Origin of the sequence: Streptomyces sp. NPDC060035, from assembly GCF_042736635.1 — a bacterium.
Classification (GTDB): domain Bacteria; phylum Actinomycetota; class Actinomycetes; order Streptomycetales; family Streptomycetaceae; genus Streptomyces.
In genome coordinates this window covers 277,343-334,007 of record NZ_JBHWVO010000006.1, presented here as the reverse complement: position 1 = coordinate 334,007, position 56,665 = coordinate 277,343, and the positions used below count along the sequence as shown (strand labels likewise).

53 protein-coding genes and 3 pseudogenes (2 of these 56 cut by a window edge) are annotated in these 56,665 nt (G+C 69.2%); 27 read left to right on the top strand and 29 right to left on the bottom strand.

From position 1 onward, the window contains the following. Together ACFWBQ_RS12865 and ACFWBQ_RS12860 are read right to left on the bottom strand one after the other, a co-directional pair. Positions 1–126 carry the beginning of a cupin gene (locus tag ACFWBQ_RS12865; protein ID WP_385487081.1) on the bottom strand. Its footprint begins 435 nt before the window's first position, so 126 of the gene's 561 nt are visible here — the first part of the coding sequence; its start codon is at positions 124–126; the stop codon falls past the left edge of the window. Between the two features lie 14 nt (positions 127–140). Then, a complete protein-coding gene (locus ACFWBQ_RS12860; protein ID WP_385487079.1) occupies positions 141–815 on the bottom strand; it encodes a class II aldolase/adducin family protein in 675 nt (224 codons plus the stop codon). Between the two features lie 898 nt (positions 816–1,713). Between ACFWBQ_RS12860 and ACFWBQ_RS12855 the strand changes: the two genes are divergently transcribed. The 7 genes from ACFWBQ_RS12855 (at position 1,714) to metF (ending at position 9,207) form a co-directional block, all read left to right on the top strand. Then, positions 1,714–2,700: a class I SAM-dependent methyltransferase gene (locus ACFWBQ_RS12855; protein WP_385487077.1), complete on the top strand. Its 987-nt coding sequence runs from the start codon at positions 1,714–1,716 to the stop codon at positions 2,698–2,700. 274 nt (positions 2,701–2,974) lie between these two features. Continuing rightward, positions 2,975–3,973 carry a PLP-dependent cysteine synthase family protein gene (locus ACFWBQ_RS12850; RefSeq protein ID WP_385487075.1) on the top strand — a complete coding sequence of 333 codons (999 nt, stop codon included), beginning with the start codon at positions 2,975–2,977 and terminating at the stop codon, positions 3,971–3,973. Positions 3,974–3,993: 20 nt separating this feature from the next. Beyond that, on the top strand, positions 3,994–4,965 hold the full coding sequence (locus ACFWBQ_RS12845) for a DMT family transporter (RefSeq protein ID WP_385487073.1): 972 nt from the start codon (positions 3,994–3,996) through the stop codon (positions 4,963–4,965). Positions 4,966–5,022: 57 nt separating this feature from the next. Continuing rightward, positions 5,023–5,670 carry a class I SAM-dependent DNA methyltransferase gene (locus ACFWBQ_RS12840; protein ID WP_385487071.1) on the top strand — a complete coding sequence of 216 codons (648 nt, stop codon included), beginning with the start codon at positions 5,023–5,025 and terminating at the stop codon, positions 5,668–5,670. A 301-nt stretch (positions 5,671–5,971) separates the two neighbouring features. Beyond that, positions 5,972–7,198: a methionine adenosyltransferase gene (metK, locus tag ACFWBQ_RS12835; RefSeq protein ID WP_385487069.1), complete on the top strand. Its 1,227-nt coding sequence runs from the start codon at positions 5,972–5,974 to the stop codon at positions 7,196–7,198. A gap of 138 nt (positions 7,199–7,336) precedes the next feature. Beyond that, positions 7,337–8,320: a carbohydrate kinase family protein gene (locus tag ACFWBQ_RS12830; RefSeq protein WP_385487067.1), complete on the top strand. Its 984-nt coding sequence runs from the start codon at positions 7,337–7,339 to the stop codon at positions 8,318–8,320. Beyond that, entirely contained in the window at positions 8,317–9,207 is an 891-nt protein-coding gene (metF, locus tag ACFWBQ_RS12825) for a methylenetetrahydrofolate reductase [NAD(P)H] (RefSeq protein WP_385487065.1), read from the top strand. Before ACFWBQ_RS12830 ends, metF begins: the two co-directional genes overlap by 4 nt. A 980-nt stretch (positions 9,208–10,187) precedes the next feature. Here metF and ACFWBQ_RS12820 read toward each other — a convergent pair. From ACFWBQ_RS12820 to ACFWBQ_RS12805, 4 genes and pseudogenes are all read right to left on the bottom strand, one after another. Next, entirely contained in the window at positions 10,188–10,694 is a 507-nt protein-coding gene (locus ACFWBQ_RS12820) for a hypothetical protein (protein ID WP_385487063.1), read from the bottom strand. A 23-nt stretch (positions 10,695–10,717) separates the two neighbouring features. Continuing rightward, a pseudogene (locus ACFWBQ_RS12815) lies at positions 10,718–10,846 on the bottom strand (IS5/IS1182 family transposase); the annotation flags it as partial. 60 nt (positions 10,847–10,906) lie between these two features. Then, positions 10,907–11,572: a 1,4-alpha-glucan branching protein gene (locus tag ACFWBQ_RS12810; RefSeq protein ID WP_385487193.1), complete on the bottom strand. Its 666-nt coding sequence runs from the start codon at positions 11,570–11,572 to the stop codon at positions 10,907–10,909. Positions 11,573–12,106: 534 nt separating this feature from the next. After that, a pseudogene (locus ACFWBQ_RS12805) lies at positions 12,107–12,277 on the bottom strand (SRPBCC domain-containing protein); the annotation flags it as partial. Positions 12,278–13,233: 956 nt separating this feature from the next. Here ACFWBQ_RS12805 and ACFWBQ_RS12800 point away from each other — a divergent pair. From ACFWBQ_RS12800 to ACFWBQ_RS12785, 4 genes are all read left to right on the top strand, one after another. Continuing rightward, positions 13,234–13,611 (top strand): pentapeptide repeat-containing protein, encoded by a 378-nt coding sequence (locus tag ACFWBQ_RS12800; protein ID WP_385487061.1) that lies wholly within the window; start codon positions 13,234–13,236, stop codon positions 13,609–13,611. Positions 13,612–13,999: 388 nt separating this feature from the next. Then, positions 14,000–15,304 carry an MFS transporter gene (locus tag ACFWBQ_RS12795; protein ID WP_385487059.1) on the top strand — a complete coding sequence of 435 codons (1,305 nt, stop codon included), beginning with the start codon at positions 14,000–14,002 and terminating at the stop codon, positions 15,302–15,304. A 443-nt stretch (positions 15,305–15,747) separates the two neighbouring features. After that, positions 15,748–15,966 carry a hypothetical protein gene (locus tag ACFWBQ_RS12790; protein WP_385487057.1) on the top strand — a complete coding sequence of 73 codons (219 nt, stop codon included), beginning with the start codon at positions 15,748–15,750 and terminating at the stop codon, positions 15,964–15,966. A gap of 122 nt (positions 15,967–16,088) precedes the next feature. Then, complete coding sequence (locus ACFWBQ_RS12785) at positions 16,089–17,003, top strand: class I SAM-dependent methyltransferase (protein WP_385487055.1); 915 nt, start codon at positions 16,089–16,091, stop codon at positions 17,001–17,003. Positions 17,004–17,028: 25 nt separating this feature from the next. Here the strand turns inward: ACFWBQ_RS12785 and ACFWBQ_RS12780 are convergent, their stop codons facing one another. Further along, positions 17,029–17,157: a hypothetical protein gene (locus ACFWBQ_RS12780; RefSeq protein WP_385487053.1), complete on the bottom strand. Its 129-nt coding sequence runs from the start codon at positions 17,155–17,157 to the stop codon at positions 17,029–17,031. A 251-nt stretch (positions 17,158–17,408) separates the two neighbouring features. After that, positions 17,409–17,972, bottom strand: a complete 564-nt coding sequence (locus ACFWBQ_RS12775; RefSeq protein ID WP_385487051.1) for a TetR family transcriptional regulator — start codon at positions 17,970–17,972, stop codon at positions 17,409–17,411. Between the two features lie 103 nt (positions 17,973–18,075). Here ACFWBQ_RS12775 and ACFWBQ_RS12770 point away from each other — a divergent pair, with 103 nt between their 5' ends. Then, positions 18,076–19,560 carry an aldehyde dehydrogenase family protein gene (locus ACFWBQ_RS12770; protein ID WP_385487049.1) on the top strand — a complete coding sequence of 495 codons (1,485 nt, stop codon included), beginning with the start codon at positions 18,076–18,078 and terminating at the stop codon, positions 19,558–19,560. 188 nt (positions 19,561–19,748) lie between these two features. After that, entirely contained in the window at positions 19,749–20,378 is a 630-nt protein-coding gene (locus tag ACFWBQ_RS12765; protein ID WP_385487047.1) for a hypothetical protein, read from the top strand. Positions 20,379–20,597: 219 nt separating this feature from the next. Here ACFWBQ_RS12765 and ACFWBQ_RS12760 read toward each other — a convergent pair whose 3' ends face one another. Then, positions 20,598–21,785 carry a glycoside hydrolase family 26 protein gene (locus ACFWBQ_RS12760; RefSeq protein ID WP_385487045.1) on the bottom strand — a complete coding sequence of 396 codons (1,188 nt, stop codon included), beginning with the start codon at positions 21,783–21,785 and terminating at the stop codon, positions 20,598–20,600. Between the two features lie 111 nt (positions 21,786–21,896). After that, positions 21,897–23,183, bottom strand: coding sequence for a cytochrome P450 (locus ACFWBQ_RS12755; RefSeq protein WP_385487043.1), 1,287 nt, complete (start codon positions 23,181–23,183; stop codon positions 21,897–21,899). Positions 23,184–23,374: 191 nt separating this feature from the next. On the opposite strand from ACFWBQ_RS12755, the gene ACFWBQ_RS12750 reads away from it, so the two are divergent. Then, the gene (locus ACFWBQ_RS12750) at positions 23,375–23,851 is read left to right on the top strand and encodes a tyrosinase family oxidase copper chaperone (protein WP_385487041.1); all 477 of its coding nucleotides are present in this window, start codon (positions 23,375–23,377) and stop codon (positions 23,849–23,851) included. 19 nt (positions 23,852–23,870) lie between these two features. Further along, positions 23,871–24,731 (top strand): tyrosinase family protein, encoded by an 861-nt coding sequence (locus tag ACFWBQ_RS12745; RefSeq protein ID WP_385487039.1) that lies wholly within the window; start codon positions 23,871–23,873, stop codon positions 24,729–24,731. Between the two features lie 89 nt (positions 24,732–24,820). On the opposite strand, the gene ACFWBQ_RS12740 is transcribed toward ACFWBQ_RS12745, so the two are convergent. From ACFWBQ_RS12740 to ACFWBQ_RS12700, 9 genes are all read right to left on the bottom strand, one after another. Then, positions 24,821–25,102, bottom strand: coding sequence for a chaplin family protein (locus ACFWBQ_RS12740; RefSeq protein WP_385487037.1), 282 nt, complete (start codon positions 25,100–25,102; stop codon positions 24,821–24,823). Between the two features lie 112 nt (positions 25,103–25,214). Continuing rightward, complete coding sequence (locus ACFWBQ_RS12735) at positions 25,215–26,381, bottom strand: GNAT family N-acetyltransferase (RefSeq protein WP_385487035.1); 1,167 nt, start codon at positions 26,379–26,381, stop codon at positions 25,215–25,217. Then, a complete protein-coding gene (locus tag ACFWBQ_RS12730) occupies positions 26,378–27,055 on the bottom strand; it encodes a lipopolysaccharide biosynthesis protein (protein ID WP_385487033.1) in 678 nt (225 codons plus the stop codon). The genes ACFWBQ_RS12735 and ACFWBQ_RS12730 overlap by 4 nt, the downstream gene beginning before the upstream one ends. Beyond that, positions 27,052–28,218: a glycosyltransferase gene (locus ACFWBQ_RS12725; RefSeq protein ID WP_385487031.1), complete on the bottom strand. Its 1,167-nt coding sequence runs from the start codon at positions 28,216–28,218 to the stop codon at positions 27,052–27,054. Before ACFWBQ_RS12725 ends, ACFWBQ_RS12730 begins: the two co-directional genes overlap by 4 nt. Continuing rightward, on the bottom strand, positions 28,215–28,994 hold the full coding sequence (locus ACFWBQ_RS12720) for a polysaccharide deacetylase family protein (RefSeq protein ID WP_385487029.1): 780 nt from the start codon (positions 28,992–28,994) through the stop codon (positions 28,215–28,217). The genes ACFWBQ_RS12725 and ACFWBQ_RS12720 overlap by 4 nt, the downstream gene beginning before the upstream one ends. Beyond that, positions 28,984–30,564 carry a lipid II flippase MurJ gene (locus tag ACFWBQ_RS12715; protein WP_385487191.1) on the bottom strand — a complete coding sequence of 527 codons (1,581 nt, stop codon included), beginning with the start codon at positions 30,562–30,564 and terminating at the stop codon, positions 28,984–28,986. Before ACFWBQ_RS12715 ends, ACFWBQ_RS12720 begins: the two co-directional genes overlap by 11 nt. A gap of 62 nt (positions 30,565–30,626) precedes the next feature. Continuing rightward, positions 30,627–31,997 carry an O-antigen ligase family protein gene (locus ACFWBQ_RS12710; RefSeq protein WP_385487027.1) on the bottom strand — a complete coding sequence of 457 codons (1,371 nt, stop codon included), beginning with the start codon at positions 31,995–31,997 and terminating at the stop codon, positions 30,627–30,629. Between the two features lie 3 nt (positions 31,998–32,000). Beyond that, positions 32,001–33,497: an exopolysaccharide biosynthesis polyprenyl glycosylphosphotransferase gene (locus ACFWBQ_RS12705; RefSeq protein ID WP_385487025.1), complete on the bottom strand. Its 1,497-nt coding sequence runs from the start codon at positions 33,495–33,497 to the stop codon at positions 32,001–32,003. Then, a complete protein-coding gene (locus tag ACFWBQ_RS12700; RefSeq protein ID WP_385487023.1) occupies positions 33,494–34,669 on the bottom strand; it encodes a glycosyltransferase family 4 protein in 1,176 nt (391 codons plus the stop codon). Before ACFWBQ_RS12700 ends, ACFWBQ_RS12705 begins: the two co-directional genes overlap by 4 nt. A gap of 655 nt (positions 34,670–35,324) precedes the next feature. Here ACFWBQ_RS12700 and pgm point away from each other — a divergent pair. Then, a complete protein-coding gene (gene pgm, locus ACFWBQ_RS12695) occupies positions 35,325–36,971 on the top strand; it encodes a phosphoglucomutase (alpha-D-glucose-1,6-bisphosphate-dependent) (RefSeq protein WP_385487021.1) in 1,647 nt (548 codons plus the stop codon). Positions 36,972–37,016: 45 nt separating this feature from the next. Here the strand turns inward: pgm and rho are convergent, their stop codons facing one another. The 5 genes and pseudogenes from rho to mutA all read right to left on the bottom strand — a co-directional run bounded on the left by rho (position 37,017) and on the right by mutA (position 44,008). After that, entirely contained in the window at positions 37,017–38,216 is a 1,200-nt protein-coding gene (rho, locus tag ACFWBQ_RS12690) for a transcription termination factor Rho (RefSeq protein ID WP_385487189.1), read from the bottom strand. A 198-nt stretch (positions 38,217–38,414) separates the two neighbouring features. After that, positions 38,415–38,726, bottom strand: a pseudogene (locus ACFWBQ_RS12685) (ChbG/HpnK family deacetylase); the annotation flags it as partial. 139 nt (positions 38,727–38,865) lie between these two features. Further along, complete coding sequence (gene meaB / locus ACFWBQ_RS12680; RefSeq protein ID WP_385487019.1) at positions 38,866–39,900, bottom strand: methylmalonyl Co-A mutase-associated GTPase MeaB; 1,035 nt, start codon at positions 39,898–39,900, stop codon at positions 38,866–38,868. Between the two features lie 11 nt (positions 39,901–39,911). After that, on the bottom strand, positions 39,912–42,152 hold the full coding sequence (gene scpA, locus ACFWBQ_RS12675) for a methylmalonyl-CoA mutase (protein WP_385487017.1): 2,241 nt from the start codon (positions 42,150–42,152) through the stop codon (positions 39,912–39,914). Further along, a complete protein-coding gene (mutA, locus tag ACFWBQ_RS12670; protein WP_385487015.1) occupies positions 42,152–44,008 on the bottom strand; it encodes a methylmalonyl-CoA mutase small subunit in 1,857 nt (618 codons plus the stop codon). The genes scpA and mutA overlap by 1 nt, the downstream gene beginning before the upstream one ends. A 255-nt stretch (positions 44,009–44,263) precedes the next feature. Here mutA and ACFWBQ_RS12665 point away from each other — a divergent pair, with 255 nt between their 5' ends. After that, on the top strand, positions 44,264–44,794 hold the full coding sequence (locus tag ACFWBQ_RS12665; RefSeq protein WP_385487013.1) for a DUF6325 family protein: 531 nt from the start codon (positions 44,264–44,266) through the stop codon (positions 44,792–44,794). Positions 44,795–44,893: 99 nt separating this feature from the next. Next, positions 44,894–45,691: a tyrosine-protein phosphatase gene (locus tag ACFWBQ_RS12660; RefSeq protein ID WP_385487011.1), complete on the top strand. Its 798-nt coding sequence runs from the start codon at positions 44,894–44,896 to the stop codon at positions 45,689–45,691. A gap of 67 nt (positions 45,692–45,758) precedes the next feature. Here ACFWBQ_RS12660 and ACFWBQ_RS12655 read toward each other — a convergent pair whose 3' ends face one another. Next, positions 45,759–46,373, bottom strand: a complete 615-nt coding sequence (locus ACFWBQ_RS12655) for a hypothetical protein (protein WP_385487009.1) — start codon at positions 46,371–46,373, stop codon at positions 45,759–45,761. Continuing rightward, complete coding sequence (locus ACFWBQ_RS12650) at positions 46,370–46,945, bottom strand: hypothetical protein (RefSeq protein WP_385487007.1); 576 nt, start codon at positions 46,943–46,945, stop codon at positions 46,370–46,372. Before ACFWBQ_RS12650 ends, ACFWBQ_RS12655 begins: the two co-directional genes overlap by 4 nt. A 214-nt stretch (positions 46,946–47,159) precedes the next feature. Here ACFWBQ_RS12650 and ACFWBQ_RS12645 point away from each other — a divergent pair, with 214 nt between their 5' ends. Both ACFWBQ_RS12645 and ACFWBQ_RS12640 read left to right on the top strand, forming a co-directional pair. Further along, positions 47,160–47,564 carry a DUF1992 domain-containing protein gene (locus ACFWBQ_RS12645; RefSeq protein WP_385487005.1) on the top strand — a complete coding sequence of 135 codons (405 nt, stop codon included), beginning with the start codon at positions 47,160–47,162 and terminating at the stop codon, positions 47,562–47,564. A gap of 261 nt (positions 47,565–47,825) precedes the next feature. Then, entirely contained in the window at positions 47,826–48,320 is a 495-nt protein-coding gene (locus ACFWBQ_RS12640; RefSeq protein WP_385487003.1) for a GNAT family N-acetyltransferase, read from the top strand. A 40-nt stretch (positions 48,321–48,360) separates the two neighbouring features. Here ACFWBQ_RS12640 and ACFWBQ_RS12635 read toward each other — a convergent pair whose 3' ends face one another. Further along, on the bottom strand, positions 48,361–48,747 hold the full coding sequence (locus ACFWBQ_RS12635; protein ID WP_385487001.1) for a VOC family protein: 387 nt from the start codon (positions 48,745–48,747) through the stop codon (positions 48,361–48,363). Positions 48,748–49,137: 390 nt separating this feature from the next. On the opposite strand from ACFWBQ_RS12635, the gene ACFWBQ_RS12630 reads away from it, so the two are divergent. Continuing rightward, positions 49,138–49,716, top strand: coding sequence for a DUF6328 family protein (locus tag ACFWBQ_RS12630; protein WP_385486999.1), 579 nt, complete (start codon positions 49,138–49,140; stop codon positions 49,714–49,716). Positions 49,717–49,721: 5 nt separating this feature from the next. Here the strand turns inward: ACFWBQ_RS12630 and ACFWBQ_RS12625 are convergent, their stop codons facing one another. Continuing rightward, complete coding sequence (locus tag ACFWBQ_RS12625; RefSeq protein ID WP_385486997.1) at positions 49,722–50,531, bottom strand: VOC family protein; 810 nt, start codon at positions 50,529–50,531, stop codon at positions 49,722–49,724. Between the two features lie 163 nt (positions 50,532–50,694). Further along, entirely contained in the window at positions 50,695–51,024 is a 330-nt protein-coding gene (locus ACFWBQ_RS12620; protein ID WP_385486995.1) for a DUF6479 family protein, read from the bottom strand. A gap of 527 nt (positions 51,025–51,551) precedes the next feature. On the opposite strand from ACFWBQ_RS12620, the gene ACFWBQ_RS12615 reads away from it, so the two are divergent. From ACFWBQ_RS12615 to ACFWBQ_RS12590, 6 genes are all read left to right on the top strand, one after another. Continuing rightward, the gene (locus tag ACFWBQ_RS12615) at positions 51,552–51,947 is read left to right on the top strand and encodes a hypothetical protein (protein WP_385486993.1); all 396 of its coding nucleotides are present in this window, start codon (positions 51,552–51,554) and stop codon (positions 51,945–51,947) included. Positions 51,948–51,982: 35 nt separating this feature from the next. Next, positions 51,983–52,555, top strand: coding sequence for a 2Fe-2S iron-sulfur cluster-binding protein (locus tag ACFWBQ_RS12610; protein WP_385486991.1), 573 nt, complete (start codon positions 51,983–51,985; stop codon positions 52,553–52,555). Continuing rightward, complete coding sequence (locus tag ACFWBQ_RS12605) at positions 52,552–53,550, top strand: FAD binding domain-containing protein (protein WP_385486989.1); 999 nt, start codon at positions 52,552–52,554, stop codon at positions 53,548–53,550. The genes ACFWBQ_RS12610 and ACFWBQ_RS12605 overlap by 4 nt, the downstream gene beginning before the upstream one ends. A 40-nt stretch (positions 53,551–53,590) precedes the next feature. Then, complete coding sequence (locus ACFWBQ_RS12600) at positions 53,591–55,687, top strand: xanthine dehydrogenase family protein molybdopterin-binding subunit (protein ID WP_385486987.1); 2,097 nt, start codon at positions 53,591–53,593, stop codon at positions 55,685–55,687. 151 nt (positions 55,688–55,838) lie between these two features. After that, positions 55,839–56,306, top strand: coding sequence for an ATP-binding protein (locus ACFWBQ_RS12595; RefSeq protein WP_385486985.1), 468 nt, complete (start codon positions 55,839–55,841; stop codon positions 56,304–56,306). Positions 56,307–56,458: 152 nt separating this feature from the next. Then, positions 56,459–56,665, top strand: the beginning of a protein-coding gene (locus ACFWBQ_RS12590; protein ID WP_385486983.1) for an NADP-dependent succinic semialdehyde dehydrogenase. 1,212 nt of this gene lie beyond the right edge of the window; the window shows 207 of its 1,419 coding nt (coding positions 1–207); its start codon is at positions 56,459–56,461; its stop codon lies beyond the right edge, outside the window.

Below are 56,665 nucleotides of genomic sequence, written 5' to 3'. Positions count from 1 at the left end.
ACCGGCCGGAATCCTGCGGGCGGCGTGCCACCGCGCGAAACGTACACCGATCCTGAGCAGCTCCTTGCGGATGACATCCAGGTCGTCGGTCCGCACTTTCGCCGTCTCGGGTGCGTCCTCCGGCATGATCTGTAGCAGCGTCACCGTGCGTTCACCGTCGCTAAACCAGGGCCGTCGACGCTCTCCAGCAGCAGGCGACTGAGCTCTTCAGCACACTCCAGCCTGCTGCACGCCTCGTCGGCGTCACGGCCCCAGGTGAATATGCCGTGCCGCTCGATGAGCAGAGCCAGCGGGGCGTCGGCGGTCGGCTCATCGAGACCGAGACAGGTGATCACGTCGTTGGCGATGCCGGGCGCATCGTGCCAGTCCTCAATGGCCGGCAACACGGTCAGGCGGGGATCCGACACGGCGAGGCCGGTCGCCATTCCGAGCTCCTGAAAGTCCACTTCGCCACCTCGACCGGCGCTCCCGGCGAGAGCGGAAATAGCCGCGGAGCACGGTGTGTCCGCGTGGATCACAGCGCCGCAGTCGGGCAGTCGCTGGTAGATCGCGAGGTGTACGGGAGTTTCGGCGGGGGGCCATTCGACCTCCCCGAGCAACGGCAGCCCTCTGAAGGGATCAACCATCACTGTGTCCTGACGAGTCATCATCCACTTGCTGAGGTCGCCGGCCGTGATCACGGCCGCTTCACCCGATCGCATCGAGATGCTGCCCGACGTTCCTGGCATCCAGCCGCGCTGGTACAAGGACTGGCAGGCGGCCGAGAGGTGTTCACGTTGCAGTTCGGCGTCCTCGCGGATGTAGACGGGCTTCACGGGCTCTCTTCCCTCTCCATGGGCGGGCGGTTCCGTCCTCGTGCGCCACGTGCCACCCCGCTGGCGTTCTGTTAGACCAACGACGCGCTGTCCGCCAGGAATTGAGGCCCCGTCGGGCGCTGTGCTGAACAGTTGGAGCGACACGCGTGCACTCCTTCGAGGGGGAGGCGATGACATATACCCACCGGTATAGCTACATGCTAGGGAGCCGATCATTCCGGTGTCAACGACCCCCCTCCGGGGTGGCCGGAAAGCCCTTCCTATTGCCTTCTGACGATATGTCTGGTAGAAGGCGGCCTCGGTAGAGTCGCAGGTCGCGTGCTTCACGGCGAGGGGGAGACCGTCGACGCCCGAGGCTCGGAGCGACCTTTCTTCCCGCGTCGATGGCCACAAAGCGCTCATGACTGCGTGGCTCGACGTGGCATCGGACAGCCCGGGATCTCTGGGCTGCCGGTCCGGATGCGGCCGCTGCCGCAGCGCGAGCCCACCGTTCGTGATGGTTCTTGCGGACACCTTCGAGGAGCTGTCGGCCCGGAGTGTGCGGAACGGCAACGGTCCCTCCAGCACGGGTTCCGGTGCCGTGTGATTCAACAGCAGGCACAGCGAGATCATCTCGCCCGCGACCAGCGGTTATGGGAGAGCCCCCGCAGAGACTCTTCACGGTGCCTCTGCCGTTGCATCCTAAGAGGCAACAGAGCGACCCTTTACAGCTTTCCTGGAGTTGACGATAGTGAAGTCACTTCCACCGGGATGCCGTTCCTCGTAAAGGGCGCAATCTACTTTCTGCCAATCCCCCCTGGGTGCAGGCCGGTTCGTGTGCCTGTCGGCTGTTCGCCGGTTCGGGGCAGGCCGGAAGCTCTCGTAGAAGTTGAGCTGTCGCCACGTCTAGGAGGCCGAGATGGTTAAGCAGATCGAATATGTCGAGCTGGTAGTTTCGCCGGGCGAGTTTTTCCAGGTCGGGGAAACGAAACGGATCAGGTCATCCATAGGGCTCAAGCTCTCGGATCATTCGTACCTTCCGAAAGCGGATGACCCGCGCGCCGATTGGGTCGCGAGCGTTGCTGTGCCGGCCTTCAAGACGCTTGCACAGATGGGCGTCCTCGCCCCGCAGTTCTGCACGATCGGGACGGGTGCAGGCTTGGACGTCCTGGCAGCTGTAGAGATATTGCAAGCACGTACCGTTGGTTTCACCGACCTCCACGAAGATGTTCTCGCACATGCGAGGGAAAACATTCAGAGCAACCTCCTGAGTCAGGATGTCGAACTGATCGGAGGTGCCGGGGACATACTCTCCCCGCTGGTCGGCAAGGTGTCGGAAGTCGATGTGATCTATGAGAATCTCCCCAATATCCCGATGATGGGGAGCGGTGATCTGGCTGATGGCCAGACGAGTTCGACCTTCATCGCGGAGCGCAGTGAGGAGATTCCCGGTTTCGCCGAGAAGAACCTTGTAACGCTCCACTACCTTGCTCTGCAGCAGGCACATCCGGTCCTTCGGGTCGGCGGTCGCGCGCTGTCGTCGATCGGTGCGCGCGTGCCGCTGTCCGAGATTCTGGCTCTCTCCGGAGCGGCCGGATACAACGGCAGCATCCTGACGTACACGTGGAAGGTCCAGTCCGAGCCGCACGAGGTGGTCGGCGGATTCGCCCAGTGGGAACGGGAAGGGCTGGGGCCGTTCCACTTCTACCCGGTGGACGTCCTGCGCGAGGCCTTCGAGGGAATTTCCGTCGCGGCAGCTGGTGCGCAGGCTCTGCAGATCGAGAAGGAGCTGTCGCCGTACGAGATATCGGCGGTGGATGCCCTGGCTCTGGTGGAGAAGGGTGAAAGGGTGGGTCATACGGTCGCGATTCTTGACTCTGTCAAGATCCCGGATTCCGCGCTCTGACCCTGCTTCTCCGCACCTTCGGCACGTTGACAGAGACCCGGTGAGGCATCCGGAAAGACACCGGCGAGGTCTTGCCCTGGGGATGGCGATGAAGGAGTCACCTCCCGTGCGTCCCCGCCGTGCACGAACCCCGCATCACGGTGCCCGATGCCTCACCGGTCTCTGCGACATACCCGACGAAATGACGCTCCACCGCACCCTGTTCCCGCCCTTTCGATTCACCCGTCATGCCTGGATAAATTCCTCCCGCAGCGCCACTCAGTAAGGAGTCGGCATGAATATCCAGTCGAGCATTGGCACGACGCCCCTCGTCGAACTGAGGACCTTTGATATTCCGGCCGATGTTCGGATATTCGCCAAGGTTGAATTCATGAACCCGGGAGGCAGCATCAAGGACCGCATCGTCAGCTACATCCTGGCCGATGCAGAGAACCGCGGCCTGCTCAAGCCGGGCGCGACGATCGTGGAGAATACCTCCGGAAATACCGGTGCGGCGATCGCGATGATCGCGGCAACACGTGGCTACCGCGCCATCTTGACCATGCCTGACAAGGTCAGCAAGGAGAAACAGGACGCCCTGCGCGCGATGGGGGCGGAGGTGATCGTCTGTCCGACCTCGGCTGCGCCCGGTTCCGCGAAGCACTACGTGACGTGCGCAAGGAGAATCCACTCCGAGACGCCGGGCTCGTTCATGCTGAATCAGTACGACAACCCCCTCAACGCGGAGGCCCATTTCCGCTCGACGGGTCCTGAGATCTGGGATGCGCTCGGTCCTTCGGTGACGGCGTTCGTCGCATCGGGGAGCACAGGAGGAACGATCTCCGGGACTTCCCGGTTCCTGAAGTTGAAGAATCCGTCGGTGAGGTCCGTGCTGCTCGATCCGGCCGGTTCCATCTATCACCGCTATTTCCGAGATGGCGTCGTTGATCCTTCGCAGGTCGCTCCGTATTTCGTCGAGGGCGCCGGTGAGGACCATCTGGCGGAATGCATGGACTTCTCGGCGATCGATGACGTGATTCAGTTCACCGACGCCGATGCCTTCGCCACGTGCCAGCACCTGGCGAAACGTGAGGGTCTCATGTGCGGCGGCACCTCGGGGGCGAATGTGTGGGGCGCTGTCCAGGTCGCCAGGTCACTGGCGGAGCCGGCAACGATCGTCACGGTCCTGCCGGACAGCGGAAACAAGTACATCTCAAAGATCTACAACCCGGACTGGCTGAGGCAGAACGGCTTCGGCTCCGATGAACTTCGCACACTGGAACCGAATCTGTAATGGGAAGTACACGGAAAAACGTGATCGCCGCGCTGACGGCCGCCCTGCTCTGGGCCTTCGCCTTCGTCGCCCCGGCCGCCGTCAAGCCCGCGAGTGAGCTACTCCTGGTCACCGGCCGGTACTCGTTGTTCGGCCTGTGCGGTCTCTATGCCCTGTACAGAGGCCGGAGCCAGCTCAGGCTGATGCCGGTCCGGCGGATTCTCTTCGGCCTGTACATCGGTTTCGTGGGGTACTTCGTCTTCTACATCTGCGTTTCCTACTCTGCGACGATGGACAGCGGCTTCATCACTGCGGTCGTCGTGGGATCCTCACCGATCACGATCGCAGTGGCCGGCAACTTCGCGGAAAAGCGAATGTCGTGGAGCGAGCTGATCGCACCGGTCATCCTGATCCTCGTCGGGCTTACTCTCCTCAGCGTCTCGGACTTCATTCAGGGGAAGGATTCGGGTGTCGCGAACGACTCAATCTTCGCGATCCTGCTGGCGATTATTGCCATGCTGACCTGGTCCTATTTCGTGGTCCGCAACGCCCAGTCGCAGCGGACCTGGGAGACGAAGCCTGACCCCATGATTTGGGCGGGTTTGGTGGCTATGGGGGCAGGTGGTGCTTCTATGGTGCTGTTGCCCTTCGCCATTGCCTCCACGCCTGACGAAACTTTTCAGCCATATCCGCTGTTCAAGATTATCGCGTGGTGCGTATTCCTGGGTGTCATCGCCTCCTGGTGGGGCACATACATCTGGGTGAAGGCGGCGGAGGGCATCCCCGTACCACTGGTCGGGCCGTTACTTGCCACGGAGACGATTTTCGGAGCGATCCTGAGTCTGCCGGTGGAGAATCGGATGCCCACCTGGACAGAGGTCGGCGGCGCCCTGTTTGTTCTCGCCGGAATCTGCGTTTACATGGTGTTCGATGTGAAGAATTCACGATCGAGAGGCAGCGGCGACAGCGACAGCGAAAAATCGCAAGCACAGGACGTGCCCGCGGTCACGTAGCGGGACGAGAAAAGAATGGTCATGATCGTTGGCCCGGCCCGACAGGGAGACAATTCCATGAGCAGCTCGTTCACGAACATCAAGCGGTCGCACGTTTTCTTCGAGAATTCCCCAGGGCTCAAGAATTACTACGAGGACTGGGCGTCGCAGTACGACGTTGACCTGGCCGATCAGAAGTGGGTGGCGCCGAGGGTCGCGGCCAACTTCGTGCACCTGCTCGCCTCCGCCTATGGGGCCCCGGACACGACCATCTTTGACGCCGGCTGCGGCACCGGCCTCGTCGGCAGTGTCCTGAGCACCCTGGGCAATTACGTGATCGACGGCGTCGATCTCTCGGAGAACATGGCTGCCGAGGCCCGCAAGACCAATGCGTACCGGAAGGTCTACGGTGGCGTGGACCTCGCGGCGCCCGTACGGGACGAGCGCCTGGGCCAGTACGGCATCGTAGTCAGCAGCGGCGTGTTCACGCTCGGTCATGTGCGCCCGACGGCGCTGCTCACCCTGATCGAGTACGCCCAGAACGATGGGCTGATCCTGGTGTCCACCCGCGGCAGCTACGCCGCCGAAACGGGTTTCGAGGACTTCGCCCTTTCGCGCGAGGTCAGTGAGCTGGCTTCTCTGGAGTTCAAGCTGAAGAACGCCAACTACATAGCCGAAGAGGGCGCCGATTACTGGGTCTTCCGCAAGACCGGACCGGCGCAGTAGCAACGGCACGAGCCGCTGATCTCGCGTGGGGCTGCCCGTCCCTGAGGCCCCCGGGCAACGCGACGGATGCGGTGAGCGACAGAGCACCGAGGGTACCGCCACGACCGGCCCGGCGTAAGAAACACGCGAAGCCTCTGGTGGGAACGGGGCGAAGAAGGTCCAACTCCGCCCACCAGGGGCCGCGCACGTAGGCCGATACCACGTGCGCCGCCGTGCTCAGGAGACCACGAGACGAAGAGTCACGAAGGGCGCACAGCGCACCACGTGCTGCCACGTGCCCACCTACCCGCCTTGGAGTGTCATGTCCCGCACCCTGTTCACCTCGGAGTCCGTGACCGAGGGGCATCCCGACAAGATCGCCGACCAGATCAGCGACACCATCCTCGACGCACTGCTGCAGCACGATCCCGCATCGCGCGTCGCGGTCGAAACTCTGATAACCACCGGTCAGGTGCATATCGCGGGTGAGGTGACGACCTCCGCCTACGTCGACATCAACACACTGGTGCGGCAGAAGATCCTCGACATCGGCTACGACTCCTCGGCCAAGGGTTTCGACGGCGGCTCCTGCGGGGTGTCGTTGTCGATCGGCGCGCAGTCCCCGGACATCGCGCAGGGCGTCGACACGGCGTACGAGTCCAGGCTGGAGGGCGCCGCCACCGGTGGGGCAGCCGACGAACTGGACCGGCAGGGTGCGGGCGACCAGGGCCTGATGTTCGGGTACGCGTCCAGCGAGACACCCACCCTGATGCCGCTGCCCATCGAGCTCGCCCACCGTCTCTCGCGCCGTCTGACGGAAGTCCGGAAGGACGGCACCGTCCCCTATCTGCGGCCCGACGGCAAGACCCAGGTCACCATCGAGTACCTGGGCAGCCGGCCGGTCCGTCTGGACACGGTCGTGGTCTCTTCGCAGCACGCGAGCGACATCGACCTGGACAGCCTGCTCACCCCCGACATCCGCGTGCACGTCGTCGAGCACGTCCTTGAGCAGCTCGCCGACGAGGGCATCAAGCTGGAGACGGACGACTACCGCCTCCTGGTCAACCCGACCGGCCGCTTCGAGATCGGCGGCCCGATGGGCGACGCGGGACTGACCGGCCGCAAGATCATCATCGACACATACGGGGGGATGGCCCGGCACGGCGGCGGCGCCTTCTCCGGCAAGGACCCGTCCAAGGTGGACCGCTCGGCTGCCTACGCGACGCGCTGGGTCGCCAAGAACGTGGTCGCGGCCGGCCTCGCCGCGCGCTGCGAGGTCCAGGTCGCGTACGCCATCGGCAAGGCCGCGCCGGTGAGTCTGCGCGTGGAGACCTTCGGGACCAACACGGTCGCCGTGTCGAAGATCGAGGCCGCCGTCACCGAGGTCTTCGACCTGCGCCCGGCGGCGATCATCCGCGATCTCGACCTGCTCCGCCCGATCTACGCCCAGACCGCCGCGTACGGCCACTTCGGCCGCGAGCTGCCGGACTTCACCTGGGAGCGCACCGATCGCACCGACGCCCTGCGCAAGGCAGCGGCGGCGGGCTGAGGTGGAACCCCGGGGGTGGCCCCGGCACACCAGCCAGCGGTGCGCGGCTTCCCCGGGCCGCGCACCGCTTCCCCGTGGCGCCTGTCACGGGACCCGTTCCATCCCCCATCCCGGCCTCAGGTTCAAGGAGTGCTGTCCATGCGTATCGCCGTGACCGGATCGATAGCGACCGACCATCTGATGGTGTTTCCCGGTCGCTTCGCCGAGCAGTTGATCAAGGAGCAGTTGGAGCGGGTCTCCCTGTCGTTCCTCGCCGACCGGCTGGAGGTGCGCCGAGGCGGTGTCGCCGCCAATATCTCCTTCGGGCTGGGGCTGTTGGGCTTCGACCCGGTCCTGGTCGGCGCGGCTGGCCTGGACTTCGCCGAGTACGACAGCTGGCTGCGGGCGCACGGCGTCGACACGTCCGCGGTCCGGGTCAGCGACACCCTGCACACCGCGCGCTTCGTGTGCACCACCGACCAGGACCAGAACCAGATCGCCACCTTCTACGCCGGCGCCATGGCCGAAGCCCCTCGGATCGACCTGGCGGAGATCGCCGGCCTCACCGGCGGGCCCGCGCTCGTCCTGGTCGGGGCCGACGATCCCGATGCCATGCTGCGGCACACCGCCACGGCCCACCGCCTCGGTTTCCCCGTCGCCGCCGACCCCTCCCAGCAGCTGGCCCGGATCGACCGCGACCAGGCCCGTCAACTGGTCGACGGGGCACGGTGGTTGTTCACCAACGAGTACGAGGCCGCCCTGCTGATCGAACGTACGGGATGGGCGAAGGAAGACCTCCTCGACCGGGTCGGTACCTGGATCACCACGCTGGGCGAGGCCGGAGTGTCCCTCGCCAGTTCAGGTGCCCCGGACCTTCGAGTGCCGGCCGTACCCACGGAGAGGATCATCGACCCCACGGGCGCGGGAGATGCCTTCCGGTCCGGGTTCCTCGCCGGCACGGCGTGGGAATGGCCGCAGGAGCAGGCCGCCCGGCTCGGCTGCGCCATGGCGACCACCGTGCTCGAGTCGGTCGGCACCCAGGAGTACAAGCTGACCTCGTCGGACCTGGTCGCCCGCATTGACCAGACGTACGGCAGTGACGCGGCCCAATCCTTTGAGCCGCAGCTTGCGCATGTGTCATGACTGTGCCGACGACATCGTCATCCACCATCCCATCGCCCAGGTTCTCGTTCGAGTTCTTCCCGCCCAAGACGGTCAAGGGTGAGCAGACGGTGTGGCGGGCCATCCGTCGTATCGAGCCGCTTGCTCCCGACTTCGTGTCCGTCACCTATGGGGCGGGCGGGTCTTCGCGAGAGCGGACGGTCGAACTGACACGGCGGATCGTGGCCGAGACGACGCTGCGTCCGGTGGCTCATCTGACCGCCGTGGGGCACTCGGTGGTCGAGCTTCGCCACATCATCGGCCAGTACGCCGACGCGGGGATCCGCGAGGTACTCGTCCTGCGCGGAGATCCGCCCGGCGACCCGAACGGCCCCTGGACTCCGCACCCGGACGGCTTCACCCACGCCCGTGAGCTGGTCGAACTGGTGCGTTCCCTGGGGGATTTCACCATCGGCGTCGCGGCCTTCCCGGAGAAGCATCCGCGCTCGCGGGACTGGGACAGCGACATCCGGCACTTCGTCGCCAAGTGCAGGGCGGGCGCCGAATACGCGATCACCCAGATGTTCTTCGACGTCGAGGACTATCTGCGGTTGCGCGACAGAGTGGCCGCCGCGGGCTGCGACGTGCCGATCATCCCGGAGATCATGCCGGCCACCGACGTACGCCAGATCCGCCGGTTCGCCGAACTGTCGCACGCGGCTTTCCCCGAGGATCTCGCGCACCGCCTCGATGCGGCCCGTGACGATCCGGCCGCAGGCCACCGGATCGGTGTCGAGCACGCCACTGCCATGGCCGGGCGTCTGCTCGCCGAGGGCGCTCCGGGCCTGCACTACATCACGCTGAACAAGAGCACGGCGGCCATGGACATCCACCACAATGTTCTGAGCTCAACAAGCCTCCATGTCTGATGATTTCACCGATTTCAAGGTCGCGGATCCGTCCCTCGCCGCGTTCGGGCGTAAGGAGATCCTCTGGCCGAGCATGAGATGCAGCGGGTGCGGCTGAAGGTCCCAGGCCGCGCCCGCTGTTCCACCAGGAAGGCGGGGGCCCGGCCCCCTTGCCTCACTTCGCCGCTGCGGCCTCTGTCTTCTTGGCCGGCTCCGCCACGGGCTCCGCTTTCTTCTGTGCGGGAGCCCTGCGAGTTGTGCTCTTGGCCGCTGCGCCGATTCGCCGCGCCGGGGCCACGGGCTTGGCTGCCGCCTTCTTCGCAACCGGCTTCGGCTTGCCCTCACCCTCCGGCTTGGCCTCCCGCTTCTCCTCGGCCGTCTTGCGCTTCTCCGTCTCCTCCTCCGTGGGCGGCAGCGGGCTGCGGCTGCTAGAGGCGTCGCGACGGTTGGTGGGTGCGCGAGTCCGCCGTGTACGTCGAGTGATTCGCCGCCGCCCTCTGCCGCTACAAACGACAGTGAGGATGGGTGATGGCACCGTCCGATGGCCTGACTCTCCAAACGACTGACGCTCAGGCTGTCCTCGATGAGAATTGTCGGCCGTCCGGGCGGTGCCGTCCGGCGCGTGGCCGGCCGGGCTTCTGTGACTTCATAGGAGCCTGGCTAGAGGTCCCATCACTGTCTTGTCCGTCTGCCCGACCGGCCCGTGCCCTCCCGTACTCGGCAGTCGGAAAGGCAGCGCAACTCAGCATGACAGCAGATGAGATAGCGGTGATCGGGGGCGTCGACACCCACACCGATGGTCAAAAAGGACATCATTGCGCTGCTTGAAACGGTTCGTCGCTCGCGAGATCTACCGGCACCTGCCCCACATGATCCACACCACCCGAACGATCCCACAGGCAACTTGACGATCTATAGGAGCTTCTCGCCCGCCTCACCACATAGGACATGGTCTAAGGGCTGTCGCGTAATCCCTGGTGGATCAGCGCACGGGACAGCCCTTAGGACCAGGTATACGCCGGATCTTCGCTGATCTTCACCTGCTGGGGGGTGCTTCTGGGGAAGGTCCAGATGCGGCCCAGGGTGCTGGTGGCGGTCACTGTGGTTGCGTCCAGAGTGACTTCGGTGAACGGATTGGACGCGCAGGAGACCGCGATCCATTCCAGGGTGTGGTGGTCATCGTCCAGGGTCAGGGCGACCCAGCCGATACTGCCGTGGTCCGATGATTCTCCTGCCAGGGCACGGCTTCCGCCGTAGACGCATGAGGCAAACGTCGTATCGACGTCCATCCATTCACTGGGGGTCCACGCGGTGGCCCGTAGGACCTCCCACCACTGCCAGTCCTCGGCACGCATGTCATGGAGCCGGCCGGCGGGAGAGAACCGCGTGAGACTCATGACCGACAGGGATCCGTCGGCGAACATGATGACGTCGCCGTAAGGCGCCTCCCGGGCGCGCCAGCGGTCATGCACCAGGTCAGCGTTGGGTGCAGCGTCGGGGAAGCTCACACCCGCAATGATGGCATCGGGGGAGCCCCGGCCGTGTGCTCATGGGCACGAACCGAGGTGGAGTCAACGTTGATGTCCCAGTCGATGTCGCCTGCGGCGTCAGTGACGGCCTGCACATGCGGAAGCAGCCTCTCCCAGGCGCCGTCTGCCGACCGAAATCATGTATCGCGTGCGCACGTCCGCCACCAACCGAAGCGTTCGAGAAGACACCGCTAGGCCGGGGAGCCCCCGTGCAAGACAGCGAACAGCCCCCGGGCTCGGGTGCCATCCAGCATGCGCCAGGAACCGGAGATGTGGCCGGTCGCTCCCTGCGGAAGGAACGGCGGACCATCCTGGGCGGGACGTAGGGCGCGGTGCAAGCGGAGGATTGCACCATGCGGGACAGCCAGCGCGGTGCTCTCCTGGTCGTCCGTAGCGGTGGTGGTAAAGGCTGCGGAGGTCGCGCCTTCACCGGTGTAGGAGCAGGAAACTTCTCGGTCGGGGGTGTCGCTGGTGTTCTGGTCCTGGGCCTGGGCCCGGCCCTCGATCAGGGCGAACAACTGGGCGACCGACACCGGGTCGTGGCAGCCGTCGTAGGCCCAGCGCCGCCCCAGCACCCCGTGCTCCATGGTGCCGACGAGGGCGTGCTCCGACCCGTCGAGCGGGGTACCGCGATAGGTGAGCGGCACCAGGTAGGTGGTTGGGTGGGAGCCGGAGGCGTCGGTGACCACGATGAACTCGATTCCCACCTCACCCTGCGGGTCGTCCAGCCGGAAGCCGCCGGACTTGGCCAACTCCGGTTCGCCTGCGCCGCCCCGGTACCACGGGCAGGAGGGGAGCCAGGAGGTGAGCAGTTCCAGCTTGGTCGGTTCAAGGGCGGTGCGGTGGATGACGGCCATGCCGAAGGATCTCTCCCGTTGCGAAATGCGGACGCTCATACCTTCCCACCTCTGCGGCGCCGACAGAGTGGTGCGGCCGGACAAGATCGAGGAGACAGGCCTGAGCATCGGGCGTCCATCGCGGCCTCCCATACCGCCTCAGCAGCGGGGCTCGCTGTCAGTCAGCGGTCGAGGAGCTGCGGGGCGCCTGCGAGATCCTGCGCGATCCATCCGCTGGTCGATGCTCTGGTGAGGGAATCGGCAAGCAATGACCGCGATGGGCGGGTTCTTGAACTTGCCATGCGGTGGTGTCACGACCCGCCCGCCGGTCTGGGCGCCAGGACGAGGCGAGGCGAATCGGCCCAGGCCCGCGGGCGCGCGAGCAGCGCACCTCACCTCGTCGCCCGGTCCGGACAGGCGCCGCTTCGAATGCGGAAACCTCGTCGAACGACCCGAGACTCACGCCCGCTTGCACGGAGACAACCGAGCCACTGATCTTGACAATCGGTCCCCCTGGGAAAGCATCGTGGCGGGCCCGTGCGCAGCCGACTCGAGTCAGCCGACCGCTTCGAGGTGCGACGCCAGATTGGCCAGTGAGGAGGCGATGCCGGCCTCGTGGTCCGCTTGGTCGATGCCGGGTGGCACGTCCGTGGCAGTGACGGTCACCTCTGTTCCGTCACCGGCTGCGGTGAGGTGCCAGGTCATCGTCATGGTGCCTGTGTACGACGGGTCGTCGGCCTCGAAATCGAACGACCCGCCGAAGAAGCCGGCCCGGAATCAGGACGCGACCAACAAGTCCCCATGACGTGCCGATCCACAGGTCCTGACTGTTTCTCAGGGCATGCAGTGTGGCGCGCGTTGTCGGTCCTGGCTGCACCGGAATGTCTGCCTGTCTGGGGTTCGGGCACGCGGTGAGGCCGGCATACGGTCCCGCTGTCGCTGTCGCTGCCGATGCGTCCGCGCTGATGGTGGCTCGTGCCGGGGTGCCGCCCATGATCCCTCCAGGGTCCCAACTCGAGCTAGCACTCCAACGCACTTCGTGATCATGAATTGAGTCGTCGCTGGTAGTGGCTGTGGCGGGCTCATCAGCCGGCGCACCACGGGGCTCTCGCGTACCTCCCCAAGATCCGCCGCAAGCCCGTCAGGAGAGCGCCGAGTCAAGATGTGGGATTGGCCGACGGTAGTCGTAGTGGACCGCGTTGAGACAGAGCCCAGTCCCGTGGCGGTGAAGCCGGCCTCCCTCTCGGCGACCGTCTTCCCTGACTGGTGCGCCGACGCGACCGCGTCGGGACTGAATCCCCGGCCCGCTCCGCGGTCGTCCAGCAGTTCTGGCGCAGAAGGCCCGCCAACAGTTTCAGCACCAACCGCCCGGCCCACCCGCCGGGGTTCGATCCTGGCGGGCGGGGGCCGGCGATGCGTCCCATCGGTCCCCTCGAACGCCCCCGGAGACAGACGGGATGTATGCCATGACCTGCGGCCTCCAGATGATCTTCCGTCTTCACACCGGTGATCACGGGCGGCCGTACCCGTACCCGGATCGGCCCGGACCTGTGTGATCGGCCGACGGGCGGCGAACGCCGGAAATTCGGGCGACGGCCACCGACGCGGCTGACACGCTGGCGCACGTGACCCAGCCCGTGACCACGAGACAAAGACTTGCCGCGCTCCGCAGCTATGCGGCCGTGAACGGTGAGGACTTCACCGGCCAGAACCTCGCTTCCGCTCGCACGTCGCGGCTGCGGTTCACCCGCTGCTCGTTCATCGGGGCCGATCTGCGTCACGCCACCCTGGACGGGGGCTGGTTCAAGTTCTGCGACCTTAGCGGCGCAGATCTGCGCGGGGCTTCACTGCGTGGGGTCAGCCTGGCCGGATGCGATCTACGGGATGCTGACATGCGCGACACCGATCTGACCGACGCCAGGCTCGGAAGCGTGAACACTGGCATGCCCCCTTTCGGACTGACCGATGTCACCGGTGCCCGGTTCGAGGGAGCGTCCCTGCGTAATGTTCAAGCGGAAGGCGTGATCGGGTGGCCACCCGGGCATGGAGGTAACGAGTAGACCCTGCCTGGCAGCGGGCCGATCAGAACACCGGTAAAGCTGAGGTCGAGGGCCGGCCCTCGTCAACTGAGGTGCTCAACGGCACTCAGTGAGAGCACGATCCACAGCTGGCGGACCAGCCGGTACGGGCGGCTCAAGCACCGAAGACACAGACGAATACCGTGACGTGCCGCTCCCCGCTCGCCCTTGATCCAACGGGCGACGTCACGGTGGCCACGCCACTTTCGGTGACCACGCCACGTTCGAGGCGGCCGTCTCCCGGGCCCGCGACTTCGGTCGAAACGCGGCGGGGCCTTGCGTCGGGATGACACGACCCCTGCCGGGTGCCGGTCACCCACTCCGATGAATTGCTTGATAAATCCCGCACGCGCTGGCATCGTCGCCCCTCGTGCCCGAAGCAGATACGCCTGAGAATCGGGATTCCGAAGCGACTCAAACCGATGCAATATCGTCGTCGAGTACCGGTCTCGCGTCCGGGCAGCCGCTCCGTTCCCCCGCCTTCCGGTGGTTCTTCGCCGGTTGGTCGATCTCCATGGCCGGCAGCGCCATGTCGCCCGTCGCGCTGGCCTTCGGTGTCCTGGAGGTCACCGACAGCGCGGTATGGCTGTCCGCGGTCCTCACCGCCTCCATGGTTCCGATGATCTCGATGATGATCCTCGGCGGCGCCATCGCGGACCGCTACCGCCGCGACATCGTGCTGCGCCTCTCCAGCCTGGGTGCCGGCATCAGTCAGGCCGGCGTGGCGATCCTCCTCCTCACCCACCAACATCCCGCGTTCCTGCTGCCGTTATCAGCCCTCAACGGGATCTTCCAGGCGCTGACCACCCCGACGTTGCGCGGCATCGTTCCGCAGCTGGCGAGCGGACGCGGCATCCAGCAGGCCAACTCCCTGCTGGCCTCCGCCAGGAACATCACCCGGATGGTCGGCCCGAGTGCTGCCGGCCTGCTGACCGTCTCCGTCGGAGGCGGCTGGGCGATAGTTGCGGACGCCGTGTCCTTCCTCCTGGCGGCCGCCTGCTTCGCCCGGATGTCACTTCCCGACCTGCCACACCGCACCAAGGGCGGCCCGACGATCCTCGGCGACCTGCGCCAGGGCTGGGGCTACTTCAGCTCCAGGCCGTGGATATGGTCGGTGACGCTGGCCTTCGCCGTCTTCAACGCCGTCAACATGGGCGTGTGGCACATCCTCGGCCCTGTGATCGCCGCCGACACGATCGGCGCCGACGGTTGGGGCCTGGTGCTGAGCGCCCGCGGCGCCGGAGCACTACTCGCCACCATGGTGATGGTGAGGCTGACGGTCCGGCGGCCCATGGTGCCGGCCATGTGCTTGATGACCCTGGTCGCCGTACCGCTGATTCTCCTCGGCACTGGTGCGAACACCTTCTGGCTGGCTGCGGCGGCATTCGCTGCCGGGGTGGCCGCCGAATTCTTCACCGTTGTGTGGTCGACGGTTTGGCACATTCACGTCCCGGAACGGCTGAGCTCCCGGGTCGGTGCCTACGACGAGTTCGGGTCCTTTGCGTCGATCCCTGTCGGCCAGCTGTCCGCCCCGCTCCTCGCTGCGGCGTTCGGCGTCGCGGCGGTGGCCGTTACCGGTGGCGCCCTGACTGTGGTTGCCATGCTGCTGCCCCTGCTCCTGCCGTCGCTGCGGCGAATCGAACTGAACGCCTCCGAGGCAGACCGAGCGCGGTAGGACCGGCTGAGTGGCGAGGTGTCGGCAAACGTGGAACGCCGGACGCTCGGGCCCGTGGTCACCAACTCGCCGGTGGGCAGTGTCGGCAACCCGCGTCGGAGATCAACCTCGGTGAACGGTCCGGCCGGTGGATTCCGGCACGTGCGAGGCGCCGATCACCCGGGGACAGGTGTGAGGGCAGCAGAGTTGAGTCGGCCGATGTTGCGTCACGGTGTGAAGGTGAAGGTGAAGGTGAGCCCGCCGGTGGAGCTATGGCCGAGGTGGAGGGTGCCGCGATGGGGGTGGGCCTGCAGTTCGACGAGCTCGGGGCCGAGGCCGGAACGACGGAGCGGGGCGGGAGCCGCGGGTGGAGCGTTCTGTCAGCGCCTGGCGTCGGCCGGGAGGGATGCCGGGGTCGTCGTCGCTGATGATGAGCCGGGCCGTGCCGTTCTCTTCTTGGTGAGGTGCCCATCGACGGTTCCGTCGGGTCGGCCGTCGAGGGCTGCATTGTCGAAGAGGTTGTCCACGGCCGTACGCGGTCCAACGGGCCGGCCCTGGATCGTCACGAAATCGGCAGCCGACAGTTGGTCGGTGGCGGCGGGGTTCAGTCCGCCGGCGAGAGCGGTGGCTTCGCCGAGAAGTTCAGCGGCAGCAGGTCGGCGGGCTGCCTCTGCGGCGTGTGATCGGGTTTCCGGAATTCACCTGTCGGTCGTTCGGTGTACGGCCAGTGGCCCCTGTGGGGAGATTCTCCCGCTACTAGCGTGACGCCTCCGTCGAAACTCTCCACCCACTCGGAAGGTGTGCGATGTCCTTGCTCACGTCCCCGCCCGTCAGGCGGGCGCTGCGCCCGGTAGTCACGGTGCTGGACCGCAGGATCAAGCGACTCGCCAGAGCCGAGAACGCCGAGCTGCGCAAGGAGCTGGAGCTCACACGGCAGCAGCTGAGCGGCGTGTCCGTGACCACCTACGCCATCGAGCTGTTGCTCGGCCGCGCCGGACGGGGCAGCCATCGGATGCCCACCAGGACCCAGATCGGGAAACTGGCCGACGAGGTGCGCGAGGTCACGGGTGTCGACACCGCCGAACGCCATATCCACCTTGCCTACCGCACTCTTGTCGTGCTTGAGGCGCTGGGTGCCGGACGGGTGGCGGGCGGCACGATGAACGTCGTCGGCAAGCTGTCCACCGTCCCGTTGCTCAAGCCGCCGAACGACGAGGTCCTGGAGATCGGCACCCTGCACGGTCTGTTCGCCGCCGGCCTCGCCCGGCAGCTCATCAGGGCGGGCCACACTCCCGGTCTGACCATCGTCGACCCGCTGGCCGACGTACAGCTCCAGCCCGGTCATGTCGTCGGCGCCGACCCCTCGGGCACCCCGATCGCGGAACAGGTGGTGCGCGCCAACCTCACCCTCTCCGGTCTGCCCCCTGAGCGACTCCGCCTGCACCGCGGCTTCTCCAATGCTCCGGAGGTCCGCTCCGCTGTCTCCGATCGCGAGTACGGAGTGGTCATCATCGACGGTGACCACTCCGAGGACGGCGTACGGGAAGACCTCCGATGGGCCGAGACCATCACGGCGAGCGGCGGGGTCGTCGTCCTCGACGACTACATGGACAAGGGCTGGCCCGGGGTCGCCGCCGCAGCGGAGAAGCACCTCGCCGGCGACACCCGCTTCACCTTCATCGGCCGCACCGCGACCTCCGGCTTCCTTCGAGCCCGCTGAGGTCGTCGGTTGCCGAGGTGATGGCTCAGTGGCGGGCGGCTTCGGCGAACTGCTGGATGAGGGGTGCCTCGACGTGGGCCATGTGCTGGATCTCCTTCGGGCCGACGCTCTCAAGTGGCGCATGGATGAGGCACTTCGGTTCCTCGACGCCCAACGGGGCGATCTCCGCACCGGGAAATCAGGACGGCCGGCGCATCGGCCGCGGGCCCGCCGGACATGACGGAGTGAATCCCGCCCGCCGGTACGTCGACCTCGACGGCATGTTTGCGAGGCCGCGCAGCGGCGGGGTGAGCGGATCCGGAGTGGCGCGTGGAGCACGAGCGGTACGGCCGCCGGACCGGCGCCGCCGCCACGGACGCCTCAGGAAGTGCCCCGGCAGCGCTGCTTGCCCTCGCGCGCAGCGTGTCAGGGGCGGAAGGCGCGGCGTACGGCCAGGGCGAGGCTGGTGCGGCGGCGGTCGTGGTCGGCGCCGGGGTCCGCCGTGGTCGCGGCGTAGGTGAGGCCGGCCGGTGACCAGGTCATGGCCATGGCGATCACCATGGAGTGCACATCGGCCGCGGGCAGGGTGGGATCGATGTGCCCGGAGTCCTGTGCCCGGGTGATGGCCTGGATCTTGGGGCTTTCGTCGGCCTCGGTGAACAGGTACCCGGCAGGGGTCCGCTCCAGGCGGGCCCAGGTGGCCAGGCGCACGAGCTGTGGGTGTGCGAGATAGGCGTCGTACAGGCGGACGGCGTACCCCGGCAGGTCATCAGGTGTCAGCGGCGCGGCGTCGAGGATGCCTTCGACCTGGTCGCTGAGGACGGCGTCGAACAGGGCCTCCTTGCTGCCGTAGTAGGCGTACATCTGGGCCTTGCTCACCTTCGCGTCGGCCGAGACGCGGTCGACGCGCGCGCCGGCGATGCCGTGAGCGGCGAATTCGACGGCGGCGGCATCGAGGAGGCGCCGCCTGCTGGCCTGTCCCTTGTCCATATTCCTCATCTTAAACGAACTGGTTCGTTTGCAGAGCAGGGGCGGGTGGGTTACGGTCGGTCGAGCACGAGAACGAACCAGTTCGTTTTGCTAGGAGACCGTCATGACTACTCCCCTCACGTTGAACCCCTCTGCGCGTCCGGCCCCCGCGTTCCTCGACGGCCCGGCCAAGAAGCTGCTGATCGACGGTGCGTGGACCGCTCCGGCATCAGGTGCCACCTTCGAGACCTTCGACCCCGCCACCGGGCGCGCCCTCACCTCCATTGCCTCCGCCGGACCACACGATGTGGATCTGGCCGTGGCGGCTGCCCGGCGGGCCTTCGAGGCGCCGTCGTGGGCGGACATCACGCCGTACCGGCGCAGCAGGATGCTGCTGCAGATCGCCGACGTGATCGAGGCGCACGCCGAGGAACTCGCCGTGCTGGACTCGCTCGACATGGGCGGCCCGCTGTGGATGACCCGCTGGCTGGTGGACCACTCCGTGGAGGTCTTCCGGCACTACGCGGGCTGGCCGACGAAGATATACGGGCAGACCGCGCCGTCCGACCCGACGGTCTTCAACTACACCCTGCGCCAGCCGCTGGGCGTGGTGGGGGCCATCACCGCCTGGAACGGCCCGGTCCTGCAACTGGCCTGGAAGCTGGGCCCGGCGCTGGCGACCGGCAACACCGTGGTCGCCAAGCCCGCCGCCTGGTCGCCGTTGTCCGCGCTGCGGATCGGTGAGCTGCTACTGACCACCGATCTGCCGCAGGGAGTGGTCAACATCGTGACCGGCGACGGTGTCACGACGGGCGAGGCCCTGACCAACCACAGGGGCGTCGACAAGATCTCCTTCACCGGATCACTGGCCGTGGGCAAGCGCATCCTGGAGGTCTCCAGCAAGGACCTCAAGCGGGTGACCCTGGAACTGGGCGGCAAGTCGCCCACGATCGTCTTCGACGACGCCGACCTGGACGCCGCGGCGAAGGGCGCCGTCGCCGGATTCGCCCAGGGCAGTGGCGAGGGCTGCGTCGCCGGAACCCGGATCTTCGTCCAGGAGTCCGTCCGTGAACGGTTCCGGGAACTCCTGCTCCAGGAGATGAAGGCGTACACACTCGGCGACCCCTTCCACCCGGACACCCGGATGGGGCCGCTGGCCTCACCCGAGCACTTCGAGCGGGTGTCGTCCTACCTGGACGTGGCCCGCGAAGAGGGCGGCACCCTGGAGACGTCCGGCGAGCTCGGCCACGGCCTGTACATGCCGCCCACGCTGATCGAGAACGTCGGTGCCGACGCCCGCGTCGTACGGGAGGAGATCTTTGGTCCCGTGGCTTCCCTTATGACCTTCACCGACACCGCTGACGCCATTGCCCAGGGCAACGACACCATTTACGGACTCTCCGCCTCGGTATGGACCAGGAACCTCGAACGCGCCCACCGCACTGCGAGCGGCCTGCGCGCCGGAACCGTGTGGATCAACGCCTACGCCGACATGAGCGCGGGGACCGTTCCCTTCGGCGGGTTCAAGCAGTCCGGCCTCGGCCGTGAACATGGCATCGAGGTCCTGGACGCCTACACCGAGACCAAGACCGTCATGGTCCACCTCTGATCCCACCCGGGCGCGCCTCGCTCACACCACGCCCGCGGTCCGGGGACGACCCTGCCCCTGGGCGCGGGCCGACCGGCGAAGTCCGGGAACCGCCATGCTCCTTCCAGGCGTCGTCAGGCGCGCGTCACCATGCGTGTGCCACGCCGAAATGCTTTGCGTGCCACGCCATATACCCAAGGAGCAGCACTATGAGCGTTCACGGAAGCACGCGACCCCGGAGCAGCACCGGCTCGTCATTGCGACGCAGTCCCGGTAGGAGCGTCAGGGCAGTGCTGCTCCTTGCACTCGTCCTGGGGGTCACCACTGCCTGCAACGATTCCTCCAGCGGCGGTGATCAGAAGGCCCGGGAGTGGAAGGTCGGCGACTGCGCGGGACCCGACAGCGGCAAGTCGAAGGACAGTTTTCAGAGCCTCGACTGCGACGACCCGAAGGCGACGATCAAGGCCCTTGCTGTCACTGACGGTTCCTTCTTCGCCGGTGCCGTCGAGTGTCCGGCCGGTACGGACGAGATCATCTCCGTGAAGGTCGCCATCGGCTCCGGTGACGCCAGCAACGGTCTCCCCAGCAAGACCATCTGCGGCCGCAATCTGTCCGGCGACCACCCCGGTGATGCCGGAGCGGGCGGTGGCCAGCTGGTGGTGGGCGACTGCGTGGACGATACGGCCAAGGAAGTGGCCTGCGGCGGCGGGGGCAGCGGCGCGAGCAAGGTTGTGGCCCTGACGAAGACGGCCGAGGAATGCCCTGCGGGTGCCGATCCGTTGGACCTGTTCCCGAGCCCGGGCAGGCCGTACGACACGATCTGCACCAGCAAGGCCTGACCTGCCGGCCACACCCCGGGCCCGCGAGGCGGAACCGCCTTCGCCGGCCCGGGGTGTCCACGCACGGCCCCGCGGACAGCCGATGGATACGGAACCCGCAGAGCCCTCCAGCGCCGCCTCGGAGTTCACCGCCCGGCGAGGGGACGATGCGAGGAGTGGCCGGCGGGCCGCCGAAGGCCGCCCGCCGGACATGAGGCTCCAGGGGCTTTGCGGACACCCCTAGTCGCGCACGCAGTACCTGCGGTCCGTCACCCACTGGCTGAACCAGTCGCTCAGCGGAATGCTGAAGCACCACTCGGTTCCGTTCGTGTCCGGTTCGGGCACGGTCGGTGTGGGCTTCTCGGGCTTGAGTGTCCAGCTCGGCGTGGGCACGGGCGAGGTGGGATAGCCGGCCCCCGGCTGCTGGGTCAGCATCTCGCGGTACACCCGGGACGACTCGGGGTTCTCGGCGCACTGCCACACACCGTGCGGGCAGTAGTCCGTGATCGTCTGGTACACCGGCTTGTGCTGCTGGATCCACGCCAGCATGCGACGCATGTACTCCGGGTTGTCGCCGTTGCGGAAGAGGCCCCACTCCGGGAAGGAGATCGGCTTGCCGTGTTCCGCCGCGAAGTCGACCTGCTTCTGCAGTCCGTACGGTTCGTTCACCTGGTCGTCGAACGTCCGGGCCGGCGGCTGGTCGTAGGAGTCCATACCGATGATGTCCACGACGTCGTCGCCGGGATAGCACTCGGTCCAGGGGACGGCATCCAGCCCTCGGCTCGGAGCGAAGTCGAAGCGGAATTTCTGGCCCGGTACCGACCGCATCGTGGTGACGATGCGATTCCAGTACGCCTTCCACGCAGCGGGATCCGGACCGCAGCGGTGCGTGTACGTGGTGCCGTTCATCTCCCATCCGAGAACGATCACCGTGTCCGGGAGGCCCAGCAGGACCAGCCGGCCGGCCAGCTTGCGGAAGTGCTCGTCGAACTCTCCGTCGGCACCCGCCCGCAGGAGCCTGCGCACCTCCGAGTCCGGGACGCGCTCCTCGTTCCGTTCCAGCATCGGTGTGTTGAGTACGAACAACCGGTCCGCGGACGCACGCCGCCAGGCCCCCCACGCTCCGAGGAATCCGGGACGGCCCTCGATGTTCTCCCACAGGTCGCCCGGCAGATAGCTGTGCCCGACACGCAGCTCCGCCCCGCCGAGCCAGCGCGACATCTCCGGGATCCGCCGGATGCCGTCGGGTCCGTAGTCCAGGTAGGCGCCGATGGCGGTGGTGTCGGCAGACGCGGACGGAGCAGGTGAAGTGCCCTTCCCGGCCTCGGAGTCCGACCCGGTCCGCTCGACGACGACTGCGCCACCGACGAGGAGGCCGAGCACAGCCGTCCCGATCCAGAAATTGATGAGACGGCGCTGTGCGGGCACGGCTCCTCCTTGGGTTTCGGCGTACCTACGACGATCTCGACCCTAAGGAGAAACGTTCAACAATGGGCTGTGCGAGCACGTGTGAATGGGCCATTCGCGGCATCCGGAGAATCAGACCGCTCCATTCGGGTGACAGTCAAAGGCGAAGGGGAGTGAGCGGACGCGGTTGTCGAAATTCGAATCGACCAGATCCGGTTCGCCCGCAGCCCGCACATTCCCTGGCCGCGTGAGCAGTTCATGGAAGAGAGCCTTCATCTCCAGGCGTGCCAGATGCGCTCCCAGACAGTGATGGGGACCGCCCCCGCCGTAACCGAGGTGTGGATTGGGGGAGCGGGTGATGTCGAAGGCATCGGGGTCGGTGAAAACCGAACTGTCCCGGTTCGCCGAAGCGTAGAGAAACATCACCTTCTCGCCGGGAAGAAAGGTGCGCCCGCCGAGTGTGGATTCGGCCGCGACCGTCCGGCGGAACTGGATGATCGGTGTCGAGTGCCGGACGATCTCGTCCACCGCGCCGTCGGCGTACCGGTCGAAGTCGGACTCGAGGAGAACCCGCTGCTCCGGGTGCGCGGTCAACAGGAACATTCCGTGGGCGATCGCGTTGCGCGTGGTCTCCACCCCCGCCACGAGCAACAGGGAGAAGAAGGCGCCGAGCTGACGGGAGGACAGAGCCTGTCCGTCGACGTCCGCGCTGACCAGGGCAGAGATCACGTCGTCGGCGGGCCTGCGGCGGCGCTCGCGTGCGAGCTTCGCCATTACGAACTGCATGCGGGCCAGGGAGCGCAGACCACGGCCCGGCACCCGCAGCCGGGCGCGGCCCCGGCGCCGGACTCCTACGTACTCCGAGGCCTGATCGATCTGGGCGGCGATCTCGGCGCGAGAGCGGCCGGGGATCCCCATCAGGTCGCAGATGACCTCGAACGGCATACGGGAGGGAGCCGAGGGCATGAAGTCGCCGGGGCGCTCGGCGATCATCTCGTCCACCAGCCGCCGCGCGATCTCGCAGATGTTCTCCTCGGCGGCCGCGAGCAGCCGGGGGGTGAACGCGCGGGAGATGGTCCTGCGCAGGCCGGCGTGCTCGGCGCCGTCCATGTTGACCATGGAATTGCCGAACACCGCTTTGGCCCAGCGGGCCGGCTCGGGCGTGGTGACACCGGGCGCGCTGGCGAAGACGTGCGGCTGCCGGCTCGCCGCCTTCACATCGGCGTGCTTCACGAGCGCGTAGAACGGCGTGCGCGAGCCCGTACGCGGGGTGAACAGGACCGGTGCGTCGAGCTCCCGCAGCAGTGCGAACGCGGACAGCCGCTCGGGCCGGGGCAGCTGCCAGAACGACGGATCGGCCAGATCGACGTCCGCCGTTCTGCGCACGCGGCTCGTGGGTACCTGCGTCGGCGCGTTCATGCAACCTCCGTGAGCTCGGACGGCCATGCTGGCCCGCTGCGCGCTGCCGTGCGGCCGACGCGGCCGGACGGACCGGGAAAATTCCCACGGTCGCGTGATTCGTGCACGGTGAGAACCGTTCACGCGCCGCCTCGTTGTCAACCTCGAGAGACGGCACTTCGGAAGTCTGGACGAGAGGCAGGAAACAGATCATGGATCCGACCACCGGCACGAGCGGCGCAACGGCCGGCAGGAGGAGCCCGGCCCGCCGCGTCGTGCTGCGCGCCGCCTTCACGTCGAGCGTGATCGCCGGGACGGGCGGTGCGCTCGCGCCGATTCTCGTGGACAGCGGGGAGACCCGGGCCCGCAGCGGGGAAGGAGTGCGCTTGCCCGAGCTCGAGCGCTTCGCCGAGATGTACCGGGGCCGCGACATCCGCGGGACGGCGACGGTCATGGTGCCTGCCGGCGGGGAGGCGGACACAGGCCGGGCCGCCTCCGTGGCCGCTGTTGCGCACACGGAGGTGAGTATCGACGGCAGACCGCTGCATGTGATGAGGCGCTCCGACGGGAGCTACCTCAGTATGGTCAACCACTACGAGTCGTTCCCGACACTGCTCGAGACAGCCCGAGCGGCTGTGGACGAGATCGGCACCGCCCAGCTGGCCACAGCCTCCGCGCACACCATCTGACCCCAAAGGACGAGCACGGGTGTACAGCCGCAAGAATCAGCACGACCTCACACGCACGGAGAAGAAGCGCCTCGTAGGTGCGGTCCTGGAGCTCAAGCGCTCAGGACGGTACGACGAGTTCGTCACCCTGCACCAGAAGTACTACGTCACGGACGCCCAGAGCGGGCCACGGCCCGCCCACATGAGCCCGTCCTTCTTCCCGTGGCACCGCAAGTACCTGCTGGAGTTCGAGAATGCCCTGCAGGCCGTCGACCCAGGCGTATCGATCCCGTACTGGGACTGGACGCGGGACAGTACGCCGGCGGCTTCCCTCTGGGCGGAGGACTTCCTCGGCGGCAACGGCAGGTCCGGTGACCGGCAGGTCATGACAGGGCCGTTCGCGTACGGGGAGGGAAACTGGCGTATCAGCGCGGGGGTCACCAACGACCCCTTCCTGCGCCGGAACTTCGGCCGTCCCTCCGCACCGGTCACCCTGCCCAGCAAGGCGGACGTGGACCGGGCGCTGAGCGACCCGGTCTACGACACCGCACCGTGGAACAGTGTCAGCACCACGGGCTTCCGGAACAGAATCGAAGGCTGGGGGATCAGCGGGATACGAGGGGTGGCCAACCACAACCAGGTGCACCGCTGGATCGGTGGCTCGATGGCCGGTGCTGCATCTCCCAACGACCCGGTCTTCTGGCTGCATCACGCCTATATGGACCTGCTCTGGGCACGCTGGCAGGAGACGCACCCGCGCTCCCGCTATCTGCCGGCCCGCAGCCTCCCCGCCGACGATCCGCAGAGCAACCTGGTCTTCGCGCTCGACGAGCCGATGCCTCCCTGGGACGTGGCGCCCGCAAAGCTCCTCGATCACGCCCACCTCTACAGCTACGTCTGAGCCGGCGGGATCCGGCTGCAGGCGGCGGAAAGCGGCCGGGCCGCTCCTCTCGGCGGAGAGGAGCGGCCCGGTGGCGTGCGGCGTGGAGATCAGTGGCCGTAGCCGTGGTCACCCTTGTCGTCACGGCCGTCCGACACGTTCGCGCAGAAGTTGCCGAACGCCGGGTTGAGCAGCGCGATGACGTTCACCGTGTTGCCGCAGACGTTGACCGGGACGTGAACGGGCACCTGGACGACGTTGCCCGAACCGACACCGGGGGAGTGGGCGGCGACGGCGTCCGCTCCGGCGTCGGCGGTAGCCAGGCCGGCACCGCCGGCGATCAGGGCACCGGTACCTGCCATGACAGCGGCTACCTTCGAGATACGCGACATCTGTTCTCCTTGAGAGGTTCGAAACCGGCTGCAGAATCGCGCGGCCGGCCTGCCATGACAACGCGGAAATCGACAGACGGTAACGGATCGGATCAAAAGTCGTAATCGCTGGTTATCTCCGGCCGATGCCGGGGAGGCCTCCGGCAGGAAGAACGCTCAGCCGGCTGCGCCAGTCACGTGCGGTGGGAAAGCGGTTCTTCACGGTTTCCACGGCCCGGTCCCGCACCGCCACCTGGGACTCGCGCAGCCGGAGCAGCGGCTCCAGGGCGGAGCGCGCGAGGAGCAGGCGCTGGTTGACGACCGGAACGGGACCCCAGCCGTTCTTGTACTGCTCCGAGCCGCGCAGCAGACTCAGCACGCTCCGTCCTGTGTCCGCCGCCTGCTGTGCCGCTTCGCGCAACAGCATCGCCGTCACATCCACCTTCTTCTCCCGGAGCCCTGGATCGGCTCCGTACAGATAACCGCCGGCCAGGTGCGCGGACCTGAGCGACAGTTCGGCGGCCACCACATCGCCGTCGAGCAGGAACTCCGTCAGCGATGCCTCGCCGTCGCGGACCATCCGGCGGGTCGCACGCACCAGATGCTCGCAGAAACGCGGCCGCAGATGCTCCGGGTTGATCCCACGTCCGCGCCACTGGCGTTCGTGCAGCCGCAGCAGGGTGTCGACCGCGCCTGCCACGCGTTGCTCCGGTGCCGGGCGGCACTCGATCCCCAGAGCGTCCAGCTTGCGCAGCTTGGACCGGGCGCGCTGGGCACGCGAACCGGGCATCCGCTCGAGGAGAGCGCCGATGGGCTCGGCGGGGAGTTCCATGCAGGTCGAGTCCGTGAGCCTGCTCCTGGCACCGGACCAGTTCCCGTACAGCAGCTGGGCCGAGGCGTCGGGCCGCACCTCCCGCAGATCGATCACCGTGTGAACGGCGGCCCGTTCGAGTCCCCGCTCCAGAGCCATGACCGCGCCCTTCGCCTCCTCGTCGTCCACGAGGATGTCGAAGAAGTCGGAGATCGCACCGCCCATGGGCACCAGCAGGGGCATCGGGCGGTGTACGAGCATCAGGGGGGCCGCACCGATCAGCCGCCCGTGCCGCCGGGCCAGCACGACGCGGAGCCGGCCCGGCGTTCCGTAGGAGAGCCACCACGAGTGCAGCCAGGCGTGGCTCTGGAAGGGTGTGGAGGTCGAGCAGTGGCGGTGCAGGGCGTCCCACTCCCCGGAGAGTCCGGCGAACTCCCCCAGGTCCCGGCAGAGGGTGACGGTGAGGCGGCCATGAAGGTCGACGGTCATCGCACGAGCTCCCGTTCGTCGGCCGGGAGCGGACCGCCCGCCTGGGCAGGAGCCGTCCCCTGGGCCGGGACACTCCGGTGTCCCGGGCGGGGCCGTACGAGGAGGACCAGGCCGCCGATCAGCCCGCCCGCACTCGCGCCCACAGCGGTGCCGAGGGGCACCGAGGGCGACACCGGCTCCGGCGACGGGACTGCGTGCGAGAACTTGACGAGTTTTACCCCGGTGTCCTTGGCGACATGACCGCTGCTGACGACCACGGCCTCGGTGACCGCGTTGGCGATGTCCGCGGCCCGTCGCGGATTCTTCGACGTTCCGGTGATCGCGATCATGGGCGAGTCGGGGGAGGTCTCGGAGCGTACGTGGGTGCGCAGTTCCCGCACCGGCGCGCCCGCGGCGCCGCGGGCATAGACGAGTGTCGCCTCGCTCGTGGCCAGGCGGCCGTACGACTGGGCGTAGCCGAGCGCGGCTGCCGGATCGACGCCCTTGTCGGCAGCCACCATGGCGTAACTGGTCGCCGCGTACTCGGTCGGGGCGAGCAGCCCGTAGGAGAGCCCGGATGCCGTTCCGAGCAGGATGCAGGCGGGCAGGGGCCACCGGCGGGGCCGTGCGGACTGGGGGCGGCGTCTGCGGACCCGTCCGCGGGCGGCCGGCTGCTGCTCGGGCGACTCGGTCATGAGTGTGCTCTCCAGGTCGAGGGGGCGGTTTCGAGGGCGTGCGCGTAGACGTCCATGAGGCGCTCGCTGCTGAGCCTGATGTCGTACTGGTCCACGGCCGGGGGCGGGGGCAGTCTTCGCGCGCCGCTCTCCATCCGGTGGCGCAGCGCGGCCGTCAGCTCGTGCGTGAGATCGGCGGGAGAGGAGAGGGAGCCGGCGTCGCCGATGCGCGTGGCGCCCGGTGTCCGGTCGGCCGGGAGGTCGTCAATGGCGGGACAGGCGCTGTGCACGACGGGAAGCCCGGCGGCCAGTGCCTCGACGGCTGCCAGCCCGAAGGACTCCTCGCGGGACGCCGAGACGAAGGTGTCCATGGCCCAGAGCACGGCGGGGATCCCGGGGCCGCCCGTGTCGCCGCCCGTGTCGCACTCCCCGAGGAAACGGACCCGCCCGGCGATCTGGAGCCGGGTGGCCAGGGCTCGCAGCGATCCGCCTTCGGGGCCGTCCCCGGCCAGCACCAGCCAGGCGCCCGGGAGCGCCGCAACGGCACGGATCAGTACGTCGAAGCGCTTGCCGGGCACGAGCCTGCCGACACCCCCCACCACGAAGGCGTCGTCGGGGATACGGAGCAGCGCGCGGGTCGCACGCCGCCGGCCGCTGTCGAAGCGGAACCGTGCCGCGTCGATTCCGTTGGGCACCGTGTGGATCCGGGCGGCCGGCACGCCCCAGTCGAGCAGGCGGCCCGCGATGGTGGGGGAGACGGCGACCGTCGCCGCCCCGAGGCGCTCGGTGCGCAGATACAGAGCCCGGGTGCCGCGGGTGAGCGGCCGTCCTTCGATCTCCGAGTGCCCCAGCGAATGCTCTGTGGCGATCGTGGCGCGGGTGGTCCCGGACAGCCGGGCCGCGATCCGCCCGTAGACGCAGGCTCGGTACAGGTGTGTGTGCACGAGGTCGTACGCCCCGCGGCGGATGAGCCGGGCCAGCCTGGGCACAGCGGTGAGGTCACGGTTGCCGTTCATCCCCAGGTGCCTGACGCGGATGCCGTCGGCGCGCAGCCCCTCGGCGACAGCGCCCGGGTTGGTGAGCGTCACGACGTCGCAGGGCACCGGCAGATGACGCAGCAGCAGTCGCAGCTGCTGCTCCGCGCCGCCGACCCCGAGGCCCGTGATGATGTGCAGGGCCTTCATCGGGCCCCCCGGGTGAGGACGGGAGCGGGGGCGGCCCCCGGCCGGTGGCGCAGGCGGTGCCGTAGCTCCTTCGCCCGTAGACGGGCGCCCCGGTCGGCGTGGCTGATGTGCGTACGGGGCAGGGCGAGCGGTCCGGTGAGGGAGCCGGGACCGAGCGCGCAGCCGTAGTCGTACCCCGCGTCCCGGACCGACGACAGCACCCGCCGGTCGGCCGTGCCGTACGGATAGCAGAAGCCTGCCGGGGCGGTCCCCGTGATGCCGCGGATCGCCTCCCTGCTGCCGTGTGTCTCCAGGCGCAGCTCCTCGTCGGTCAGCGCCGTCAGATCCAGGTGTCGCATGCCGTGAGAGCCGATTTCGAACCCTGCGTCCGCGATGGCACGGATGCCGTCCTCGGACAGCAGGGGCTTCCGGGGGCCGAGCGGGTCCCATACGTTGGATCCGCCTGTCCGGCCCGGCAGGACGAACACCGTCGCCGTGAAGCCGTGCCCGAGCAGCACCGGGAGCGCTTCGTGGAGGAAGTCGGCGTACCCGTCGTCGAACGTCAGCCCTACCAGCCCGCGCCGGCCGGCGGCGTGTGCGCGCAGCAGCGCCCCGACCCCCACGCCGGTGAGGCGGCGACGCCGCAGCCAGGTCAGCTGCTGGTCCAGGCGCTCGGCGGAGACGGTGATGCCGTACGGATCGTCCGTGGGATCGCTCACCGAGTGGTAGGTGAAAATCCACGGCTGGGATCGGCAAGCGGGCGGGACGGCGGCGGGTGCGGATGTGTCAGCGGCCATGAAGGAACCTCTGTCGGGTGAGGGCCAGCAGATGAACGGCTTCGGGAGCTCTGAGGGCAAGTCCGGTGAGAAGGAACGCCGTCGGCACGAGGACACAGCCTGCCGCCAGGCTGAGCGCCGGATGGGCGATCGCGGGGGCGGTCACCCATCCCGTGGCCCCGGCCACGGCTGCCGCGGCAGCGGGCCGGCCGAGGGACACGGCGACGGCGAGGACCCGGATGGCGACCGCGCGTGAGCCGAGGCCCAGGAGCAGCAGCAGCGCGGCCGTGCTGATGCCGACGGCATTGGCCGCCGCGATGCCGTTGACGCCGAACGGGCCGGCCAGGGCCAGACCGGCCCCCGTCGTGACCAGCAGTCCGGCGCTCATCGCGCAGAACGGGTACCAGGTGGGCTTCCCGGTGGAGAAGAACGGCCGGCACAGCGTTCCGACCAGGGTGTGGCCGAGCAGCCCGAGCGCGTAGATCCGCATCACACCGGCCGTGGCCGCGGTGTCCTCGGCGTCGAAGGCGCCGCGCTGGAAAAGCACTTCGACGATCTGGTGGGCGTAGCCGAGCACCATCGACGTGCCCAGCAGAACCACTGTCCCGGCCAGCGCGAGATCGCGCTCGACCCGCCGGCGGGCGCCGTCCCGGTCCCCGGCGGCCATGGCCCGGGCGACGACCGGGAAGGTCACCGTACAGATCATCATGGACAGCACCATCGGGAGCTGCGCGACCTTCTGCGCGTAGTTGAGATGGGAGATGGCCCCGTCGGGCAGGGACGAAGCGAGGAACCGCTCGACGAACACCTGCGACTGACGGCCCACCACGAACAGCACGACGGGCGCGAGGACCGTGACACCCAGGAGCGGCGGGATGCCTTCCCGTACCGGGCGCGGCCCGTCGCCGCGCGGCACCCGCCGTAGCAGCAACAGCTTCGCGAACGTGGGCAGCTGGGTCAGGATCATCAGCACACTGCCGACGGCCACCCCGGCCGCCGCGGCGCGCACACCCCAGACGGAGTGCAGCGCGAGCGTCATACCGATGATGCCGACGTTGTAGGCGATGTAGACACCGGCCGGTTCCAGAAAGCGCCCGTGTGCCCTCAGGGCGGCGCTGAAGTACCCGGTGACGCCGAATGTGAGCACCGTGACGGCTGTCAGACGCGTGCAGTCCACGGCGAGCCCGGGATCGCTCAGACCGGGCGCCAGAACGCCGACCACCCAGGGAGCTCCCAGCACCAGCAGGGTGCCCGCGCAGGCCAGCAAGGCGAACAGCCGGGGAAAGGTGTCCGCGACAAGTGCCCGTACGGGATCGTCCGCGAGGCCGTCTCCAGCGGATCCGGCGGCGGCACGTCGGGCCAGTGCATGGCTGAAGGCAGGGACGAGCAGCAGGGCCATCCCGTCCTCGATCAGCAGCGTGGCCGCCATCTCCGGCAGGGTCCAGGCGATCAGGAACGCGTCGCTGGCATGACTTGCGCCGAAGAGCCGGGCGATGGCCTGGTCCCGAACGAGCCCCAGCAGGGCGGCGATCACGGTCAGCCCGGCGGCGCCGGCGGCCGCCCGGGCGAGGAACCGTCCCGGCCCCGACACGCCATCGGGCGTGGATGTTCCGGAGCCCTTCGCCTTCTCGGCCGTCGCCGCAGAGACTCTGCTCACGCGCCGGTCGCCCTCTCCGGCACGGCCAGCGCCCACCAGGCGGCCAGTCCGAGCACGATTCCCGTGAGTACGGTGGAAGGGCCGCCGATGTCCGCGTACAGGAAGTCGACGGTCTGCCAGGTCATCAGCCCGACTGCGGCGAGACCGCAGTCGACGGCCGCGGCTCCCCGGGACCGGGCGAGGACCAGCCTGCGCACCCCACCGGCCAGGATCACCACCCAGGTGCCCACCAGAGCGGTGAAGCCGATGAGACCCTGCTCGCTCAGGACGAGCAGATACATGTTGTGGGGGGACAGCAGCGGCTGCTTGCGGAATTCCTGCCCGGCGCCCGCGGTGTCACTGCCCGAGGAGAGGCCGATCGAGGCGTGTCCGTCGCGGTGCGCGGGGAAGCCCTTGAGGCCGACACCGGTCACGGGCTGCTCGCGCCACATGCCGCCTGCGGCGGCCCACATGGTGTACCGGTCGTTGACCGACCGGTCGGGGGCGCGCGTCACCTCGGTGATGCTGGTGAGCCGCTGCGAGATCATCTCGGACCCGACGCCGAACCCGCCGACGAGTACGACTCCGGCCGCGCACAGCAGAGCCAGCGCGCGCACGGCCTGTCGCAGCCCGGTCAGCGCGATCACGGCCAGGGCACCCGCCACCGTCGCGATCCAGGCCCCCCTGCTGAAGGACAGGGTGAGCGGAACGATCAGGAGGGCGACGGCACAGAGTGCACAAGGACGCAGCCACCGGGGCGCACCCGCGGGGGTGCCCAGCGCGTACGCGGCGGCCGCGAGCAGCCCGTAGGCGACCACCGTGGCCATGCCCATCACATCGCTGGGCCCGAACGTACCGACGGCACGGATTTCCTCGCCCATGTAGGAGGCGCCGGACCCGGTGGCGTACTGGTACACCCCGGTCGCGCCCTGGAGGAGCGCGAGCAGCACGAGCGTGCCCGTGATGATCCGGAATCCCCGGGCGTCCTGGACCAGGATGAGGACAGCAGCCGGCACCAACACGAAGATCTGCAGATACCGGACGAATCCAGGCAGTGCTGCCGCGGGGTCGGCCGCGGTGACCGTGGCCACCGCGAGGCCCACGGCCGGCAGCCCCAGAATTACGGCCGCGGCCGGAGTGAGAGGGCGCATCCGCAGGAACAGCAGACGCCCCAGGCAGACGAGCACCGCGACGCCCGAGACGAGGTCGGCCGGGGGAACGCCGTACAGGGCCCCCGGCCCCGAGCCGTCGGCCGGAACGGCCAGGAGAAGTACCGTCGCGATCAGCGGGAGCAGCGGCCATCCGTGGGCCCACCGGCGCAGGACCGGGCGCGCCGGATCGGATCGAACGACGGGTGCGGCCGGCGCGGCGGTCACGGTGTACGTCACGGTTCAGCTGCCTCCGAGCCGGAATACCGAGCCTGCCGTCCGCGCGAGGACGCATACGTCCTGCCAGAGCGACCAGGTGTCGATGTACCGGTTGTCGAAGCGGACACGGTCCTCGATCGAGGTGTCGCCGCGCAGGCCGTGCACCTGGGCCAGTCCCGTGATGCCGACGGGCATGCGGTGACGCGCCCCGTAGCCGGGGTGGATGCGGCTGAAGTGCTGCACGAAGTAGGGACGTTCCGGGCGGGGGCCGACCAGGCTCATGTCGCCGCGCACCACGTTCCACAGTTGCGGCAGCTCGTCGAGGGACGTCCGGCGGAGCGTCCTGCCGACGCGGCTCATGCGCCCGTCGGCCGACACGTTCCACCGGGTGGCGGACTCGTGGGCATCGGCCGGGCGCAGCGTGCGGAACTTCAGCAGAATGAACGGCCGTCCATGGCGTCCGACGCGCTCCTGTCTGAAGACGACTCCGGGGCCGTCACAGGCGCGTACGGCAAGTGCGCAGGCGGCCAGCAGTGGGGCCGCCGCGACCAGGGCGATCGTGGCCAGGACGGCGTCCATCGCCCGTTTGACCCGGTGGCCGGCCGGCCGGTGGCGGCCATCGTCCAGTGCGTGAGCCGCGTATCCCCACATATGGTCCGGCCTGGGCGCGGTCCGGCAGGGGGCGAGCGTCCCCTGCTCGGTGATCAGCCAAACCCGGCAGCCGTGCCGCACGAACTGTGCGAGCAGGTCGGCCCCGCCGGGCGCCGACTCGGGCGTAACTGTGAAAACGGCGTGCCGCACGGAGTTCTGGATGACCGCCCGGCCGACGTCCTGCGCGGTCGTGAGGACGGGGAGCTGAGCTTCGGCGGACGGTGCCGCACCGGGCGTGAGGACATCGCCGGACGGAGCGTCGGAGCCCACCCGGCCCACCGGCCGCAGCCCGTACTCCGTGTGCTCCTGCAGGACCGCGACGACCCGGTGTGCGAGTGGCCCGTCGCCCACGACGAGGGCTGACTGGGGGTTCCGGGCAGCGGACCGCAGCCGGGACCGGTGGACCACCGTGCGCGTGCCGCAGCTCAGCAGTGTCTGTGCGGTGATCGCGCAGGCCAGTGCCGTCCAGCCGATGCCGTAGCGGGGGTCGTACGCGCTGAGCGCCTCGGCCGTCACGTACCACTGGACCAGCGCAAGACCGAGCAGCGCAGGCAGCTCCGCCAGAACCGACGGGGACAGTCCGATCCGGTACAGCCCCCGGTAGGCGTGCAGCAGCAGCTGGGCCACGGCCTGGAGTGCGAAGACGCCCGGAGGCCACGGGAGGGGGGCCACCAACGCCATGGCAAGAGCCAGCGCAAGGCCGTCGGCGGCAACGAGCCCCGAGGGGGACCCCCACCTCCTGCGGTTCCGGGTGGCCCGCAGGGACCGGGCGTGCCCGGTACCGCCGTGCGGCGGGCGGACCGCGGAAGCCGTACGCCGTACGGCTGTTGCCTGGCCGGCTCGGGGGACCGGTGCACTCTCCGTCGTCATTGCTCGGTGCGCTTCCTCGTCGTGGGGTGGGACGGGCCGACAAGCTCCTGGTAGAGGCTCAGGACCGCTCCGGCGGTCTTTCTGACATCGAAGACCGACCGGGCATGTTCCTGCGCCGTGCTGCCCAGCTCCTTCCGCAGCACCGCGTCGGTCAGCAGAGCGGTCAGGGCAGTCGCGAGGGCTGCAGGGTCCTCGGGCGGCACGAGGCAGTGGGATGCGTGACCGGGCGGCAGGCTCTCCCTGGCTCCGCTGACGTCGGACATCAGAACGGGTGTGCCGCATGCCATCGCTTCGAGGGGGGCCAGCGCCATCCCTTCCCACCGCGACGGCAGGACCAGGACGTCCGCCGCGTGGATCCACGGCCGTACGTCCCGGCTCGCTCCTGCGAACAGCACGCCGGGAGGTGCCGCGCGCCGCAGTTCGTCGTGGCAGGGTCCGTCACCGACCAGGACGAGCCGCGCACCCTGTACCTGCGTCTGCCGCCAGGCCCGCAGCAGAACGTCCTGGCCCTTCTGCCGGCTCAGCCGCCCGACACACACGACCAGGGGAGCCCCGGCCGGGACGGTCTCCTGGAGCGGCAGGGCGGCACGGGCCGACAACGCGGCCTCCCGGCCCGCCGGACGGAAGTGGCCGAGGTCGATGCCGTTGTGGATCACGGACCAGTGAGCGGCGACGCCCGCGTGTTCACCCGCGCGGCGCTCGGATTCGCTGACGCAGAGGATGCGGTCGCTCCACCGTGCCCCGAACCGCTCCCACCTCAGGGCCAGCCGGGCGGTCCGGCCCTCCACGGCGTCGAACGACCAGGCGTGTGGCTGGAACACCGTCGGCACCCGGCCCCGGACAGCCAGCCGGCCCGCGAGCCCGGCCTTCGCGCTGTGGGCATGGATCACATCGGGCGCGTACGCCCGGATCAGACGGCTCGCGGCGACGACCTCCCGGCCCAGCCCGGGCCCCGGGGCACGCTCTGCCGACCAGGTGGACACCCGGGCTCCCGCCCCGGCCGCCCCGGACGCCAGCGATCCGCCCGGCGGGCAGACCACGACCGGTCGCAGCCCTGCACGGACCTGTGCGGTGACGAGGTCGGTCACGACCCGTGCGACTCCCCCCTCCACCGGCTGGACCAAATGGAGGACCGTCAGTTGTCTTTCCTCGGTGAAACTCTTCTGCAGCACGCACGGCTCTCTTCTCACATGCCCCCGAAGAGCCGGCTCGGGTAAGTACCGGCGGAAAGGAATATGGCGGCGGAGATAAGGGGGTAAAACCGAAGTGCACTGTGACAGACAGCGCTCGGGAAAACACGCATGACTCGCACATCAGCCGATGCGGATTGGCTCCGAGCTGATGCGGATCGGCTCCGAGCAGGAGTGATGGCACCGGATTACCGAATGCTGCGGCGTGTCATGGCCCCGCATCTCCTGCTGTTCATGACTGTGGCCCATGATGACAATGCCGTGCGTTCCTCTTGAGCGCGGCCGGTCGAGGCTGCCGCCGACGTGTCATGGAATTCTGGATACCGGAATCCGCAGATTCCTGAAGTGCCGCCACGGGCTGTCGAGTTGCTCCTGGCGGGCGAATCGGGGTCCTCGGCGAACGCAACCTGCGGTGGGCCTCTCCGTGCCGCGGCCGTCCCGTTGTGCCTTCCGCGTGAACCGGCCAATCGTCGCGAAAGTGCCCGGACGGGCACCGTGCTCCGGATGTACTGATGTCGGGCCGCGGTACCCGTGAGTGGGGCCGAAGGGGCAGTATCGGGTACAACTCGTGATGATCGTCCGCCCCGTGATGGTGGTCCGGGGCCGTGGATGCACCGACGAAGACAGAGGAGAACCGATGGTTCACGAACGGGCCGGTCAGCCGGCGCAGCCCGGAGACCTGGTGGACGTGGCACGGCTGGTGACTGCCTATTACACGGTTCACCCCGATCCGGCCGAGCCCGGCCAGCGCGTCGCGTTCGGTACCTCCGGTCATCGGGGTTCGGCCCTGGCGGCAGCCTTCAACGAGGACCACATCGCCGCCACGACGCAGGCGATCTGCGACTACCGGACCCGTCAGGGCACCGACGGGCCGCTGTTCCTCGGCGCCGACACCCATGCGCTGTCCGAACCCGCGAGGGTGACTGCCCTGGAGGTGCTGGCCGCCAACGGGGCCACCGTGCTGATCGACACCGACGACGGCTACACACCCACTCCGGCCGTGTCGCACGCCATCCTGACGTACAACCAGGACCGTGGCAGCGCTCTCGCCGACGGCATCGTGGTCACCCCGTCGCACAACCCGCCGGCCGACGGCGGCTACAAGTACAACCCGCCGCACGGCGGGCCGGCCGGCTCGGACGCCACCTCCTGGATCCAGGACCGCGCCAACACCCTGCTCGAGGGCGGGCTGAAGGAGGTCCGACGGATCCCCTACGCCCGGGCGCTCGCCGCCGACACCACAGGACGGCACGACTTTCTGACCGGGTACGTCGACGATCTCCCGGCCGTCCTGGATCTGGACGCCGTACGCGACGCGGGGATCCGGATCGGTGCGGACCCGCTCGGCGGCGCCTCGGTCGCGTACTGGGGCCGGATCGCGGAGCGCCACCGGCTCGATCTCACCGTGGTCAACCCGCTCGCGGACCCCACCTGGCGTTTCATGACGCTGGACTGGGACGGGAAGATCCGGATGGACTGCTCCTCGCCGTATGCCATGGCATCCCTGATCGAGCAGCGCGACGCGTACACCATCGCCACCGGCAACGACGCGGACGCCGACCGGCACGGCATCGTCACCCCTGACGGCGGACTGATGAACCCCAACCACTATCTGGCCGTGGCCATCCGCTATCTCTACTCCCACCGCGACGGCTGGCCCGCCGGTACCGGCATCGGCAAGACCCTCGTCTCCTCCTCCATGATCGACCGGGTTGCCGCATCCCTGGGGCGCCCGTTGGTGGAGGTGCCGGTGGGATTCAAGTGGTTCGTCGACGGACTGTTCGGCGGCACCCTGGGCTTCGGTGGCGAGGAGTCCGCCGGAGCATCCTTCCTGCGCCGCGACGGCCGGGTGTGGACCACCGACAAGGACGGCATCCTGCTGGCCCTGCTGGCCTCGGAGATCACCGCCGTCACCGGCTCCACCCCCTCCCAGCACTACGGCGAACTCACCGCCCGCTTCGGCGACCCGGCCTACGCCAGGGTCGACGCTCCCGCGACCCGTGAGGAGAAGGCGGTACTGGCCCGGCTCTCCCCGGACCAGGTCACGGCAGACACCCTGGCCGGTGAGCCCATCACCGCCGTACTCACCGAGGCGCCGGGCAACGGCGCGGCCATCGGCGGCCTGAAGGTCTGCACCGACAGTGCCTGGTTCGCGGCCCGTCCCTCCGGTACGGAGGACGTGTACAAGGTCTACGCCGAGAGCTTCCAGGGCGCCGGACACCTGGCCAGGGTCCAGGACGAGGCGCGCACCCTGGTCGCCGAGGCGCTGGGCGGAACGGGCTGATCCGGAGCCGCGGCGGCCGTGACCGGAGTGTCGTGAGCGGAGCTGTTACGCGCCGGGAACGGTGTGCTGGACCTGCCGGAGGAAAGTGGCGTTGTCCGGGGTCATACGGACCTTGTCCAGCAGTACTTCCAGGGTGGCCTGCCCGTCCCTGGACTGCAGGGCGCGGCGCAGTCCCCGTACGGCGGCCAGTTCCGGTGCGGGCAGCAGAAGTTCTTCGCGGCGGGTGCCGGACGGCGTGATGTCGACAGCGGGGAAGATCCGCCTGTCGGCCAGCCGGCGGTCCAGCCGCAGTTCCATGTTGCCGGTGCTCTTCAGCTCCTCGAAGAAGTAGTCGTCGGCGCGGGATCCGGTGTCCACCAGTGCGGTCGCCAGGATGGTCAGCGAACCGCCCTCCTCGGCCAGGCGTGCCGCCCCGAACAGCTTCTTCGGGCCGATGAGGGCCGAGACGTCGACGCCACCGCTCAGGGTGCGTCCGCCCGCCCCGGCGGCGTTGTTGTGGGCCCGGCACAGCCGGGTCAGGGAGTCGAGGAGGATCACGACGTCCCGGCCCTGCTCCACGAGCCGCTTGGCCCGTTCCACGGCGAGGTCCGCGAGCGCGATGTGCTCCTTCGCAGGCCGGTCGAAGGTGGAGGCGTACACCTCGCCGCGTACGGAGCGGCGCATGTCCGTGACCTCCTCGGGGCGTTCGTCCAGGAGGACGACCATGAGATGGCATTCGGGGTGGTTGATGGCGACGGCTGCGGCGAGCTGCTGCAGCAGCACGGTCTTGCCGGTCTTCGGCGGCGCGACGATGAGGCCGCGCTGCCCCTTGCCGACAGGGGAGATGAGGTCGACGATGCGCGTGGCAGGTCCGCCGTCCGGCGTCTCCAGGCGCAGCCGCTCCCGGGGGTGGAGAGGGGTGAGGTCGCGGAAGTGCGGCCGGCCCCGAAGTTCCTGTGCCGCACGGCCGTTGACCGAGTCGATCCGGGACAACGCACGCGGCCGTTCGCAGGTTCCTCCGACGACGTCGCCCTTGCGCAGGCCGTACTGCCGGATGAGTGAGGGCGACACCTGGATGTCACCGGGGGAGGGATGGCCGCCGTCGGTGCGCAGCACGCCATGTCCGTTGTTCGTGGTGTCGAGGACACCTGCGGTGCGGACGGGCTGATTCTGCTGCGTGACGGGGCGTTCGAGTGTGCTGGTCATGAGTGGGTCCTTTCGCGGACATGGCGAATGAGAAGTCCGGCGAAGCGGAGGCGGCGGAATCACGCCCCGTGTGACGGGCAGAAAGGCCCGGACCGGACAGGAGAAGTGGTGCGGAGAAGCTGGATCGCCGGCCACTCGAGGGCGGGCGCAACAGCGGGAGTGAGAGAAAACAGCACCGGCGCCCAATTCGGGGCGTACACACGTGCTGATCGCACCGTAGCACACGCAGGGAGGGGTAAGGGAAGAGGGCGGCCCGGTTCAGCTCGCGCCGCCGGTGCTGGACCGGACCCGCTGGATCGTGCGGTGGTCGCTCACCACGGTTGCCTCCTGCCGCAGGATCCCGCGCGCCGCGGGCGAGGTGAGGACGTCGTAGTCCATGCTGCGCACCTGCCGGCCGCCGTCGATGGCCCGGGACGCCTCGTTGCCCGGCCCCGGATGCACGGGGTGGATCCCGAACGGGATCTCCGGCCGCTCCCGGAGCAGACGCATGCCGTGCAGCGCCCATGGGCACGGAACCATGAGGCTGCACGAGGCCGCGATGCCGTTCTCGATCGACGCGATCACGGCGGAGTCGACCGCGTGCTACATCCCGAAGTCGTCGCAGTTGACGATGAGCACCCAGGCATCGGGCGCGAAGCCGAGAAGTTCACTGGAACGGGTCGTGGGTGCGGTGTCAGCGGTCACCGCACCCACCCTGCGTGACCGGCGCTCAGCCGTCTACCGGTTTCCTGCCGCCGGCCGTGTCCGGCGTATCCACCGCATCCCCGCGGAATGCTCCGAGGATCTGCTCGGCGGCCAGGGTGGCCGTCAACTCGCCTCCGCGTACCCGCTGTTCGAGCTCCGGGGCGAGCGCACGCACCGCCGGATGGCTGCGCAGACTGTCCAACAGCTCGTCGCGGACCATCGTCCACGTCCAGTCCACCTGCTGCTCGCGGCGCTTGGCGGTGAGCCGCCCGGTGGTGTCCAGGAGCGTACGGTGCTGCTCCAGCCGCTCCCACAGCGCGTCCAGACCGGTCGATTCCCGGGCGCTGCAGGTCAGTACCGGTGGAGTCCATGCCGCGTCCACCGGGTGCATCAGCCGCAGGGCGCCCGCCAGTTCACGTGCCGCCGAGCGGGCATCGCGCTCGTGGGGGCCGTCGGCCTTGTTGACCGCGATGGCGTCCGCCAGCTCCAGGACGCCCTTCTTGATGCCCTGCAGCTGGTCGCCGGTACGGGCGAGCGTGAGCAGCAGGAACGTGTCGACCATGTTGGCGACCGCCGTCTCCGACTGCCCGACCCCGACCGTCTCCACCAGCACCACGTCATAGCCCGCCGCCTCCATCACCACGATGGACTCACGGGTCGCCTTGGCCACCCCGCCGAGCGTCCCCGCGGTGGGGGAGGGGCGTACGAACGCCCGGGCGTCCACCGCCAGCCGTTCCATCCGGGTCTTGTCGCCCAGGATGGAACCGCCCGTACGACTGGACGACGGGTCCACGGCCAGCACGGCGACCCGGTGCCCGAGCCCCGTCAGCATGGTGCCGAGCGCATCGATGAACGTGGACTTCCCCACGCCGGGCACCCCGCTGATCCCGATGCGCCTGGCCCGCCCGGAACGGGGCAGCAGCTCGCTCAGCAACCGCTGCGCGAGCACCCGGTGATCGGGGCGGGTCGACTCGACGAGAGTGATCGCGCGCGCCACCAACGCACGCTTCCCGTCGAGCACACCCTTGACGTATGCGTCGACGTCGATGTTCGGAGGCATCCGTCAGCGGCTCACAGCTCGTGGCCGAGCGCGGCACCGAGCCGCGTGACCAGGTCGTGGGCGGCGTCCGGGATCACGGTGCCGGGCGGGAACACCGCGGCGGCACCCGCCTCGTGCAGCGCCTCGATGTCCTGCGGCGGAATCACCCCGCCCACCACGATCATGATGTCCTCCCGGCCCTCCGCGGCCAGTTCTTCACGGAGCGCCGGTACCAGCGTGAGGTGCCCGGCGGCCAGCGACGAGACGCCCACGATATGCACGTCCGCCTCGACCGCCTGCCGGGCGACCTCGCCCGGCGTCTGGAACAGCGGGCCGACGTCGACGTCGAATCCCAGGTCGGCGAAGGCCGTCGCGATCACCTTCTGGCCGCGGTCGTGGCCGTCCTGGCCCATCTTCGCGACCAGGATGCGCGGACGCCGTCCCTCGGCTTCCTCGAAGTCGTCGACCAGCGTGCGGGTACGGTCCACGGACGGGGACTCTCCTGCCTCTTTGCGGTACACGCCGGAGATCGTACGGATCTGGCCCGCGTGCCTTCCGTACACCTTCTCCAGAGCGTCCGAGATCTCGCCGACCGTGGCCATCGCCCGTGCCGCCTCGACCGCCAGCGCCAGCAGATTGCCCTCGAGGCCCGGCCCCGGGTCCCGCTCGGCCGCCGCCGTCAGTGCGCGCAGGGCGTCCTGGCAGGCCACCTCGTCGCGCTCCTCGCGCAGCCGCCGGAGCTTTTCGATCTGCTGGGTGCGCACCGAGGAGTTGTCGACCTTGAGCACGTCGATCTTCTCGTCGGTCTCCACCCGGTACTTGTTGACCCCGATGACCGGCTGGCGCCCGGCGTCGATGCGTGCCTGCGTACGGGCCGCGGCCTCCTCGATCCGGAGCTTCGGGATGCCCGCGTCGATGGCCTTCGCCATGCCGCCGGCCGCCTCCACCTCCTCGATGTGCTGCCAGGCCCGCCGCGCCAGGTCGTACGTCAGCTTCTCCACGTACGCGCTGCCGCCCCACGGGTCGATGACCCGTCCGGTGCCGGACTCCTGCTGGAGCAGCAGCTGGGTGTTACGCGCGATCCGCGCCGAGAAGTCCGTCGGCAGGGCGAGCGCCTCGTCCAGGGCGTTGGTGTGCAGCGACTGGGTGTGGCCCTGGGTGGCCGCCATCGCCTCCACACACGTGCGCGTGACGTTGTTGAAGACGTCCTGCGCGGTCAGCGACCATCCGGATGTCTGTGAATGGGTGCGCAACGACAGTGACTTGGCGTTCTTCGGCTCGAACTCCTTCACCAGCTTGGCCCACAGCAGCCGGGCCGCGCGCAGCTTCGCGATCTCCATGAAGAAGTTCATGCCGATCGCCCAGAAGAACGAGAGCCGGGGCGCGAACGCGTCCACGTCGAGACCGGCGTCGCGACCCGCCCGCAGGTACTCCACACCGTCGGCCAGCGTGTAGGCCAGCTCCAGATCGGCCGTCGCCCCCGCCTCCTGGATGTGGTAGCCGGAGATGGAGATGGAGTTGTAGCGCGGCATCTTCTGAGAGGTGAACGAAAAGATGTCGGAGATGATCCGCATCGAGGGCCCGGGCGGATAGATGTAGGTGTTGCGGACCATGAACTCCTTGAGGATGTCGTTCTGAATGGTCCCGGCCAGCTTCTCCGGTGCGACGCCCTGTTCCTCGGCGGCCACGATGTACAGCGCGAGTACGGGCAGCACCGCGCCGTTCATCGTCATGGAGACCGACATCTTGTCCAGCGGGATGCCGTCGAAGAGCTGGCGCATGTCGTAGATCGAGTCGATCGCCACGCCCGCCATGCCGACATCACCCGTCACCCGGGGATGGTCGCTGTCGTAGCCGCGGTGGGTGGGCAGGTCGAACGCGACGGAGAGACCCTTCTGCCCGGCTGCCAGATTGCGCCGGTAGAAGGCGTTGGACTCCTCGGCCGTGGAGAATCCCGCGTACTGCCGGATGGTCCACGGCTGGTTGACGTACATCGTGGGGTACGGGCCGCGCAGATACGGGGCGATGCCCGGGTAGGTCTCCAGGAAGTCGAGGCCTTCCAGGTCCTGCCCGGTGTACAGCGGCTTGACCGCGATGCCCTCGGGTGTTTCCCAGAGCAGCTCGTCCTCGGACCTGCCGGTCGACTCCTTCACCGCGGCACGCCACTGGTCGGCGGACACCTCGGCGGGGGTGTCGGCGGTCAGTGCGACATCGGAGAAGTCCGGGACCGGGGTTCCCGCAGCAGGGGTCCCGGAGGTCTCGGTGGTCTGCATCACGCCACTCCCATGCGGTCGAGTACGGAGGAGAGGACGGCGACCACATCGCAGCCCGCGAACACATGACCGTCGACGTCGGTGTACTCGCCGGGCCGGCCGGCGAGGAGGACCTGCTGTGCTCCGGCGGAGGCGAGAGCCCCGGCGACAGCGCCCGCGTGCTCGGCGTAGAGCGCGTCGGAGGAGCACAGGCAGGCGATCGTCGCACCGCTGGCGGTGAAGGCACCGGCCGCGGTCGTCGCGTCCACGGAAGCAGGGTCGTGGACGGGTTCGATACCGCCCGCAACGAAGAGATTGGCCGCGAAGGACGCCCGCGCCGTGTGCACCGAGGCCGGGCCGAGTGCTGCGAGGAACACCTTCGGGCGACTGCCCGTGGCGGCCAGATGGCGGTCCGACCGGGCCCGCAGGGCCTCGAACGCCTCGTCGCGGCGGACCTTCGGAAGGCCGCCGGCCGAAGGGACAGCGGGGTGGGACTCGCGCTCCACGGGCCGCTCGGTCAGGGTCGGGAACTCGCTGACCCCCGTCACCGGCTCCTTGCGCCGCGCCAGGTCCTTGCTGCGGGCTGCCCAGGTGGCGGCGAGACGCTCTTCGACCATGCCGGAGCGCAGTGCGGCGGCCTGGCCGCCCGCCCGCTCGACCGTCTGGAAGAACGACCAGGCTGCGGCGGCGAGTTCATCGGTCAGCCGCTCCACGTACCAGGAACCGCCCGCCGGGTCGATGACCCGGGCCAGATGCGACTCCTCCATCAGGATCGTCGACGTGTTCCTGGCGATGCGCCGGGCGAACGCGTCCGGCAGACCCAGTGCGTGATCGAAGGGCAGTACGGTGACGGAGTCGGCCCCGCCGACCCCCGCACCCAGACAAGCGAGCGTCGTCCGCAGCATGTTCACCCACGGATCGCGGCGGGTCATCATCACGGGCGAGGTCACGGCGTGCTGCTGCTGCGCACCTGCCGCAGTGGTGCCGCACACCTCGGCGACCCGGGCCCACAGCCGTCGTGCGGCCCGCAGCTTCGCGATCGTCAGGAACTGGTCGGCCGTCGCCGCGTACCGGAACTCCAGCTGCGCACAGGCCTCCTCGACCGAGGCTCCCGCCCCGGTCAGCGCCCGCAGATAGGCGACGCCCGTCGCCAGCGAGAGCCCCAGCTCCTCGGCGGCCGAGCCGCCTGCCTCGTGGTACGGCAGCGCGTCCACGGTCAGCGTGCGCAGCCCCGGATACTCACGGCCGCACAGCCGCGCCCAGTGGACGGCGGCCGTCAGGTCCGGCTCACCGCCGGTACGGGCCGCGTGGCCGAGCGGGTCAGCGCCGAGGCTGCCACGCGCGGCGGTCTTCGCAACGCCCCGCGACTCGTAGAGCGCCAGCAACTCCCGTACCGCAGGCTCGAAGTCGCTGCCGGCGTCGAGCGCGACGGGTGCGAGATCGAGATAGACACCGTCGAGCGCTCGGGCGAGGCCGGCGACCGGAACCCCGTCGGGCCCGCCCACGGCCAGCCACACGGAGGTGACGCCGTTCTCCAGGTCGCCGAGCACGGCCTCGTTCAGGCGCACGGGGTCCGTCAGCGCGTGGCGTTGCCGTACGTCCCAGCCGCCCGAAATGTTGCCTGCGGCCCTGTTGCCCCGGGTGAAGGGGGCAAAGCCGGGGAATCCGGGGTCGGCTGATACGTCGTGGGAGGTGTACAGGGGGCGGGCGGTGAGCCCGTCCCCGAGCGCGGTGGACAGCGCTTCCTCGGCGGCCGTGCCCGTGACTTCCTTGCCAGACTTGCGCAGTACGCCTTCGACAAGGCTCTGCCACTGATCATGGGAGGGGTCAGGGAACTCGGCGGCCAGAGAGAGCCCGTCAGCAGGCAGGACCGTCATGCTCAGATGCTAGGTCAGCGCTCTGACGAGCAGCAGTGGCACCGGCTGTGACCTTGCCCTCTCCGGAACGCACTTGATCCTTTACGGACCGTCGCGTATCCGTCGTCCGGGGACGAGTGGGTCCGGTCCGGCCTCACTCCTCAATGATGGGTCATGGGGTTATTGGGCTCACTTAAGCGTGAAGTTTCACAGTGCGTCACGGAATGCCCGAAGTTATGCTTCTGGCATTCCAGCACCGCAGGAAAGGGGCGCGTCGTGGCCGTGGGACCCGTGGAGTACCTCGTCGTCGTCTTTCCCGGCAGCAGTCTCACCGGCCCGATGGCGTCGGCTCTGGCCGACGCGGTCGCGTCGGAGGCGGTGCGGGTCCTCGATCTGGCCTTCGTCCACCGCGGTGAGGGCGGCACGCTCGCCTTCAAGGAGCTGCGGGATGTCGACCTCGACGGGCTGGTGTCGTTCGAGCCGGCCGCCGGTGAGGTGGCCGGGCTGTCCGCCGTCAAGAACATCGACGCACTCGGCCGGAACGTGCCGCCGGGGAGCTCGGCCGCGCTGATCGTCCGTGAGGACCTCTGGGCGGTTCCCCTCACCCGTGCGGTCCAAGCGGCCGGGGGTCAGCTCGTGGCGCATGAGCGCCTGGGCGCAGAAGGGGATGCGGAGGTGGCGGGGGAGCCCACGGGCGGCGGGGACGACGTCATCACCCTGCTCGAGCGGCTTGCGGAGCTGAGGAAGCAGAACGTGCTGTCCGACGCCGAGTTCGCGGCGCAGAAGACGAGGATCCTCGCCGACTGATACCCCCGCCGGTACCCGGCGTTTTCCTTTGTCGATTTTCGCGCTCCATGCGACGTTGATCCTGACCTGTGGAGTTCGTCGGGAAAGAGGCAGTTCATCGTGCAGACCGCCCGGGCCGTCCCGGCCGCCACCGTCGTCAACCTGCGCGATCTGGGTGGTATCGCCCTGGGGCGAGACCGCCGCCTGCGACAGGGAATCCTTCTGCGCTCGGGCCAGCTGAGCGAATTCGACCCGGAGCACGACATGGCGGTGGCCGCACTCGGTATCCGTACCGTCGTCGACCTCCGCACCGCCGACGAACGAAAGTGGGCGCCCGACCGGCTGCCGCCGGGCGCCAGGCTGTTCGTCGCCGATGTCCTCGGCGACAATCCGGGCATCGCCCCGGCCCGGCTCAGGGCGCTGCTCTGCGACCCGGACGGAGCAGCGGCCGCACTCGGTGGCGGCAGGGCGGAGGAACTGTTCGCCCAGACCTACCGGAAGATGGTTCTGTCGCCGGGTGCGGCGGCCGCGTACCGCGCCTTCGTGGAGACGGTCGCGGACCCGCGGGCGAGACCGCTGCTCTTCCACTGCGCGACCGGCAAGGACCGCACGGGCTGGGCTGCCGCGCTCCTCCTGCTGGTCGCGGGAGCGCCCCGTGAGGTCGTACGGGCGGAGTTCCTGGCCGTGAACCGCGCGGTCCGGGCCGCTTTCGGGCCGCTGGTGCAGCGTTTCCTCGACGAGGGCGGTGACCCGGACATCGCCTCCGCGGTCATCGACGCCCGGCCCCGCTACCTGGAGGTGGCCCTGGACGCCATGGACGAGCGCTGGGGAGGCCTCGACGGCTATCTGCGCGACGGGCTGCGGGTGTCCCCGGCGGTGGTGGAGCGGTTGCGCGCCGACCTGGCAGTACCGGTCTGACACGTGGCGCGGCCCGGTGCGACGTCCTCGAAGGACCCCGCACCGGGCCGCCGTTGTGGGGTCCCGCTCAGATCCGCAGGAGCCGTTCGCCGACGTCACGGTACTGCTGCAGGGCGACCCGCAGCTCCTCTGTCCGGGCCTCGGTGTCCTGCGCCTGCCAGCTGGAGCGCAGGACATGCCTGCGCTCCTCGAGCGCCTCGGTCAGATCCGCAACGATCCGGTCGAAGGTGCTCTCGGCCTCCTCGACCGCCTGGCGGGGGCTCTCGACGAAGTCGGAGACGGCCTGCTGCATACGCCGGGTCAGCGTGTCCTGCTCCTCGACGGGCAGCAGCGGCAGGCCTGCCGGGGTGACCTCGGGTCGGTCGGTCGGCCTGCCTGCCGGGGCCGCGGCGGGGGCCGGGCGCGGGGCGGGCGGCACATTGGTATCACCGGGACCCCGGTTGATCACCTGCTTCCCGTCAGGGCCGGGTGTCGTGGTCCGTGTCCCGTCGGTCCGGGCCGTGATGGGGCGCGCCTTCGAGGCGGTCCGCGGTTCCGGTGCGGTCCCTGGCGCCGCGGCGTGCCCCGGTCCCGGTGTGGTCCGGGGTGCCTCGGTGTGTGTCGCCTCGGCCTGCCGCGCTTCCGCCGCGGTCCGGGGCTCCTCGTCGGCAGAGCTGTCGGTGGGTCCGGTGCGGTGCATCATGCTGAGGTCCTTCCGTTCGTCCGGTGCCGGTCCGGGTGGGCCGGCTCGTCGGGTGCGTGCCCGAGCAGTACGTCGAAGAGGGCGCGGGATTCGATCAGCGCCTTCCGCATCTCCTCCGTGTCGCCCTGGCCGCGCACCGCCGTGTGCACCTTGCGGTACCCGTCGACATGCTCCGCGTGGTGCACCGAGATGGCTGCCGTCTGCTCCTCGAAGCGGGAGCCGTCAGGGAAGCCCCGGTCCCGGGCGAGCTGTGCCAGCAGCGCGTCGGCCTCGGCGATCGCCTCGGTGGGCGAGTCGATGAACTGCTCCTGCACCGCGGTCCATCGGGCGGCGTAGGCCTCACGCGTCTCCTGGGACAGGGGCTGTTCCTCCAGGTGACCGTGCAGCTTGACGCGCTCGGCGAGCTCGTGCTCGGCGGCCTTCGTGTCGCCGTTGTGCCGGTCGACCGTGCGGTCGTACTCGGGTCCGAAGCGACGCCGCAGCCCCTGGCCGCCGCCCGTCCGGCCGCGGACGAGGAAGTAGCCGAGCACTGCCACCAGGACGACGGCAACGATGATCACCACGGTCGTCATGACTGGCGCTCCTGTCGGTTCGCGGTCGGTGCGTCGTGCTGTCCCACTCTCGTCAACCCCTTTCGGACGGGCCCGGCCGATGTGCCGGGCGGTGCGCAAACCGTCGTGTACCCGCCTGACGGAGTTCATGCGGACGGTTGGTCGGTATCGTGGAATGTGCCGGCACCGGCCCGAACCCGGAGTCCTGCCGGACGAGTTCCGAGAGGGGCACACGGTGACCGAGCGCAAGCCCACCGGCGTCAGCTTCGAATCGTGGGTGGACAAGCAGATCCGCGAGGCCGAACAGCGCGGCGACTTCTCCGCGTTGCCGGGCTTCGGCAAGCCGATCCCCGGTCTCGAACGGCCCTACGACGAGACGTGGTGGATCAAGGCCAAGATGCAGCGGGAGGGGCTTTCGGCGCTCCCGCCGTCGCTGACGCTGCGGAAAGAGGCGGAGGACGCCAGGGAGGCGGTCTCCGGTGCCAGGACGGAAGCCGAGGTCCGGCGCATTCTGACCGAGGTCAACGACAAGATCCGCAAGGCGCTCCTCATGCCGCCCGAGGGCCCGCCGCTGAACCTCGCGCCCTTCGACGTCGAGGCCGTCGTGGGGGAGTGGCGGGAGCAGCGGGGCCGGGGCTGACCGGATTCCCCAGGGGGGGTGTCCGCAAGGTCCCGCCTGGCCCGCGACGCCCGGCACGCACGCGCGCCGCGTTGTCGCACCGGCCGAGTACGTCCGGTGCGAGGCCGGTCCTCCGCCTTGCGACGGCGCGCCGGACGCCGCGGGCCACGATGCGCCGGACGCCGCGGGCCACGCCTTCGGGCGCACGGCGGGACTGTGCGGACACCCCCTGGGCCCCAGCCCCGTGCCCGCCCGGTCTCACGGGTGCGTAATACTCGCTGCATGAGCTCAAGCATTACCTACCGGCGTGGCGGGTCCGCCGGCCCCGCGGGGGTCCGCATCAGGCGGGCCGTCGCGCGGGATGCCAAGCGGCTCACCCGTCTCGTCACCACCTCGCGCGCCTACGACGGGCCGTACGCGCCGATGGTCGCGGGGTACCGGGTCGGCCCGGACTACATCGAGACGCACCGGGTCTTCGTGGCCGTCGGCGCGGACGACCGCGTGCTCGGTTTCTATTCGCTGGTCGTCTCCCCGCCCGAACTCGACCTGATGTTCGTCGGCGACGACGCCCAGGGGCTGGGCATCGGGCGCCTCCTCATCAATCACCTGCGGGACGAGGCGCGCCGCGCGGGACTGAGTGAGGTGCGAGTGGTCGCGCATCCGCCGGCCGAAGGGTTCTACCGCAGCGTGGGTGCGGAGCGCACCGGCACGGTAGCGGCCAGCCCGCCGGCGGTGATGTGGGACCGGCCGGAACTGACCCTCCCGGTCGAGAGCTGACGGAGCCGCCCGGCCGGTCCGATGCGGTGCAGGCGTTCTGTTACGACCAGCCGCCGTACGGGCGGGTGATGAGCTCCATCCCGTGCCCGTTGGGGTCGGGGAAGTAGATCCCGTGCCCACCGTCGTTGTGGTTGATCTCGCCGGGGAGCTTCCGGTGCGGATCGGCGTAGTACGCGATTCCCTGGGCCTTGATCCGCTCGAAGGCCGTAGCGAACTCCGCCTCGGAAATGAGGAACGCGTAGTGCTGCGCGGTGATCGATTCAGCGGGAATGCTCGCGAAGTCCAGCGTGACGCCGTTCGCGAGAACCACCGGAATGAAGGGTCCCCATTCCCTTCCGGTGTTCAGCCCCAGAATATGCGCCAGGAAATCGGCGGATTCCCGGTTGTCCCGGCAATGAATGATGGTGTGATTCAACTCGACTGACACTGTGGAATGCCTCCAGCGGGCATCTCACGGGCTACCTCCACGCCTCACCCGGACGGTGACCGACGCGCGATGCCGTACCGACGATCCTAGGCGAGTCGTTACGGTGCGTCGAGGGCTTGGCCTGTGACCGCCCCGTGTGAGCCGTTCTCCGGCCGCTGTCCGCACCGGACGGGCGAGGGCGGACGCGGTCCGTCCGACGTGGTGAATTCCCAGGTGGGTGCCACCATGGACAGCACGGGCGAGGGTACCGTCCGCAATCCGAAGCCGGGCTGCCGGAAAGAGCCCGGACCGCGATGTACCCGGCGGGACACCACCGCTTTGTCGCCGAAAAGGATTCGCATCGCGGCCGCGGGGCACCAGTACCACCCACTCGACGTGGTGGAGGCACCGATGGGACGGATATCGGCGGACGCCGGTGGCAAGGGCGTGGAACGGGGCGCGGCGGTCGGAAGCGGCCGTGAGGAGACTCAGGAGGAGCGGGCGGACCGGCAGTGGACGGATCTGCTCCAGGAGCTGCGGGTCGCCCAGACCGGCGTGCAGATCCTGTTCGGCTTCCTGCTGGCGGTGGTCTTCCAGCCCCGCTTCGCCGACCTCTCCACCACCGACCGGAACATCTACGTCGTCACCGTCATGATGGGATCGGCCACGGCCGCCGCCCTGATCGGGCCGGTGTCCTACCACCGGCTGCTCACCGGCAGACGGATGAAGCCGCAGACCGTGGCCTGGGCCTCGCGCCTGACGAAGCTCGGGCTCGGACTGCTCTTCTGCACGATGTGCTCCACCCTGCTGCTCATCCTTCGGGTGGCGCTCCACAACGTCCTGGCCCTGTGGCTGGTGGGCGCGATGGCACTGTGGTTCCTGGCCTGCTGGTTCGTCTTCCCGCTGTGGGCCATCGCCCGGGGCGGGAACACGAAGCCCGGCAACGACGGCCGGTCACCGGACGACGGGGATTCCGGTTCGGCCGGGTGACCCGTTCAGGCGTCGTCGGTCCCGGCGGGGCTGCGTACGTCCGTCACGGTGAACAGCCCGCCGTCCGGGTCGCGCAGCGTCGCCTCGCTGCCGTGGGGCACACCGCGCCGCTCCATGAGCGTGCCCCCGTGCTGCTCCGCGAGGCGGACCGTCGCCGCCACGTCGGTGACCGGGAACTGCACCTGCCAGTGCGGGCGCACCATCGGATCGGGTGCGGCCTCGACGGCCCCGGAGCTGATCCGGGCCAGCGGGCGGCCGTCGCAGCGCACGAGCACCTCCTCCTTGACGTACGAGACCTCGCAGCAGCCGGGTGCCCCGCTCTCCCAGCCGAGTACCTCGCCGTAGAAGATCGCGGCGTCGAAGGCGTTCCTGGTGCGCAGCCTGAGCCAGGCGTGCGCCCGGTGCCCGGACGGTGCGAGGGAGGCCGCGCGCCCCGTCCATTCCCAGACGCCGAACGACGCGCCGTCCCGGTCGGCGGCCAGGACGGCGCGCCCCTTGCCGATGGTCAGCGGGCCCACCGCCACCGTGCCGCTGCGTTCGCGGATGCGGGCCGAGGCCACATCGGCGTCCCGGACCGAGAAGTACGGCGTCCAGGCCACGCCCACCTGGTAGGCGGAGGCGACTGCGCCGATGCCTGCCACCGGCACACCGTCCGAACGGGCCATGGCGTAGTCCTTGCCCAACGGGCCGGTGCGGAACGTCCAGCCGAGGACGGCGCCGTAGAAGCGCTGTGCGGCCCCCAGCTCCTGGGTCACGAGATGGACCCAGCACGGCGCGGTGGCGCCGGTCAGCGGCGCCGGTTCGCTTGCGGTCATGGTCGCACTGCCTTATCGGTTCTGCGGCATGACTTCTTCGGTGCCGCGGGGCCAGCACCAGCCTCATGTGCACCGGCCGCTCCCGCAACACACGACCTCCTCGCCGCCGAAGTGGCGAAAAGGTGGCGGCAGGAGACGCCCGGCAGGCCGGGGCGTGCGCATATCAGTCACGCGGGCGATCGGGGTCGGGCGGGATCACCTCATTGCCGTGGTCGCCGAGCTCGTACGGTGAAAGGCCCCGGCCGTTCTCGGGGAAGCTGTCCGAGCCGTGCTTGTCGCTCTCCCGGATCTCCGTCCGGTGATCGGGGCGGTGCGGCTGCTCCTCGGGGCGGGGAGGCGGAAGTTCCTCGTCCCGGCGCCGCATGCCCCACCAGAAGGCGCCGATCAGCAGGACCACCACGGCAAGTCCTGCGATGCCGACGACAACCCCGACTGTGCCGGGCCCGGCGAGGGTGACGGCGAGAGAATCCCTGGCTCCGTTTGTTACGTCCATGCATGGCGCATACCCCGAGGGATGGATAACAGACGGTTAGTGAAAGTAATTCATATTTTGTGACGATGTCCTGGTGAAAGAGTTTCACGTGGTCCGAACCGGATACACGATCACGATGGGGCAGGCCGGCCCGCTCATTGCCCCAGGTACTCCGCCGGCTGAACCTGCTCGTGTCGCCGAGCCGCAGCCGCGGGGTGAGCCTGGAGTGAACCCCGGACCGCTGGAGGGCGCGATGGAGTACCCGATCCGCTCGGCCGCCGGGCTGCCACCCCTGCCCGACCCGTCGTGATCCTCCGGGAAGAGGCGTGCCCCGTGGCAGGCCTCGGCAGCTCGTCCGACCGCGGCGGCGTACGCGCCTGCGCGCAGGATCCGCAACCACGCGTACCGCGTCGTCATCCACGGCCGGCCATCACCTGGGGCCCTCCATGTGGGCCCCCGTTTCACCCGCACGAGTGCACTGTCCGACCGGTTCGTGACCATCCGCGCCGGCCGCGGTATCGCCTTCCTCGGAGTCGAAAGGAATCACTGTGAACAGCACGGACGTACAGGCACAGGAACACCGGGAGAGCGGTGACGTCGTGGTGGCGGTGACCGGCTGCCCGAAGGAGGACGCACGGACCGTGTTCGACGTGCTGCGCCGTGCCTTCGTCTCCGACCGTCCGGCGAGCGACACACCCGAGGACGCGTCGACGACGCGCCCGACCGTGTGGACAGCGACCGTCGATGTGTCCGAGACGCTCGCCGACGCCCGGCCCGCAGAGCTGTCCGCGCCCGTGACGGTTGAAGCGCAGGGCGGCTACTGGGCGGTCGACCGTCTCCGCAAGCACCTGGCGGACACCTTCGCCGTCCGGGTCGTGGGGACGGCGGCAGGGGACCAGGAACAGGAGATCAGGCTGCGACTGGAGAGCCGCGGTCCCGCGTGATGCCCGCACGACCCGAAACCGGAAGGCACCAGTCCATGGACCCCATCCCCGGAAAGGACGATGCGGACGCCGGACAGGGTCCGCTTCCGGGCACGCGATCGACCTTCACCCTGCACATCAACGGCACCGCACGGACGCTGACGCTCGATCACCGCACCACCGTGCTGGACGCGCTGCGCGAACACCTCGGACTCACCGGTGCGAAGAAGGGTTGCGACCACGGTCAGTGCGGCGCCTGCACCGTACTCGTCGACGGCCGGCGCGCCAACAGCTGCCTGCTGTTCGCCGTCGCTCAGGAGGGTGCCCGCATCACCACGGTCGAAGGGCTGGCCGACGGTGACCGGCTGCACCCCCTGCAGGCGGCCTTCCTGGAGAGGGACGCACTGCAGTGCGGCTACTGCACCCCCGGACAGATCTGTTCGGCGGTCGGCATGCTCGGCGAGGCGGCGGACGGATTTCCCTCCCATGTCACCCCGCGCACCGCAACCGCCCCCGAGGAGAGGGCGCCCCTCGGCGCGGAGGAGATCCGCGAACGGATGAGCGGCAACCTCTGCCGGTGCGGCGCGTACCCCCACATCGTCCGGGCGATCGAGGACGTGGCCCTGTGAAACCCTTCGCCTATCTGCGCCCCGGCTCCGTGGCCGAGGCCGTCCGTGCCGGTGCCGAGCGCCCCGGAGCCCGCTTCCTCGGCGGGGGCACCAACCTCGTGGACCTGATGAAGCTCGGCGTGGAGTCGCCCGGTCTGCTCATCGACGTCAGCCGGCTCCCGCTGGACCGGGTGACGCGGACGGACGACGGCGGCCTCCGGATCGGTGCGACCGTACGCAACAGCGACCTCGCTGCCCACCCCGATGTACGGACCGACTACCCCGCGCTGTCGCAGGCTCTCCTTGCCGGTGCCTCCGGGCAGCTCCGAAACACCGCCACCACCGGCGGGAATCTGCTCCAGCGCACCCGGTGCCCGTACTTCCAGGATGTCTCCAAGCCCTGCAACAAACGGATTCCCGGCTCCGGCTGCCCGGCCCGTGAGGGTGCCCACCGCGATCTCGCGGTGCTCGGCCACTCGCAGGACTGCGTCGCCACCAATCCCTCGGACATGGCGGTCGCCCTCGCGGCCCTCGACGCCACCGTCCGGCTGCACGGACCCGAGGGCGAACGGACCGTGCCCGTCACCGGCTTCCACCGGCTGCCGGGCGGCAACCCGGACCAGGACACCGTGATCAGGCCCGGCGAGCTGATCACCGAAGTGGTGCTGCCACCGCGTCCGGACGGCGCGCTCTCCCTGTACCGCAAGGCCCGCGACCGCGCCTCGTACGCCTTCGCGCTGGCCTCCGTCGCCGCGGTACTGACCGTCCGCGACGGCCGTGTCGAGCAGGCGTCGCTCGCCTTCGGCGGGCTCGCCCACCGGCCGTGGCGTGCCCGGGCCGCGGAGGAGGTGCTGCGGGGCGCACCCGCGACCGACGAGACCTTCGCCCAGGCGGTGGACACCGAACTCTCCGCCGCCAGGCCCTTGCGGGACAACGGTTTCAAGGTGGTCCTCGCGCGCAATCTGGCGATCGGGGCCCTGACCGAGCTCACCACCCGGGCAGCACCGTCCCGCTGAGCCGCCCGGCCCGCACTACGACGAACCGAGGACACCCGTCATGAGCCACGCACTCCAGCCGCCGGGCGCACCTGTCGTCCGCCGCGAGGGCCGGGACAAGGTCACCGGCACAGCCCGATACGCCGCGGAGCACACCCCGCCCGGCTGTCTGTACGCGTGGATCGTCCCCGCCACTGTCCCGAGCGGGCACGTCACCGCGACCCGCACCGCCGACGCCCTCGCCGTGCCGGGAGTGCATACGGTCCTGACCCTGGACAACGCGCCGCGGCTGAAGGAACCCGACGACCCGATCCTCTCCGTCCTCCAGGACGACCGGGTTCCGCACCGGGGCTGGCCCGTCGCCCTCGTCCTGGCCGAGAGCCTCGAAGCCGCCCGGGCCGGCGCGGCGGCCGTCCGCGTCGAGTACAGGACGACCGGCCACGACGTCGTCCTCACCGGGGACCACCCGGGCCTCTACACACCCGAGCAGGCCAACGGGGGCCACCCGGCGGTACGCGAACGCGGCGACGCCGACGCCGCGTTCGCAGGCGCCCCGGTACGGATCGACGCCACGTACACGCTCACCGGCCTGCACAACCACCCCATGGAACCGCACGCCTCGACCGCCCGGTGGGCCGACGGACATCTGACCGTCCACGACTCCAGCCAGGGCTCCACCACGGTGCGCGACAGCCTCGCCCGGGCGCTGGGGATCGAGGGAAACCGCATCACCGTGATCTCCGAGCACGTCGGCGGCGGCTTCGGATCCAAGGGCACCCCGCGCCCCCAGGCCGTGCTGGCCGCGATGGCTGCGGGCCACACCGGACGCCCGGTCCAACTCGCGCTGCCCCGCCGGTACATGGCGGCCGTCGTCGGCCACCGTGCGCCCACGGTTCAGCGCGTGCGGCTCGGCGCCGACCGCGACGGAGTACTGGCCTCCGTCTCCCACGAGATCGTCACGCACACCTCGACGATCAAGGAATTCGTCGAGCAGGCCGCCGTACCCGCACGCGTCATGTACGCCTCGCCCCACAGCCGCACGGTGCACCGGGTGACCGCACTCGACGTCCCCAGCCCCTCCTGGATGCGCGCACCGGGCGAGGCCCCGGGAATGTACGCCCTGGAATCCGCCATGGACGAGCTGGCCTGCGCCCTGGGCATCGACCCGGTCGAACTGCGCCTGCGCAACGAACCGGCGGCCGAACCCGACAGCGGACGCCCGTTCAGCAGCCGCAACCTCGCAGCCTGCCTGAACGACGGTGCCCGGCGGTTCGGCTGGTACGACCGTGACCCGAACCCCGCCGCCCGGCAGGAGGGACCGTGGCTGCTCGGCACCGGGGTCGCCTCGGCGACGTACCCCGTGCTCGTCTCGAAGTCCGCCGCCTCCGCGCACGCCGCGCCGGACGGCTCGTTCCGCATCGGGGTCAACGCCACCGACATCGGCACCGGCGCCCGCACCGTCCTGGCGCAGATCGCCGCCTCGGCACTGGGCGCCCCGCTCGAGAACGTCCGGATCGACATCGGCGACAGCGACCTGCCCGCAGCCTCCGTGGCCGGCGGCTCCTCGGGCACGGCGTCCTGGGGCTCGGCGGTGCACAAGGCGGCCACCGCCCTGCTGACCCGGCTCGCCGGACTCGCCGGGCCGGTCCCGCCGGAGGGCATCACCGTCACCGCCGACACCGGGCAGGAGACGGCGGAGGAGTCCCCGTACGCACGGCATGCCTTCGGTGCCCACTTCGCCGAGGTGGCGGTCGACTCCCTCACCGGCGAGGTCCGGGTGCGGCGGATGCTGGGCGTCTTCGCCGCCGGACACATCCTCAACTCCCGTACAGCACGCTCCCAGTTCATCGGCGGCATGGTGATGGGTCTCGGCATGGCCCTCACCGAGGGCAGCACCATGGACCCGGTCTTCGGGGACTTCACCGAGAGTGACCTGGCCTCCTATCATGTGCCGTCCTGCGCCGACGTCCCCGACATCCAGGCGCACTGGATCGACGAGGACGACCCCCACCTCAACCCGATGGGCAGCAAGGGCATCGGAGAGATCGGCATCGTCGGTACGGCGGCCGCCATCGGCAACGCCGTGCGGCACGCCACCGGGGCGCGGCTGCGCACCCTCCCGCTCACCCCGGACAAACTGCTGCCCTACCTTCCCTGAGCAGCGCGCCATGTCCCTCGGTTGCGCAACTGGCTCCCTCGCGTCACCCTGATGAGTGACCCAGCAGTGATCACTGCTCACGCTTCGTGTTCGGGGGTCGTTGGTACAGACGGGGTGAAGTACGTGGGCCTCGTGGTGAGGAGCCTCGACGATGACCGTTCCACTCGACCGGCACTATCTGGTCGAACTACAGGTGTCGGCAGAGCGCATTTCCCAGCTGCGGCGCATAGTTGCCGCACACCTTCGTCACTGGAGTCTCGACCTGCACGTCCGGCCGGTGTGCCGGGCTGCGGAGGAACTCCTGACCAACGTCCAGCGGCATGTTGGTGACGGCAACACGTGCGTCGTCGAACTCCGCTGGACCGGGCGCCATCTGACGGTGTCCGTGGCCGACAACGATTCCCGGATGCCCAGGCTTCTCAGTGGCGGTGGCGGAGGCCTCAGCCGAGTCATGGCCCTCAGCGACAGCTGGGGCACCTGCCGGACCACCGACGGCAAGGTGGTCTGGTTCACGCGGTACGCCGAGACGCCGCGGACCACCGGACTGCTGCCGCGTACGCCGCTCCCCGGTGGCCGCACGTCCCGCAGCCGACCGGTCCCCGTGCCCGTCCTCGTGTGAGGGGCGACCCGGTGCCCGCCCGGCCGGCGCGGACTGCGTGCCTCGCGCACGCATGATCCGCGCCGGCCGGGTACGTGTGCACCACGGGGCCGCGTTGCGCGGCAGGGCGTGGCGCGGCACGGTCGAAGAACCGATGCAAGGAGGTCACTGTCATGCCCATCGCGACGGTCAATCCCGCGAACGGCGAAACGCTCGCGACATTCGACGCACTGGACGAGCAGGAGACCGAGCGCAGGCTCGCCGCCGCCGACCGTGCGTTCCGCAGTTACCGGACCACGGACTTCGCCGACCGGGCCCGCCTGCTGAACAGGGCCGCCGACCTTCTCGACGAGGACCAGCAGGACATCGCGCGCACCATG

Excerpts from the sequence above, each read along its gene's own strand:
- ACFWBQ_RS12855 (WP_385487077.1), top strand. The coding sequence starts at position 1,714 with ATGGTTAAGCAGATCGAATATGTCGAGCTGGTAGTTTCGCCGGGCGAG.
- ACFWBQ_RS12850 (WP_385487075.1), top strand. The coding sequence starts at position 2,975 with ATGAATATCCAGTCGAGCATTGGCACGACGCCCCTCGTCGAACTGAGG.
- ACFWBQ_RS12840 (WP_385487071.1), top strand. The coding sequence starts at position 5,023 with ATGAGCAGCTCGTTCACGAACATCAAGCGGTCGCACGTTTTCTTCGAG.
- metK (WP_385487069.1), top strand. The coding sequence starts at position 5,972 with ATGTCCCGCACCCTGTTCACCTCGGAGTCCGTGACCGAGGGGCATCCC.
- ACFWBQ_RS12830 (WP_385487067.1), top strand. The coding sequence starts at position 7,337 with ATGCGTATCGCCGTGACCGGATCGATAGCGACCGACCATCTGATGGTG.
- metF (WP_385487065.1), top strand. The coding sequence starts at position 8,317 with ATGACTGTGCCGACGACATCGTCATCCACCATCCCATCGCCCAGGTTC.
- ACFWBQ_RS12810 (WP_385487193.1), bottom strand. The coding sequence starts at position 11,572 with ATGGCCGTCATCCACCGCACCGCCCTTGAACCGACCAAGCTGGAACTG.
- ACFWBQ_RS12785 (WP_385487055.1), top strand. The coding sequence starts at position 16,089 with ATGTCCTTGCTCACGTCCCCGCCCGTCAGGCGGGCGCTGCGCCCGGTA.
- ACFWBQ_RS12775 (WP_385487051.1), bottom strand. The coding sequence starts at position 17,972 with ATGGACAAGGGACAGGCCAGCAGGCGGCGCCTCCTCGATGCCGCCGCC.
- ACFWBQ_RS12770 (WP_385487049.1), top strand. The coding sequence starts at position 18,076 with ATGACTACTCCCCTCACGTTGAACCCCTCTGCGCGTCCGGCCCCCGCG.
- ACFWBQ_RS12765 (WP_385487047.1), top strand. The coding sequence starts at position 19,749 with ATGAGCGTTCACGGAAGCACGCGACCCCGGAGCAGCACCGGCTCGTCA.
- ACFWBQ_RS12755 (WP_385487043.1), bottom strand. The coding sequence starts at position 23,183 with ATGAACGCGCCGACGCAGGTACCCACGAGCCGCGTGCGCAGAACGGCG.
- ACFWBQ_RS12750 (WP_385487041.1), top strand. The coding sequence starts at position 23,375 with ATGGATCCGACCACCGGCACGAGCGGCGCAACGGCCGGCAGGAGGAGC.
- ACFWBQ_RS12740 (WP_385487037.1), bottom strand. The coding sequence starts at position 25,102 with ATGTCGCGTATCTCGAAGGTAGCCGCTGTCATGGCAGGTACCGGTGCC.
- ACFWBQ_RS12735 (WP_385487035.1), bottom strand. The coding sequence starts at position 26,381 with ATGACCGTCGACCTTCATGGCCGCCTCACCGTCACCCTCTGCCGGGAC.
- ACFWBQ_RS12730 (WP_385487033.1), bottom strand. The coding sequence starts at position 27,055 with ATGACCGAGTCGCCCGAGCAGCAGCCGGCCGCCCGCGGACGGGTCCGC.
- ACFWBQ_RS12725 (WP_385487031.1), bottom strand. The coding sequence starts at position 28,218 with ATGAAGGCCCTGCACATCATCACGGGCCTCGGGGTCGGCGGCGCGGAG.
- ACFWBQ_RS12720 (WP_385487029.1), bottom strand. The coding sequence starts at position 28,994 with ATGGCCGCTGACACATCCGCACCCGCCGCCGTCCCGCCCGCTTGCCGA.
- ACFWBQ_RS12705 (WP_385487025.1), bottom strand. The coding sequence starts at position 33,497 with ATGACGACGGAGAGTGCACCGGTCCCCCGAGCCGGCCAGGCAACAGCC.
- pgm (WP_385487021.1), top strand. The coding sequence starts at position 35,325 with ATGGTTCACGAACGGGCCGGTCAGCCGGCGCAGCCCGGAGACCTGGTG.
- meaB (WP_385487019.1), bottom strand. The coding sequence starts at position 39,900 with ATGCCTCCGAACATCGACGTCGACGCATACGTCAAGGGTGTGCTCGAC.
- scpA (WP_385487017.1), bottom strand. The coding sequence starts at position 42,152 with ATGCAGACCACCGAGACCTCCGGGACCCCTGCTGCGGGAACCCCGGTC.
- mutA (WP_385487015.1), bottom strand. The coding sequence starts at position 44,008 with ATGACGGTCCTGCCTGCTGACGGGCTCTCTCTGGCCGCCGAGTTCCCT.
- ACFWBQ_RS12655 (WP_385487009.1), bottom strand. The coding sequence starts at position 46,373 with ATGATGCACCGCACCGGACCCACCGACAGCTCTGCCGACGAGGAGCCC.
- ACFWBQ_RS12650 (WP_385487007.1), bottom strand. The coding sequence starts at position 46,945 with ATGACGACCGTGGTGATCATCGTTGCCGTCGTCCTGGTGGCAGTGCTC.
- ACFWBQ_RS12640 (WP_385487003.1), top strand. The coding sequence starts at position 47,826 with ATGAGCTCAAGCATTACCTACCGGCGTGGCGGGTCCGCCGGCCCCGCG.
- ACFWBQ_RS12630 (WP_385486999.1), top strand. The coding sequence starts at position 49,138 with ATGGGACGGATATCGGCGGACGCCGGTGGCAAGGGCGTGGAACGGGGC.
- ACFWBQ_RS12625 (WP_385486997.1), bottom strand. The coding sequence starts at position 50,531 with ATGACCGCAAGCGAACCGGCGCCGCTGACCGGCGCCACCGCGCCGTGC.
- ACFWBQ_RS12620 (WP_385486995.1), bottom strand. The coding sequence starts at position 51,024 with ATGGACGTAACAAACGGAGCCAGGGATTCTCTCGCCGTCACCCTCGCC.
- ACFWBQ_RS12610 (WP_385486991.1), top strand. The coding sequence starts at position 51,983 with ATGGACCCCATCCCCGGAAAGGACGATGCGGACGCCGGACAGGGTCCG.
- ACFWBQ_RS12600 (WP_385486987.1), top strand. The coding sequence starts at position 53,591 with ATGAGCCACGCACTCCAGCCGCCGGGCGCACCTGTCGTCCGCCGCGAG.
- ACFWBQ_RS12595 (WP_385486985.1), top strand. The coding sequence starts at position 55,839 with ATGACCGTTCCACTCGACCGGCACTATCTGGTCGAACTACAGGTGTCG.